General features: G+C 61.0%; 55 protein-coding genes and 1 pseudogene (1 of these 56 cut by a window edge). 26 read left to right on the top strand and 30 right to left on the bottom strand.

Annotated features, from left to right (window positions below):
- Window positions 1-399 (bottom strand): carbon starvation CstA family protein (locus SOP95_RS21985; RefSeq protein ID WP_323608305.1); only part of this gene is annotated, 399 nt, incomplete at its 3' end.
- Window positions 400-559: 160 nt separating this feature from the next.
- Between SOP95_RS21985 and SOP95_RS21990 the strand changes: the two genes are divergently transcribed.
- Window positions 560-928: a PilZ domain-containing protein gene (locus tag SOP95_RS21990; RefSeq protein ID WP_323608306.1), complete on the top strand. Its 369-nt coding sequence runs from the start codon at window positions 560-562 to the stop codon at window positions 926-928.
- A gap of 122 nt (window positions 929-1050) precedes the next feature.
- On the opposite strand, the gene radA is transcribed toward SOP95_RS21990, so the two are convergent.
- Entirely contained in the window at window positions 1051-2418 is a 1368-nt protein-coding gene (radA, locus tag SOP95_RS21995; RefSeq protein WP_274074518.1) for a DNA repair protein RadA, read from the bottom strand.
- Between the two features lie 618 nt (window positions 2419-3036).
- Between radA and mscL the strand changes: the two genes are divergently transcribed.
- Complete coding sequence (mscL, locus tag SOP95_RS22000) at window positions 3037-3450, top strand: large-conductance mechanosensitive channel protein MscL (protein WP_274074517.1); 414 nt, start codon at window positions 3037-3039, stop codon at window positions 3448-3450.
- Window positions 3451-3480: 30 nt separating this feature from the next.
- Here the strand turns inward: mscL and SOP95_RS22005 are convergent, their stop codons facing one another.
- Window positions 3481-4257, bottom strand: coding sequence for a ferredoxin--NADP reductase (locus SOP95_RS22005; RefSeq protein WP_274074516.1), 777 nt, complete (start codon window positions 4255-4257; stop codon window positions 3481-3483).
- A 326-nt stretch (window positions 4258-4583) separates the two neighbouring features.
- Between SOP95_RS22005 and SOP95_RS22010 the strand changes: the two are divergent.
- A pseudogene (locus tag SOP95_RS22010) lies at window positions 4584-5314 on the top strand (helix-turn-helix transcriptional regulator).
- A gap of 165 nt (window positions 5315-5479) precedes the next feature.
- On the top strand, window positions 5480-6604 hold the full coding sequence (locus SOP95_RS22015) for a methyltransferase (protein WP_323608307.1): 1125 nt from the start codon (window positions 5480-5482) through the stop codon (window positions 6602-6604).
- A gap of 49 nt (window positions 6605-6653) precedes the next feature.
- Here the strand turns inward: SOP95_RS22015 and SOP95_RS22020 are convergent, their stop codons facing one another.
- Genes SOP95_RS22020 through SOP95_RS22030 form a run of 3 tightly spaced genes read right to left on the bottom strand, consistent with a single transcriptional unit; the run spans window position 6654 to window position 9329 of the window.
- On the bottom strand, window positions 6654-6821 hold the full coding sequence (locus tag SOP95_RS22020; protein ID WP_323608308.1) for a DUF2474 domain-containing protein: 168 nt from the start codon (window positions 6819-6821) through the stop codon (window positions 6654-6656).
- 60 nt (window positions 6822-6881) lie between these two features.
- Window positions 6882-7889 (bottom strand): cytochrome d ubiquinol oxidase subunit II, encoded by a 1008-nt coding sequence (gene cydB, locus SOP95_RS22025; RefSeq protein WP_274074512.1) that lies wholly within the window; start codon window positions 7887-7889, stop codon window positions 6882-6884.
- Window positions 7890-7892: 3 nt separating this feature from the next.
- Complete coding sequence (locus tag SOP95_RS22030) at window positions 7893-9329, bottom strand: cytochrome ubiquinol oxidase subunit I (protein WP_274074511.1); 1437 nt, start codon at window positions 9327-9329, stop codon at window positions 7893-7895.
- A gap of 400 nt (window positions 9330-9729) precedes the next feature.
- On the opposite strand from SOP95_RS22030, the gene SOP95_RS22035 reads away from it, so the two are divergent.
- Together SOP95_RS22035 and SOP95_RS22040 are read left to right on the top strand one after the other, a co-directional pair.
- A complete protein-coding gene (locus SOP95_RS22035) occupies window positions 9730-10968 on the top strand; it encodes an MFS transporter (protein ID WP_323608309.1) in 1239 nt (412 codons plus the stop codon).
- Between the two features lie 97 nt (window positions 10969-11065).
- A complete protein-coding gene (locus SOP95_RS22040; RefSeq protein ID WP_323608310.1) occupies window positions 11066-11353 on the top strand; it encodes a HigA family addiction module antitoxin in 288 nt (95 codons plus the stop codon).
- Window positions 11354-11359: 6 nt separating this feature from the next.
- Here the strand turns inward: SOP95_RS22040 and SOP95_RS22045 are convergent, their stop codons facing one another.
- Both SOP95_RS22045 and SOP95_RS22050 read right to left on the bottom strand, forming a co-directional pair.
- Window positions 11360-11911 (bottom strand): DJ-1 family glyoxalase III, encoded by a 552-nt coding sequence (locus SOP95_RS22045; protein WP_323608311.1) that lies wholly within the window; start codon window positions 11909-11911, stop codon window positions 11360-11362.
- Between the two features lie 68 nt (window positions 11912-11979).
- Complete coding sequence (locus tag SOP95_RS22050; RefSeq protein WP_323608341.1) at window positions 11980-12429, bottom strand: DUF4879 domain-containing protein; 450 nt, start codon at window positions 12427-12429, stop codon at window positions 11980-11982.
- Between the two features lie 220 nt (window positions 12430-12649).
- Between SOP95_RS22050 and SOP95_RS22055 the strand changes: the two genes are divergently transcribed.
- Together SOP95_RS22055 and trmA are read left to right on the top strand one after the other, a co-directional pair.
- Window positions 12650-13945, top strand: coding sequence for an NCS2 family permease (locus tag SOP95_RS22055; RefSeq protein ID WP_274074507.1), 1296 nt, complete (start codon window positions 12650-12652; stop codon window positions 13943-13945).
- Window positions 13942-15021 carry a tRNA (uridine(54)-C5)-methyltransferase TrmA gene (gene trmA, locus SOP95_RS22060; RefSeq protein ID WP_274074506.1) on the top strand — a complete coding sequence of 360 codons (1080 nt, stop codon included), beginning with the start codon at window positions 13942-13944 and terminating at the stop codon, window positions 15019-15021. Before SOP95_RS22055 ends, trmA begins: the two co-directional genes overlap by 4 nt.
- Before the next feature lie 54 nt (window positions 15022-15075).
- Here the strand turns inward: trmA and SOP95_RS22065 are convergent, their stop codons facing one another.
- The gene (locus tag SOP95_RS22065; RefSeq protein ID WP_274074505.1) at window positions 15076-15522 is read right to left on the bottom strand and encodes a DUF2442 domain-containing protein; all 447 of its coding nucleotides are present in this window, start codon (window positions 15520-15522) and stop codon (window positions 15076-15078) included.
- Window positions 15519-15947 carry a DUF4160 domain-containing protein gene (locus SOP95_RS22070; RefSeq protein WP_323608312.1) on the bottom strand — a complete coding sequence of 143 codons (429 nt, stop codon included), beginning with the start codon at window positions 15945-15947 and terminating at the stop codon, window positions 15519-15521. Before SOP95_RS22070 ends, SOP95_RS22065 begins: the two co-directional genes overlap by 4 nt.
- A gap of 270 nt (window positions 15948-16217) precedes the next feature.
- Here SOP95_RS22070 and SOP95_RS22075 point away from each other — a divergent pair, with 270 nt between their 5' ends.
- The 3 genes from SOP95_RS22075 (at window position 16218) to SOP95_RS22085 (ending at window position 18567) form a co-directional block, all read left to right on the top strand.
- Window positions 16218-17129 carry a LysR family transcriptional regulator gene (locus SOP95_RS22075; RefSeq protein ID WP_274074504.1) on the top strand — a complete coding sequence of 304 codons (912 nt, stop codon included), beginning with the start codon at window positions 16218-16220 and terminating at the stop codon, window positions 17127-17129.
- A gap of 137 nt (window positions 17130-17266) precedes the next feature.
- Window positions 17267-17707 (top strand): type II 3-dehydroquinate dehydratase, encoded by a 441-nt coding sequence (gene aroQ / locus SOP95_RS22080; protein WP_274074503.1) that lies wholly within the window; start codon window positions 17267-17269, stop codon window positions 17705-17707.
- Between the two features lie 5 nt (window positions 17708-17712).
- Entirely contained in the window at window positions 17713-18567 is an 855-nt protein-coding gene (locus SOP95_RS22085; protein WP_274074502.1) for a shikimate dehydrogenase, read from the top strand.
- A 49-nt stretch (window positions 18568-18616) separates the two neighbouring features.
- Here the strand turns inward: SOP95_RS22085 and SOP95_RS22090 are convergent, their stop codons facing one another.
- Window positions 18617-19294: a TetR/AcrR family transcriptional regulator gene (locus SOP95_RS22090; RefSeq protein ID WP_274074501.1), complete on the bottom strand. Its 678-nt coding sequence runs from the start codon at window positions 19292-19294 to the stop codon at window positions 18617-18619.
- A 102-nt stretch (window positions 19295-19396) separates the two neighbouring features.
- A complete protein-coding gene (gene quiC, locus SOP95_RS22095) occupies window positions 19397-21298 on the bottom strand; it encodes a 3-dehydroshikimate dehydratase QuiC (RefSeq protein WP_323608313.1) in 1902 nt (633 codons plus the stop codon).
- A gap of 579 nt (window positions 21299-21877) precedes the next feature.
- Here quiC and SOP95_RS22100 point away from each other — a divergent pair.
- A complete protein-coding gene (locus SOP95_RS22100) occupies window positions 21878-23215 on the top strand; it encodes an MFS transporter (protein ID WP_406591190.1) in 1338 nt (445 codons plus the stop codon).
- A gap of 63 nt (window positions 23216-23278) precedes the next feature.
- On the opposite strand, the gene SOP95_RS22105 is transcribed toward SOP95_RS22100, so the two are convergent.
- The 4 genes from SOP95_RS22105 to SOP95_RS22120 form a co-directional block, all read right to left on the bottom strand.
- Window positions 23279-24157, bottom strand: a complete 879-nt coding sequence (locus SOP95_RS22105) for a DMT family transporter (protein WP_046815761.1) — start codon at window positions 24155-24157, stop codon at window positions 23279-23281.
- A gap of 36 nt (window positions 24158-24193) precedes the next feature.
- A complete protein-coding gene (locus SOP95_RS22110; RefSeq protein ID WP_274074499.1) occupies window positions 24194-25012 on the bottom strand; it encodes a sugar phosphate isomerase/epimerase family protein in 819 nt (272 codons plus the stop codon).
- A 2-nt stretch (window positions 25013-25014) separates the two neighbouring features.
- Window positions 25015-26070 carry a Gfo/Idh/MocA family protein gene (locus SOP95_RS22115; RefSeq protein WP_323608314.1) on the bottom strand — a complete coding sequence of 352 codons (1056 nt, stop codon included), beginning with the start codon at window positions 26068-26070 and terminating at the stop codon, window positions 25015-25017.
- A gap of 229 nt (window positions 26071-26299) precedes the next feature.
- Entirely contained in the window at window positions 26300-27076 is a 777-nt protein-coding gene (locus SOP95_RS22120) for an IclR family transcriptional regulator (RefSeq protein ID WP_323608315.1), read from the bottom strand.
- Between the two features lie 175 nt (window positions 27077-27251).
- Between SOP95_RS22120 and SOP95_RS22125 the strand changes: the two genes are divergently transcribed.
- The 5 genes from SOP95_RS22125 to SOP95_RS22145 all read left to right on the top strand — a co-directional run bounded on the left by SOP95_RS22125 (window position 27252) and on the right by SOP95_RS22145 (window position 32827).
- Complete coding sequence (locus tag SOP95_RS22125; protein ID WP_323608316.1) at window positions 27252-28994, top strand: FAD-dependent oxidoreductase; 1743 nt, start codon at window positions 27252-27254, stop codon at window positions 28992-28994.
- Entirely contained in the window at window positions 28978-29811 is an 834-nt protein-coding gene (locus SOP95_RS22130; RefSeq protein ID WP_323608317.1) for an aldo/keto reductase, read from the top strand. Before SOP95_RS22125 ends, SOP95_RS22130 begins: the two co-directional genes overlap by 17 nt.
- Before the next feature lie 148 nt (window positions 29812-29959).
- Window positions 29960-30829, top strand: a complete 870-nt coding sequence (gene ypfJ, locus SOP95_RS22135) for a KPN_02809 family neutral zinc metallopeptidase (RefSeq protein ID WP_323608318.1) — start codon at window positions 29960-29962, stop codon at window positions 30827-30829.
- Window positions 30830-30976: 147 nt separating this feature from the next.
- Window positions 30977-31870 (top strand): KPN_02809 family neutral zinc metallopeptidase, encoded by an 894-nt coding sequence (gene ypfJ / locus SOP95_RS22140; RefSeq protein WP_274074493.1) that lies wholly within the window; start codon window positions 30977-30979, stop codon window positions 31868-31870.
- Window positions 31871-32827, top strand: a complete 957-nt coding sequence (locus tag SOP95_RS22145) for an alpha/beta hydrolase (protein WP_323608319.1) — start codon at window positions 31871-31873, stop codon at window positions 32825-32827.
- 53 nt (window positions 32828-32880) lie between these two features.
- On the opposite strand, the gene SOP95_RS22150 is transcribed toward SOP95_RS22145, so the two are convergent.
- The 3 genes from SOP95_RS22150 to SOP95_RS22160 all read right to left on the bottom strand — a co-directional run bounded on the left by SOP95_RS22150 (window position 32881) and on the right by SOP95_RS22160 (window position 35017).
- The gene (locus SOP95_RS22150) at window positions 32881-33474 is read right to left on the bottom strand and encodes an HAD family hydrolase (RefSeq protein ID WP_274074491.1); all 594 of its coding nucleotides are present in this window, start codon (window positions 33472-33474) and stop codon (window positions 32881-32883) included.
- Window positions 33471-34340 carry an acyl-CoA thioesterase II gene (tesB, locus tag SOP95_RS22155; protein ID WP_323608320.1) on the bottom strand — a complete coding sequence of 290 codons (870 nt, stop codon included), beginning with the start codon at window positions 34338-34340 and terminating at the stop codon, window positions 33471-33473. Before tesB ends, SOP95_RS22150 begins: the two co-directional genes overlap by 4 nt.
- A gap of 107 nt (window positions 34341-34447) precedes the next feature.
- Window positions 34448-35017, bottom strand: a complete 570-nt coding sequence (locus tag SOP95_RS22160) for a GNAT family N-acetyltransferase (RefSeq protein ID WP_323608321.1) — start codon at window positions 35015-35017, stop codon at window positions 34448-34450.
- A gap of 77 nt (window positions 35018-35094) precedes the next feature.
- On the opposite strand from SOP95_RS22160, the gene SOP95_RS22165 reads away from it, so the two are divergent.
- Together SOP95_RS22165 and SOP95_RS22170 are read left to right on the top strand one after the other, a co-directional pair.
- Window positions 35095-36015 carry a histone deacetylase family protein gene (locus SOP95_RS22165; RefSeq protein WP_323608322.1) on the top strand — a complete coding sequence of 307 codons (921 nt, stop codon included), beginning with the start codon at window positions 35095-35097 and terminating at the stop codon, window positions 36013-36015.
- A gap of 291 nt (window positions 36016-36306) precedes the next feature.
- Entirely contained in the window at window positions 36307-37548 is a 1242-nt protein-coding gene (locus SOP95_RS22170) for a TIGR03862 family flavoprotein (RefSeq protein WP_323608323.1), read from the top strand.
- A 134-nt stretch (window positions 37549-37682) separates the two neighbouring features.
- Here SOP95_RS22170 and SOP95_RS22175 read toward each other — a convergent pair whose 3' ends face one another.
- Both SOP95_RS22175 and yedA read right to left on the bottom strand, forming a co-directional pair.
- Window positions 37683-39020 (bottom strand): DEAD/DEAH box helicase, encoded by a 1338-nt coding sequence (locus SOP95_RS22175; protein ID WP_274074486.1) that lies wholly within the window; start codon window positions 39018-39020, stop codon window positions 37683-37685.
- A 65-nt stretch (window positions 39021-39085) separates the two neighbouring features.
- Complete coding sequence (gene yedA, locus SOP95_RS22180) at window positions 39086-40015, bottom strand: drug/metabolite exporter YedA (RefSeq protein WP_323608324.1); 930 nt, start codon at window positions 40013-40015, stop codon at window positions 39086-39088.
- Between the two features lie 164 nt (window positions 40016-40179).
- Here yedA and SOP95_RS22185 point away from each other — a divergent pair, with 164 nt between their 5' ends.
- Complete coding sequence (locus tag SOP95_RS22185) at window positions 40180-40638, top strand: Lrp/AsnC family transcriptional regulator (RefSeq protein ID WP_323608325.1); 459 nt, start codon at window positions 40180-40182, stop codon at window positions 40636-40638.
- Between the two features lie 129 nt (window positions 40639-40767).
- Here the strand turns inward: SOP95_RS22185 and SOP95_RS22190 are convergent, their stop codons facing one another.
- From SOP95_RS22190 to SOP95_RS22200, 3 genes are all read right to left on the bottom strand, one after another.
- Window positions 40768-41373 carry a 3'-5' exonuclease gene (locus tag SOP95_RS22190; protein ID WP_323608326.1) on the bottom strand — a complete coding sequence of 202 codons (606 nt, stop codon included), beginning with the start codon at window positions 41371-41373 and terminating at the stop codon, window positions 40768-40770.
- Between the two features lie 22 nt (window positions 41374-41395).
- Entirely contained in the window at window positions 41396-41875 is a 480-nt protein-coding gene (locus tag SOP95_RS22195; RefSeq protein ID WP_007946629.1) for a LabA-like NYN domain-containing protein, read from the bottom strand.
- A gap of 128 nt (window positions 41876-42003) precedes the next feature.
- The gene (locus SOP95_RS22200) at window positions 42004-42774 is read right to left on the bottom strand and encodes a DUF2076 domain-containing protein (RefSeq protein WP_323608327.1); all 771 of its coding nucleotides are present in this window, start codon (window positions 42772-42774) and stop codon (window positions 42004-42006) included.
- Between the two features lie 178 nt (window positions 42775-42952).
- Here SOP95_RS22200 and SOP95_RS22205 point away from each other — a divergent pair, with 178 nt between their 5' ends.
- A complete protein-coding gene (locus SOP95_RS22205) occupies window positions 42953-43627 on the top strand; it encodes a YciC family protein (protein ID WP_274074481.1) in 675 nt (224 codons plus the stop codon).
- Window positions 43628-43693: 66 nt separating this feature from the next.
- On the top strand, window positions 43694-44782 hold the full coding sequence (locus SOP95_RS22210) for an endonuclease/exonuclease/phosphatase family protein (RefSeq protein WP_323608328.1): 1089 nt from the start codon (window positions 43694-43696) through the stop codon (window positions 44780-44782).
- 9 nt (window positions 44783-44791) lie between these two features.
- Here SOP95_RS22210 and hrpB read toward each other — a convergent pair whose 3' ends face one another.
- A complete protein-coding gene (gene hrpB, locus SOP95_RS22215) occupies window positions 44792-47311 on the bottom strand; it encodes an ATP-dependent helicase HrpB (RefSeq protein ID WP_323608329.1) in 2520 nt (839 codons plus the stop codon).
- Between the two features lie 109 nt (window positions 47312-47420).
- Between hrpB and SOP95_RS22220 the strand changes: the two genes are divergently transcribed.
- Window positions 47421-47840: a polyribonucleotide nucleotidyltransferase gene (locus SOP95_RS22220; RefSeq protein WP_274074478.1), complete on the top strand. Its 420-nt coding sequence runs from the start codon at window positions 47421-47423 to the stop codon at window positions 47838-47840.
- A gap of 29 nt (window positions 47841-47869) precedes the next feature.
- Window positions 47870-48775 (top strand): cation diffusion facilitator family transporter, encoded by a 906-nt coding sequence (locus SOP95_RS22225; protein ID WP_274074477.1) that lies wholly within the window; start codon window positions 47870-47872, stop codon window positions 48773-48775.
- Between the two features lie 66 nt (window positions 48776-48841).
- Here the strand turns inward: SOP95_RS22225 and SOP95_RS22230 are convergent, their stop codons facing one another.
- Window positions 48842-49777 (bottom strand): DUF6515 family protein, encoded by a 936-nt coding sequence (locus SOP95_RS22230; protein ID WP_323608330.1) that lies wholly within the window; start codon window positions 49775-49777, stop codon window positions 48842-48844.
- A gap of 435 nt (window positions 49778-50212) precedes the next feature.
- Between SOP95_RS22230 and SOP95_RS22235 the strand changes: the two genes are divergently transcribed.
- Window positions 50213-50692: an Lrp/AsnC family transcriptional regulator gene (locus SOP95_RS22235; RefSeq protein ID WP_007894448.1), complete on the top strand. Its 480-nt coding sequence runs from the start codon at window positions 50213-50215 to the stop codon at window positions 50690-50692.
- A gap of 197 nt (window positions 50693-50889) precedes the next feature.
- On the top strand, window positions 50890-51099 hold the full coding sequence (locus SOP95_RS22240; protein ID WP_046815823.1) for a DUF2788 domain-containing protein: 210 nt from the start codon (window positions 50890-50892) through the stop codon (window positions 51097-51099).
- On the opposite strand, the gene SOP95_RS22245 is transcribed toward SOP95_RS22240, so the two are convergent.
- The 4 genes from SOP95_RS22245 to SOP95_RS22260 form a co-directional block, all read right to left on the bottom strand.
- Window positions 51094-51729: a pseudouridine synthase gene (locus tag SOP95_RS22245; RefSeq protein WP_323608332.1), complete on the bottom strand. Its 636-nt coding sequence runs from the start codon at window positions 51727-51729 to the stop codon at window positions 51094-51096. The two genes, SOP95_RS22240 and SOP95_RS22245, sit on opposite strands and share 6 nt — an antisense overlap.
- A gap of 69 nt (window positions 51730-51798) precedes the next feature.
- Complete coding sequence (gene amn / locus SOP95_RS22250) at window positions 51799-53298, bottom strand: AMP nucleosidase (protein ID WP_274074474.1); 1500 nt, start codon at window positions 53296-53298, stop codon at window positions 51799-51801.
- Between the two features lie 149 nt (window positions 53299-53447).
- Window positions 53448-55097 (bottom strand): acyl-CoA dehydrogenase family protein, encoded by a 1650-nt coding sequence (locus tag SOP95_RS22255; protein WP_323608333.1) that lies wholly within the window; start codon window positions 55095-55097, stop codon window positions 53448-53450.
- Window positions 55098-55171: 74 nt separating this feature from the next.
- Window positions 55172-55648 carry the final stretch of a 7TM diverse intracellular signaling domain-containing protein gene (locus SOP95_RS22260; protein WP_323608334.1) on the bottom strand. Its footprint extends 1908 nt past the window's final position, so 477 of the gene's 2385 nt are visible here — the last part of the coding sequence; the start codon falls outside the window, past its right edge; the stop codon is at window positions 55172-55174.

Genomic DNA, 55648 nt, shown 5'->3' on the forward strand with positions numbered 1-55648 from the left:
CACGGCACCGGCCAGCACCACGCCGGCAATCAGCCACAAAGTACCGGGCAGATAGCCCATCTGCGCCGCCAGGACCGGACCGACCAGCGGCCCCGCGCCAGCGATGGCCGCGAAGTGGTGACCGAAGAGGATATGCTTGTTGGTCGGGACATAATCCAGACCGTCATTGTTGAGCACGGCGGGGGTAGCCCGTCGAGCATCGAGTTGCATGACATTATTAGCGATGAACAGACTGTAGTAACGATACGCAACGAGATAGATGGCCACGGCAGCGACCACGATCCACAAAGCGTTGATCGCTTCACCTCGGCGAAGTGCCACGACGCCCAGGGCGCACGCCCCAACGATTGCCAGCAGCAGCCAGGGTAAGTGGCGTAGCGGGCTATTATTATTTTTCATTTTATTATTCCAGCCAGAGTGGACAAGAAAGACAGCAACATCGAGTTTAGCTCGCCTGACAGCAAAGGCCATACCCCAACATTGGTCTAGACACCTGGCGGCGCTGGCAGCTTTTCGCGATGCCGGTCTATAGTCAGCGTACATTTCCGAGGATCGTGCCATGAGCGAGCTCCCTGCCGAACGTCGCCGTTTCAAACGTATTGCGTTCGATGCCAGAACCGAGCTGGGCCAGGGGCCGTTCATCTGGCTGGTGAAACTGATCGACCTGTCGCTCAAGGGCTTGCTGATCGAGCGGCCGGAACCCTGGCTGGGCGATCCGCAGCAAGATTTTTTTGTCGACATCCATCTGAGCGAAGACGTCGATATCGAGATGGATGTGCAGTTGACCCATCAAGACCACGGGCAGCTCGGCTTCGAGTGCAGGCATATCAGCCTGGAGTCCATTGAGCGCCTGCGGCGATTGATTGAATTCAATCTGGGGGATCCGCAGGAGCTTGAGCGGGAACTGGGTGCCCTCATCGAAATCTGAATCGCCCCCCCTGCAGGAGCGAGCTTGTTCGCGAAAAACGTCCGGATCACGCGCTCACTCAGACAGCGCGCGTCATCGTTAACGTCCATCGCGAGCAAGCTCGCTGCTACAGGGGATTGGTGTTATTCGAAGAGGGCGTCGAGCGCCTGCTCCAGTCGGGTGACCGCGATGATCTGTAACCCCGGCGGCGCTTCTTTCGGTGCATTGCCCTTGGGCACGATCGCCCGCTTGAAGCCGTGCTTGGCCGCTTCCTTCAGGCGTTCCTGACCGCTAGGCACCGGGCGAACTTCACCGGACAGGCCGACCTCACCGAACACCAGCAGGTCATGGGGCAGCGGCCGATTACGCAAACTGGACATGACGGCTGCCATCAAGGCCAGGTCAGATGCCGTTTCCAGTACTTTCACCCCACCAACCACGTTGAGAAACACATCCTGGTCGTGGGTGGGAATGCCGCCGTGCCGGTGCAAGACCGCCAACAACATCGCCAGGCGGTTCTGGTCCAGGCCCAGGGTCACCCGGCGCGGATTGGCCAGGTGACTGTCATCGACCAGCGCCTGGACTTCCACCAGCATCGGCCGTGTGCCTTCCCATGTCGCCATGACCACACTGCCTGGGACTTCTTCCTGGGCACGGGTCAGAAAAATAGCCGAAGGATTGGAGACTTCTTTCAGGCCTTTGTCGGTCATGCCGAACACGCCCAGTTCGTTGACCGCGCCGAAACGATTTTTTACCGCCCGCAACAGGCGCAGGCGCCCGTCGGATTCACCTTCAAAATACAGCACGGTGTCGACCATGTGTTCCAGCACCCGCGGCCCCGCCAGGGCGCCTTCCTTGGTCACGTGCCCCACAAGGAAAATCGCGGTGCCACTCTGCTTGGCATAGCGCACCAACAGCGCCGCGCTTTCGCGAACCTGGGACACGCCACCCGGCGCCGATTGCAGCTGTTCGGTGAAAATCGTCTGGATCGAGTCGATCACCATGACCCGGGGCTTTTCCAGCCGGGCGGTGGCAATGATGGTTTCAATGCAGGTTTCGGTCATGACCCGCAGCTGATCCTGAGGCAGCCCCAGGCGTCGGGCGCGCATGGCCACCTGCTGCTGCGACTCTTCGCCCGTGACATACAACGCCGGCATGCTCTTGGCCAGATTGCACAAGGTTTGCAGCAGAATGGTGGATTTGCCGATGCCGGGATCGCCGCCGATCAGCACTACCGAGCCGTCTACCAGGCCGCCACCGAGCACTCGGTCGAGCTCACCGGAAGCCGTGGAGAAACGCGGGACTTCCTCGACACTGACTTCAGCAAGGGTCTTGATTTGCGCCTGCTGGCCGGCCCAGCCGGTGCGACCGCTGGGCGCCGCTGCCCCGCCACTTTCCACCATGGTTTCGGTGAGCGTGTTCCAGGCGCCGCACTCGCCACATTGTCCGGCCCACTTGGGAAAGGTTGAGCCACACTCGGTGCAGCCGTACATGCGCTTGGCCTTGGCCATCGGAACTCCCGGCAAAAACCGCGATGATAACTCAGGTCAGCTGTCCTGGTACGTCGCGATTGATGCCAGACAACCTTAATTGAATACGGCTGGTGAATAGCAATCTTGTTCGAAAGACCTCAATTACAAATTCATAACATATAAGTTATTTACTTATACACAAATCCCCCAAACTACCTGGCCACCCTAACAGCAACAGAAAAAACCTGTACAAATATTAACTATCAACTCCCTGCACGTATAACACCCCTTAAATAGCCATACAAATATGGACGCCTGAATTTTACCTCCCACTAACTCCGATTGTAGATTGACACCCTGACCTAATAACTAGTGCAACCTGCTGGAAGACTTATCACCCATTCACCGGTGAGCGTCGGAACATTCAAATCATTCGTGCAATCCATAGCGATTTCTCTCAAGCCCCCATCATCGATTGCCCAGCGGCTGGAAGCAGATGCAAGGAGATCCCGGCGCATGGAGAAGCGCAATTGGTAAACTTTTTACCGCAGAATCAGTCGATTGCAGGCAGACCTCACACGCAGTCGTTTCGAGCAGGATGCGATCTGCTGATTTACACTGCGTTCACCAACCTCATCTGTAACAAGGAAATGTCCTATGGGCGTGATAAGCGAGTTCAAGGCCTTCGCCGTCAAAGGCAATGTGATCGACATGGCCGTCGGTATCATCATCGGCGCTGCTTTCGGCAAGATCGTGACGTCGTTTGTCGGCGATGTGATCATGCCCCCTATCGGTCTACTGATCGGCGGGGTGGACTTCAGTGACCTGGCCATTACGCTCAAGGCCGCCCAGGGCGATGCCCCGGCGGTGGTGCTGGCGTACGGTAAATTCATCCAGACCCTGATCGACTTCGTCATCGTCGCCTTCGCAATCTTCATGGGCGTCAAGGCCATCAACCGCCTCAAGCGTGAAGAAGCCGTCGCGCCCACCCTGCCGCCGGTTCCGACCAAGGAAGAAGAGTTGCTCGGTGAGATTCGCGACTTGCTCAAGGCCCAGAACAACCGACCTTGAAACAAACGGCGCCATCAAGGCGCCGTTTTTTTACCAGAAGTTCTCGACCGCCACCTGACCGGGTCGCCGGCTGAGGCTCAAGTGCATGTCGCGCTGCTTGAGCAATTTGCGCGTGTCATCGATCATCTGCGGGTTTCCGCACAACATCACTCGTGAATGCTCAGGCGTCAGCGCCACGCCAGCCGCCCGCTCCAGCTCGCCGTTTTCAATCAAGGTGGTGATCCGCCCGTTGAGGGCGCCGGGGTGCCGCTCGCGAGTCACGGTGTTGATGAGCTGCAACTTGTGGGCAAACTCCTGCAAATAGTCGCGCTGCGCCAAGCCGGCGATCAGCGCCTGATAAGCCAATTCCCTGGACTCCCGGACGCTATACACCAGGATGATGCGCTCGAATTTTTCCCAGACCTCGAAATCCTGCAGGATCGATAGAAACGGTGCCAGACCTGTACCGGTGGATAACAGCCACAAATCACGGCCGTCGACGAAGCGGTCGAGTGTCAGGTAACCATAGGACTGCCGATCGACCAGCAGCGTATCGCCCACGCCCAGCCGGCTGAGCTCGCTGGTGAATTCGCCGCCGGGTACGACGATGGAAAAGAACTCGAGAAACTCGTCGTAGGGTGAAGACACCATGGAATAGGCGCGCCATACCGTACTGCCGTCCGCCTTGACCACGCCCAGCCGGGCGAATTGCCCCGCGCGAAAGCGAAAACCTGCATCCCTCGTGGTGCGCAGGGTGAACAGGTTCGACGTCAACGGCTGGACATCGAGCAAGGTCTGGCGGGTAAATTTCTCTTCACTGGCGGTCATGGGGTGCTCCCTTCAACACATGACCGCAGTGTCTCGCATTGCGGGCCCCATAAACACCGGCGATTTGTAGTGTTTTTAGCGAAACATCTTCTGATGAGTGACTATTCCCAAACACATTTAACCACTTGGTTAAACAATAAGAAAACCTGCGCAATTACATTAACACTGACATCTTTCGAACTCGATAACATTAGAACCATAAACCTGATTTGAAAATTTAAACAAAACAAAAAATTCTCACCGCCCTGTATGAAACATCCTACAATCCGTGCGTACTGGACATTGGATCCATACACACCCGAGCCGAAAAAGACGGGAGCTCAAAGATGGAAAGGTGGAAGGAGTTACAACTCAGCCAGATAGCCGGCGCAAAGGAGATCGACACCGCCTACCAGGTAGCGCTGCGTTTCGCGAAAAATATCGGATATAAATTTTTTGAATTTTCAGTCACTTACAAAACCAGATCGGAGCAAATAAACACACTCAGACTCAACAATTATCCTGCAAGCTGGAACACCGAGTATGAACAGAAAAAACTTGGTAAAATTGACCCAGTAGTGGCTCATTGCAATCAAACCATGTTGCCCGTTCTATGGAGTGAAGAGCTCTTCTGCAAAGTCCCATCGATGTGGGAAGCGCTTGGAATTCAAGGATTCAACACGGCTGGTCGCAATCGTTGCATGACGACGAAAGCGGCCTGTTCAGCATCCTGAGCCTGGCCCGGAGCCATTGTCCCATCAGTGCGTTTGAGCTGTACGAGAATTTCGGCTTTTCCGTCTTCATAGGACAGCATCTGCATGCACTGGCCGCACAATCGCTTCCAAAGCATTCGGCAAAATCGGCTGCGACGAATTTGTCGCTTCGGGAAATCGACGTGCTGAAACTCGCAGCCGATGGCAAGACGGCCTACGAGAGTGCCAGGATTCTCAATCTCAGTGCACGCACCGTCAATTTCCATGTGCAGAGTGCGATTGAGAAACTGGGGGTCAATAACAAGATTTCGGCCGTCATTGCCGCAGTCAAGGCGGGCTATTTCGGCAGCGGCGCGCTGCGCTGATCACAAAACCTGCGGGTAATCCAAAAGAAAAAATCGTACCATTTGCATCCCTCTCGAGTGTTGACGTGTAAAAAAGCATGCCGCAGTTCACTCGGACGGTCCCGCCCGCAACAACGCCTCAGGGCCGCGGAACATCCTCGTTTATCTATCAGAGCCTCCTGCCCGATGCCCTTGCTCGAAACCCCGTTCGCCCAGCTCGACCTGATCCGCCAGCCCGAACAGCAGAACGAACCGCTGCAAGCCTTTGACGCCGCAGACGAGTACCTGCTCAATCACCTGGCCGAGCAGCAGCCCGCGGCGAATTCGCGGGTACTGGTGCTGAACGACAGTTTTGGCGCATTGGCCGTCAGCCTGGCAGGCAGGGTCAATGTGACCAGCAGCGGCGATTCGTTCCTGGCCTTGCAGGGGCTGGAAAAGAATCTGGTCCGTAACGGCCAGGCGTTTGACGCCGTGCCCCACGTACCGGCCAGTGAACCCTTTATGGGACCGTTCGACCGGGTGCTGATCCGGGTGCCGAAGACACTGGCATTACTGGAAGAACAACTGATCCGCCTGCAAGGCCAACTGTCGCCCGGCGCCCAGGTGATTGCCGGAGCAATGCTCAAGCATCTGCCGCGTGCGGCCGGCGATCTGCTGGAGCGCTATATTGGCCCGGTGCAGGCCTCGTTGGCGGTAAAAAAAGCCCGGCTGTTGATCGCCACGGCTCAAGCCAAAGCCGCCGTCGAGTCCCCTTACCCGAGCCGTTATCGACTGGATGATCCGGCGATCGAGTTGCTCAATCACGCCAACGTGTTCTGCCGTGAAGGCCTGGACATCGGCACGCGTGCCTTCTTGCCGTACCTGCCGAAGAACCTCGGCAGCGCAAGGGTCGCCGATCTCGGTTGCGGTAACGGCGTGCTGGCCATCGCCAGTGCCCTGCAAAACCCCGAAGCCCGCTACACGCTGGTCGATGAATCCTTCATGGCGGTGCAATCGGCCGCCGAAAACTGGCGCGCCACGCTGGGTGAGCGGGAGGTGATCGTGCGGGCGGGCGATGGCCTGGCCGGGCAGGAGCCCCAGTCGCTGGATGTGGTGCTGTGCAATCCACCGTTTCACCAACAACAGGTGGTGGGTGACTTCCTCGCCTGGCGGATGTTCCAGCAAGCCCGTGAGGCGCTGGTGGTGGGCGGAGCGCTGTACATCGTCGGCAACCGCCATCTGGGCTATCACAGCAAGTTGGCGCGCTTGTTCCGCGGGGTCGAGCAAGTGGCGGCCACCCCGAAATTCGTGATCCTCAAGGCGCGCAAGTAACACGCAGAAAAAACCCTCCAGCTGGAGGGTTTTTTACGCCATGGATCTGTCAGTGAGTCGTCAGGCCTGCGGCGTTCATGAACATGCGCATCAGGCTGGCGACAATGAACAGCGCGCCGACGCTGCCCGCCCAGATCAAGGCCAACCAGCCGAGCCGCTGCCACAGCGGTTTTTTTTCGGCTTGCTCGATGTCGTGCAGGGAATGTTTGCCGGGCATGGCACATTTCTCCAATAAAGGTCGGATGGCGCCTGTGCTGACGCCATCGCGAGCAGGGGCCTAGTGATAACCATCCTCGTGAGTGACCTTGCCGCGGAACACGTAGTAGCTCCAGAAGGTATACCCCAGGATGAACGGGATGATGAACAGCGTGCCCACCAGCATGAAGCCTTGGCTTTGCGGCGGTGCGGCGGCGTCCCAGATCGAGATCGACGGCGGCACGATGTTCGGCCACAGGCTGATTCCCAGCCCGCTATAACCGAGGAAGATCAATACCAGCGTCAACAGGAATGGCGTGTAGTGCGCATTGCGCGCCACCGCGCGGATCAATCCGTAGAGGGTCACTAGCACCAGGATCGGCACCGGCAGGAACCAGAACAGGTTCGGCAAGGTGAACCAGCGCGCTGCAATCTCGGCGTGGGCCAGAGGAGTCCAGATGCTGACGACACCTATCACCGCCAACAAGACGAACGCCAAGGGGCGCGCCAGATCGTGCATCTGTTCCTGCAACTTGCCTTCGGTCTTCATGATCAGCCAGGTGCAACCGAGTAAAGCATAGGCCACCACCAGCGCGGCGCCGCAGAACAGGGTGAAGGGGGTCAGCCAATCCAGCGAGCCGCCGGCAAACTGCCGATCGACCACCGGCAGGCCATCGATGAACGCCCCCAGCGCTACGCCCTGGAAGAACGTTGCGGCGATCGAACCGCCGATGAATGCCTTGTCCCACAAATGGCGCTTGTCGTCCTTGGCCTTGAAGCGGAATTCGAACGCCACGCCGCGGAAGATCAGCCCGATCAGCATGAAGATCAGCGGTAGATACAAGGCCGAGAGCACGACCGAATAGGCCAGCGGGAAAGCCCCGAACAACGCCGCACCGCCCAGCACCAGCCAGGTTTCGTTGCCGTCCCAGACCGGGGCGACGGTGTTCATCATCACATCGCGGTCGCTCTTGCCGGGAATGAACGGAAAGAGAATGCCGATACCGAGGTCGAAACCGTCCATGACCACGTACATCATGATGCCGAAGATGATGATCACGGCCCAGATCAGCGGAAGATCAATACCCATGATTCAAATCTCCTTGGTCACGGTGTGGTCGTGATCGGCGTGTTCATCGTCCGCTGCGGACAACGGACGCGCCGGCGTACGTTTCTGGCCGGGACCGCCTTCGTTGGTTTCCTTGCCTTCGTCGATCTTCGGCCCTTTGCGCACCAAGCGCATCATGTAGCCGAGACCTGCACCGAACAGCGCGAAATACACCACCACGAACAGGATCAAGGTGATGCTCATCTGCATGAAACTATGGTTGGAGGACGCATCCGCCGTGCGCATCAGGCCGTAGACCACCCACGGCTGGCGACCGATTTCAGTGGTGAACCACCCGGCGAGGATCGCAATCAACCCGGACGGCCCCATCCACAACGCCAGGTAGAGGAAAGGCCGCGAGGTGTACAGCTTGTCGCGCTTGCGCAGCCACAGGCTCCACAGACCGGTGAAGATCATCAGCAAGCCAAGGCCGACCATGATCCGGAACGACCAGAACACAATGGTCGAATTCGGCCGATCCTCGGGTGGAAATTCCTTGAGCGCCGGCACCTGTTTATCCAGCGAGTGGGTCAGGATCAGGCTGCCCAGGTACGGAATCTCGACGGCGAACTTGGTCTTTTCTTCCTTCATGTCCGGCCAGCCGAACAGGATCAACGGAGTCGCCTCGTCGCCCTTGTTTTCCCAGTGGCCCTCGATCGCGGCGATCTTGGCCGGTTGATGCTCCAGCGTATTGAGGCCATGGAAGTCGCCGATGACCGCCTGGATCGGTGCGACGATCAAGGCCATCCACATCGCCATCGACAACATGGTGCGGATCGCCGGGTTGTCCTTGCCGCGCAGCAGATGCCAGGCCGCAGAGGAGCCCACGAAGAACGCCGTGGCGACAAACGCCGCCGTCGCCATGTGCATCAAGCGGTACGGAAAGGACGGGTTGAAGATCACCGCCAGCCAGTCGGTGGGAATCACCTGGCCGTTGATGATTTCAAACCCCTGGGGCGTTTGCATCCAGCTGTTGGAGGCGAGAATCCAGAAGGTCGAGATCAGCGTGCCAATGGCGACCATGACCGTGGAGAAGAAGTGCAGGCCGCGTCCGACCTTGTTCCAGCCGAACAGCATGACGCCGAGGAAACCGGCTTCGAGGAAGAATGCCGTGAGCACTTCATAGGTCAGCAACGGACCGGTCACCGCGCCGGCGAAGTCCGAGAAGCGGCTCCAGTTGGTGCCGAACTGATAGGCCATGACCAGTCCGGAGACCACACCCATACCGAAATTGACGGCAAAGATCTTCGACCAGAAATGGTAGAGGTCCCGGTAGGTGTCGTTATTGGTTTTCAGCCACAAGCCTTCGAGCACCGCCAGGTAACTCGCCAGGCCGATGGTGATGGCTGGAAACAGGATGTGGAACGAGATAGTGAACGCGAACTGAATTCGGGCGAGATCAAGTGCCTCTAAACCGAACATAAGTCTTCCTCTGTCAGGTAGTACGGCTGCGGGCTCGAAGCCTGCACCCACGGCCCCCACGGATATGGAGTGTGGCGAATCTCTGTTTGTTCTTTTTTTGTACGCATCACAACGCAGGGAGTCTGGCCATTCGGCCACCGGATCAATTCCTTTTGTCGGTTTTGATCTGGATCAATCAACGATGAAAGAGTAGTCCCATTTACGGGGATGACCCGCGTGGTCTTTTGCCGCGTGACAAGTTGCCTCACGGCTTCAGTCACAGGTTGAAATGAATCAATGGAAGGCAGTGGACCAGAAGTCAGCGGAATCGATGCTTGGCTAACGAAATTTTCCCGCGCCGCAACTTCCTGTTACAGGTTGGTGATAATCTCGACCTTTCCCTCCCCAGACTTGCCTTCAAATGCCCAGCCAAGAGCCCTTGCTGTTACGTCACCATCGTCCTTTCATCGCCTTCTGGCTGGCCCGGGTTTTCACCGCCAGCGGTTTTCAGATGCTCACCGTGGCCATTGGCTGGAACCTCTACCAACTGACCGGCAACGTGCTCGACCTGGGCCTGGTCGGCCTCGTGGAGTTCGCGCCGCGCGTGCTGTTCATGCTGCACACCGGGCACGTTGCCGATCGCTACGACCGACGCAAGGTCGCGGCCATCTGCCAGTCGCTGCAAGCCCTGATCGCCCTGTCGCTGGCCATCGGCAGCGCGACCGACCATGTCACTCGGGAAATGATCTTCATCCTTGCATTCCTGCTCGGCGCCGCGCGCTCCTTCGAAATGCCGACCACCCAAGCCTTGCTGCCGAGCATCGTGCCCAGCGCACTGTTTCCCCGGGCCGTGGCCGCCGCGCAGTCGGCCCAGCAATCGGCGACCATCGTCGCCCCGGCACTCGGTGGCTTGCTCTACGCCTTCGGCAGCGTCTGGGTGTATGGCCCGACGGTGATCCTGTACATCATCGCCTGCGCACTGATGCTCAACCTGCCCGCCCGACAAACGCCTCTGAACAAGGGCAAGGCCACTCTGGATTCACTCCTGGCGGGCATCCGTTTCATCCGCAGTCGCCCGGACATTCTCGGGGCAATCTCCCTTGACCTGTTCGCTGTCCTGCTGGGGGGTGCGACGGCATTGCTGCCGGTGTTCGCCAAGGACATTCTGTTGACGGGCCCGTGGGGCCTGGGCCTGCTGCGTTCGGCACCGGCGGTGGGCGCGCTGCTGATGTCGCTGTTCCTGGCGCGGTTTGCCGTGGAACGCAATGTCGGACGGGTGATGTTCACCGCTGTGGGGGTGTTCGGCGTCGCGACGATCGCCTTTGGCTTGTCGACTTCGTTCTGGTTCTCGCTGGCCGTGCTGGTGGTCCTCGGCGCGGCCGACATGATCAGCATGGTGATCCGCGCCTCGTTCGTGCAACTGGAAACCCCGGACGAAATGCGCGGCCGGGTGAGCGCCGTGAACGGGCTGTTCATTGGCGCTTCGAACCAATTGGGCGAATTCGAATCCGGCCTGACCGCCCACTGGTTCGGCACCGTGCCAGCAGTCGTCATGGGCGGTATCGGCACGCTGGTGGTGACAGGGACCTGGATCAAGCTCTTCCCGACCCTGGCCAACCGCGACCGGATGCATGTGCCGGTGGAAGAGCTAAAGGCCTGAGGCTGTTGCCATCACAATTTTGCCGACCAGGTGCAATACGTAATTAACGCATAGAGTGTAAGGTATCGCCTTACACATTCCCCACGGGAGGCAGAACATGCCCACGCACAACCCGCCGCACCCTGGTGAAACACTATTGACGGATGTATTGCCCGAGTTGGGCATCAGCGTCGCGGAACTTGCCCGGCATCTTGGGTTTGCGCGTCCTCACCTGTCGCGGGTACTGCATGGACATGCACCAGTCAGTCCGGATCTGGCCGTACGCCTGGAGCGCGCTGGAATCGGCAAGGCTCGCATGTGGCTAGGGGTCCAGACCGACTATGACCTATGGCAAGCAGAGCAGCGTGAGCAACCGCCCATCAAACCCATCGCCGCTCACGCATGACGCCGTCTAAATCATCAACTCCCCCGCCACTGCCACCCGCGTGGCTTTGCCACACAACTGTTCCACCAGGGTCAGGGCAAATTCCAAAGCGCCACCCGACCCTTGGGCGGTGATGCAATTGCCGTCGACCACCACCGGTTGATCGACGAAGTTGCAGCCCGACAGTTGATGGCTGGCCGAGGGCAGGCACGTCATGCGCCGCTGGCGCAGCACGCCGAAGGTTTGCAGGGCCGTTGCGGGTGCTTCGGCAATGCCGGCGAACAGGCGCCCCGCCGCGGCCTGGTCCTTGATCAGTTGCTGCAGGGGCTGATGGGCGCTCAGATGTTGCGTCCCTGTGGCACCGCCAGGCAGGACGATCAGATCGAACGGCTGGGCCAGCAGATCCACCAGCATCGCATCGCAGGTCAAGCGCGTACCTCGGGCACAGGTGAGCATGCGCCGTCCCTCGATGCTGGCAACCACTACCTCGACTTTTGCGCGGCGCAATACATCGATCAAGGTCACGGTCTGCAGGTCATCGGCGCCCTCGGCGAGGGTAATCAAGGCTCGAAAGGTCATGGGAACAATCCACAGGAGAATTCTTAAAGCGTAGTCAGCTTTCCTGACGCCTGTTCGGGCCGCCGTCGTTACTTGATGTAAAGCTGGGTCGACAGCGTGTTGCCCGGCGCGTTGATCGAGGTATTGCTGAAGATGAACGTACCTTCCTGCTTACCTGCCAGATTGAAAATGTAAAGGTTGCCGACGATCCTGGTCCTTTGCGAGCAGTCGGTCAGGTTGCCGTTGTCATAAGCGCAAACCGGCGTGCGGGTGCCGTCCACTTCGAAGCCATCGAGCGCGGCATGGGGCTGGCTGCGACCGTAGCCCACTTCCAGCACATAGATCCTGATGTTGGGCCCCGCGTGGTTGCAGCGGGTCTGTGTCTGCCCTTCGTCAATCGTCTCGAAACCACAGCCCGGCGATTCGACCTTGAGCACCTTTACCTGGGTCAACGGCGGTGCCGATGCCGCCGAGGCGGATTGTGCCGCCAGCGCCAGCAGCATCAAGACAGCGGACATGATCGTCAGATGCTTTTTCATCCAATTGCCACCCAAAAAAACCAGCGCGCAGTATGGCGGGTTTGGACTGAACACAAAACATCGACGACGATCACCGCCATAAGCAGCCATAACCCCACGCTGCTGGTATGATGCGCGGCTTTTTCCGGCCCACAGTATTTTCCCAGGCGCGTTCAGCGGTCTGTGCTTTGCTGTTGAGGTCGATACATTCACGGCGCCGGGCGCGCCACGGGGAGCAGACATGCTGGAAAGGCTGTTTCAACTCAAGGCACACAACACCAACGTGCGGACCGAGATTCTGGCGGGCGTCACGACTTTCTTGGCCATGGCCTACATTCTGTTCGTCAACCCGAGCATCCTCGGCGAGACCGGCATGGACAAGGGTGCGGTGTTCGTCGCCACCTGTCTGGCAGCCGCCATCGGCTCCACAGTCATGGGCCTGATCGCCAACTACCCGATCGCGCTCGCGCCGGGCATGGGCCTGAACGCCTTCTTCACCTACACTGTGGTCCTGCACATGGGGCATACCTGGCAAGTGGCGCTGGGGGCGGTGTTCATCTCGGCGGTGTGCTTCTTCCTGTTGTCGATCTTCCGTATCCGGGAATGGATCATCAACAGTATTCCGCTGCCGCTGCGTTCGGCGATTGCGGCCGGTATCGGCCTGTTCCTGGCGCTGATCGCCCTGCACAACGCCGGTATCGTGGTGAGCAACCCGGCGACCATGGTCGGCCTCGGTGACCTCAAGCAACCGGCACCCATCCTCGCCACCCTGGGTTTTGCCCTGATCGTCGCCCTCGAAGCCCTCGCCGTGCGGGGTGCAGTGCTGATCGGTATCCTGGTGGTGACCATCGCTTCCATCGTCATGGGCTTCACCCCGTTCGGCGGCGTCATGTCGATGCCGCCGTCGCTGGCCCCGACCTTCCTGCAACTGGACATCAAGGGCGCACTGGACATCGGTCTGGTCAGCGTGATCTTCGCCTTCCTGTTCGTCGACCTGTTCGACAACTCCGGCACCCTGATCGGCGTCGCCAAGCGCGCCGGGCTGATGGGCAAGGACGGCCACATGCCGAAAATGGGCCGCGCACTGATCGCCGACAGTACCGCCGCAATGGCCGGTTCCCTGCTGGGCACCTCGACCACGACCAGCTACATCGAATCCGCTGCAGGCGTGAGTGCGGGCGGCCGCACCGGCCTGACCGCTGTCGTCGTGGCGATGCTGTTCCTGCTGGCGCTGTTCTTTTCGCCACTGGCCGCCAGCGTTCCCGCGTTCGCCACGGCCCCAGCGCTGCTGTTCGTCGCCGTGCTGATGACATCCGGCCTGGCCGAAATAGACTGGGACGACATCACCGTCGCCGCGCCGGTCGTCATTACCGCGCTGGCCATGCCATTCACTTATTCCATCGCCAATGGCATCGCCTTCGGTTTCATTGCCTGGACCGCCATCAAACTGATGTCCGGTCGTGGCCGTGAGCTGAACCCGGCGCTGGTGATCCTGTCGATTCTGTTCGTGATCAAGCTCGGTTGGTTCAACGCATGACTTTTGATTCCCAGGCCTACACCGTCCAGCTCGAAGAAAAGGTCACACGCCTGCGTGACCTGCTGGCCCCATTCGACGCGCCCGAGCCTGTGGTCTTCGACTCGCCGCTGCAGAACTTCCGCCTGCGTGCCGAATTCCGCCTGTGGCGCGAAGCCGGCGAGCGCCACTACGCAATGTTTTCCCAGGAAGACAAACGCACGCCGATCCTGATCGAAGAGTTCCCGATCGCCAGCCAGCGCATCAATCAATTGATGCCGCAGCTCAAGGCCGCCTGGCAAGCCAGTGCGCCTTTGAGTCACAAGCTGTTCCAGGTGGAGTTTCTGACGACCCTGGCCGGCGATGCGATGATCACCCTGTGTTATCACCGCCCGCTGGACGAGCATTGGCATGCAGCCGCGAGCAAACTGGCGGCGGACCTGAACGTCAGCATCATCGGCCGCTCCAAGGGCAAGCGCGAAGTCATCGGTCACGATTACGTGGTCGAGCAGCTGGAGGTCGGCGGCCGCACCTTCAGCTACCGCCAACCGGAAGGCGCGTTCACCCAGCCCAACGGCACCGTGAACCAGAAGATGCTCAACTGGGCGTACGACGCCCTCGGCGATCGCCCTGACGATTTGCTGGAGTTGTACTGCGGCAACGGCAACTTCACCCTGCCGCTCGCGACCCGAGTGCGCAAGGTGCTGGCCACCGAAATCAGCAAGACCTCGGTCAACGCGGCGTTGAGTAACCTCAGCGAAAACGCTGTGGATAACGTCACGCTGGTGCGTTTGTCCGCCGAAGAGCTGACCGAAGCCTTGAACGAAGTGCGCCCGTTCCGCCGCCTGCAGGGCATCGACCTGAAAAGCTACGAGTTCGGCAGCGTCTTCGTCGACCCGCCTCGCGCCGGCATGGATCCGGACACCTGCGAGTTGACCCGACGCTTCGACAACATCCTCTACATTTCCTGCAACCCGCAAACCCTGGCGGACAACATCGCCCAGTTGCACGACACCCACCGCATCACCCGATGCGCGATGTTCGACCAGTTCCCATGGACGCATCACATGGAATCCGGGGTGTTGTTGACCCGGCGGTGATTGCTGTGGCCACAAACAAATCAGCCGTCATCTCGACGGCTTTTTTGTGGGCGTTCAAACCACGACGTCGACTTTGCGTGGACGTCCACCTTTCCTGCCATTGGCCCTCGCCGCCTCGGCCTTGGCGGCGCTGCTCTGCCGACCGTTGCGCGAAGCAATCACCGAAGCCGCCATCGCCATCAATGGCTCGCTGGCCGAGATCATTCCGGCGATAGAGATCTGCAGGTCCTTGCCTTCGTGGCAGAGCGCGGTGCCGGTAAAACCCACCTCGAAACCAGCAAAATCCTCGATCTCGAATCCATCGAACTCAGGGTAGTTTCCAACTGGCAGCAACACCCCGCTGCCATCTTCGAAGCTGACCGCCAGACACGGAGCCTGAAAGGTGACCGACGTCGCCTGCAGCCCGCTGCTTTGGCGAGACTTGCCTCGTTCAATCGCTCGATCAAGGCGGGCCTCTGTCACCGGCCGATCTACCTGGACCTTGGCTTTTACCGTTTTCATAACTCGATCTCCACACATTCCTGTGCACCTATCAGGGATAACCGCGTCCTGTTCGTTTGCGGCTCATACAAAGCCGAACCAATCATGTTGGTGGTACTGACAATCCTCTTCACCACAACGACCTCTCCGGTTTGCCAATCCCACAATTGATTATCAAGGCAGGCCGTTTGCAGTTTTCGCCACCAGATGCGACGAGCACGCAGCAAATGGGCAGGCAGCTTGAGCGATTGGCGCAACCCCTCAAGTACCGCAATCGGTGGCCTGCGCGAGAGTGGAACCACATCCCAGAGTTCGACACCGTTGTGCCAAAAGCTGAATCTGAATCGCGCACTCCACGCGCCTGCCTCCACATGTGCGTGAGGAGGACAATGTTCATCACGCAACATGATCACCACCGAGAGCCCTTTGTAGCTGCATATCTTCATGCTAACCCATCCGTTAGGTTAATGAGTCGAAAGATTCGACATTCCTGGGGAAAACTGACGACCGGCGCCTCGAACACTCAATCGTCAATACGCCTCTGAGACTAGCGTTCAGCGGCGCCCTGGGCCGATGGAGGCCCCGGCAAAATCGTAAGCATTGCTTTCACGCACCCCACAAAAAAAGCCGTCGCTGGGACGGCTGTCTTTTGAAGGTCCTGCATCTCCCTGAAATACTGATTTAATGCGTTCATTTGATCCCCGGTGCAATCAATCATGCAGCGACAATTCGACGATCTTCAACTGGGCAGCATCGAGCTTTTTTGCCTGGCTGCCGAAGCAGGCAGCTTCACTGCCGCCGCACTGGTGGCGGGCGTCACACCGGCCGCGGTGAGCCGTTCGGTGTCGCGTATGGAAGAACGCCTTGGCGTGCGGTTGTTTGCACGCACCACCCGCAGCGTCAAGCTGACCGACAGCGGTCGGCGCTACTACGAAGAATGCCGCCAGGCATTGGCGCAACTGGTCGAAGCCCAGCGCGAGGTCATGGGCCAGCAACAGGTACCTTCAGGAACCTTGCGCATCAGCATCCCGACCACTTATGCCCACCACCGCATCCTGCCGTTGCTGCCGGCCTTTCGCGCGCGCTTTCCGGCGGTGAAGGTCGAGTCGCACATCAGTAATCGCAACATCGATTTCGTCGGCGAAGGTTATGACATGGCGATCCGTGTGCGCGCTATTCCGGACTCCGGCCTGATCGCCCGGCAGCTTGAAGATGCCGCGCTGGTGATGATTGCCAGCCCCGAATACCTCAAGCGGGCCGGCACGCCGCAAACCCTCGACGACCTGCAACAGCACGAGTGCATTCAATACGAACTGCCCAGCAGCGGCCGGCGCATTGCCTGGTTGTTCAATGACGGTGGCATACAGCGCGAAATTCTCGCCGAGGGCAACTTCAGTTGTTCCGACGATGTATTGGGTGGCGTGACCCTGGCGAAACATGGTGCGGGGTTGTTCCAGACCTATCGATTTATCGTCGAGAAGGAACTGGCCAATGGCTCGCTGGTAGAAGTGCTCAAACCTTATGGGGGGCGTTCGCGGCCGTTTACCCTGCTCTACCCGCAAAGTCGTCATATGCCCCTGCGGTTGCGCGCGTTCATCGACTTCCTGGTGGAGCAGTTGCCACGCTGAAACGAAACCGTCCGATCACCGCACACAAAAGGACCGTATGCGGGCGGTCCAATTGACCAAATTAACCATCTGGTACATTTTATCTCCACAGGCCGAGACCTTGGCCAACGCCAAAAATAATAAGTGGAGAAACCTTGATGTCCCCTATCATTCTGGTGCTCAACGGCCCGAATCTGAACCTGCTTGGTACCCGTGAACCGGCGACTTACGGCCACGAAACCCTGGCTGATATTTCCGCCATGTGTGGCCGAGCCGCCGAAGAGTTCGACCTGGCGGTGGAGTTTCGCCAGACCAACCACGAAGGCGAACTGCTCGACTGGATTCATGCCGCCCGCGGCCGTTGTGCCGGGATAGTGATCAACCCGGCCGCCTGGACGCACACTTCGGTGGCGATCCGCGATGCGCTGGTCGCCAGCGAACTGCCGGTGATCGAAGTGCACCTGTCCAACGTGCATGCTCGTGAGCAATTTCGGCACCACTCCTTCGTCTCGGGCATTGCTACGGCGGTAATGGCCGGTTTTGGCAGCCATGGCTATCGCCTGGCACTGGAGCATTTCAGCCAACGTCTGAAGGGGTGAGCGTGATGAGCAAGAATCAAACCGTACTGGCAGGCCTGATCGGCGCCGGCATCCAGGCTTCCCGCACCCCTGCCCTGCACGAGCATGAAGGCGATGCCCAGGATTTGCGTTATCTGTATCGCCTGATCGACCTCGATCAACTGCAACTCGACAGCAACGCCCTGCCCGAGCTGCTGCTGGCTGCCGAACGCATGAACTTCACCGGCCTGAACATCACCTTTCCGTGCAAGCAGGCGATCATCCCGCTGCTCGACGAACTGTCGCCAGAAGCCCGTGGCATTGGCGCGGTGAACACCGTGGTGTTGAAAGACGGCAAACGCATCGGCCATAACACCGATTGCCTGGGGTTTGCCGAAGGTTTTCGGCGTGGCTTGCAAGGCGTTGCCGTTGAGCGCGTCGTACAAATGGGCGCCGGCGGCGCTGGTGCGGCAGTGGCCCACGCGTTGTTGAGCGAAGGCGTACAACAACTGAGCATTTTCGATGTGGAAATCAGCCGCGCACAGAGCCTGGCGGACAACCTCAATCAGCATTTCGGCAGTAACCGCGCGGTGGCCGGTCATGACCTGGCATTGACCCTGGCCGAGGCTGATGGCCTGGTCAACACCACGCCCATGGGCATGAAAAAACTGCCAGGCATGCCGGTGCCGGTCGAGTTGCTTCGGGCTGAGTTGTGGGTGGCGGAGATTGTCTATTTCCCGCTGGAAACCGAACTGCTGCGTAATGCCCGCGCCCTGGGCTGCCGAACGCTGGATGGCGGCAACATGGCGGTGTTCCAGGCGGTAAAGGCATTCGAATTGTTCAGCGGCGTGGTGCCGGATGCGCAGCGGATGCTGGCGCATTTTCAGAGCATGAATGGTTAAAGATCAAAAGATCGCAGCCTTCGGCAGCTCCTACAAGGCTGCGATCTTTTCAGGCCTGCAGATATCGCAGGACCGACTCGCAAATCATCTCCCGATGACGCTGCTTGATGCTCTCGTCCGGCAAGTCGATCTGAAAGATCTCGCCGAAAGTGTGGCGGTTCGACACGCGATAGAAGCAGAACGAACTGATCAGCAAATGCACATCCAACGGATCAAGCCCTGTGCGGAACAGCCCTTGCTCGGCACCGCGACGCAGGATCTCGCCCAGTGAATCAAGGATGGTGTTATTCATGGCCTTGATTGCATCGGAGCGTTTCACGTATTCGGCGTTGTGAATGTTCTCGATGCTGACGATGCGCACGAAATCGACGTTGCGGTCATGGTGATCGAAGGTGAACTCCACCAGCCGCCGAATCGCCTCGACGGGCGGCAGTTCCGCCAGGTGCAGCCGGTTTTCGGTATTGCGGATATCGCCGTAGAGCTTCTCCAGCACCTCGACGTAGAGCTGTTCCTTACTGCCGAAGTAGTAATAGATCATGCGCTTGGACGTGTGGATGCGCTCGGCGATGGCATCGACTCGAGCCCCGGAAAGCCCTTGCTGAACGAACTCGACAATCGCCTCCTGCAGAATGTTCTCGCGGGTTTTTTCCGGATTGTTCTTGCGACTCTTGCGCGGTTCGGCAACCGGTTGATCGGGTGCTGCGGAGAGTTCTGAAGTCATTGTCATTGCGGGCTCACGGCCATCACTGCACAGGCTGGCGATTATGAGCCGCGCCGCACAGTGAAGGAAGCCGTGCGGCAGCGGTTTGTCGGTGTGGTTACGATTTTCCTACAACTTTGTCTGACGCACCGCACCGCTGCGGGATTTGGCCATGGCTGCCAGGCGCACCGCCACGTTGGCCGCGCCGTAACCGGCATAACCGTTCTTGCGCTGAATGATCTCGAAGAAGAACCGCCCTTCGAACGGTTCGGTGTACACGTGGAACAGCTCACCGCCCTGGGCATCACGGTCGTACAGCACGTTGTAATAGGCCAGTTCGCTGAGAAACTCGTCGTCAAAATCGAAGCGCGCCGCCAGGTCATCGTAGTAGTTGAGCGGAATATCCAGCAGCGGCACGCCCGCCGCCTTGGCGCGACTGACTTCGGCAAAGATGTCATCGCAATCAAACGCGATGTGGTGCACGCCGGAGCCGCGATAACTCGACAACGCGTGTGAGATGGCGGTGTTGCGGTTTTCGGAGATATTCAGTGGCAGGCGAATCGAACTGTCACGGCTGCGCAGCGCGCGGCTCTTCACCAGACCATAAGGATCTGGCAGCACCACTTCGTCATCGGCCTCGAAGTCCAGCAGGCTCTTGTAGAACAGCACCCAACTGTCGAGGCTGTCGGCGGGCAGCGCCATGGCCATGTGGTCGATGCGCTTGAGGCCACCGCCGGTCACTACGGCCGGTTGCAGGTTGAAGTCGGTACCATAGACATCGGCGTCTAGATCGACGAGGTAGATCAGGCTGCCATCCGGCGCGCGCACGGCGGCCAGTTCCAATTCATTGGGACCGACCAATCCGCGATACGGCTGGCCTTTGTAGGCCACGGCCCTGGCCAGCGCGCTGGCACTGTCCTTGACTCGCACGGCGGTGGCGCACAACGATGGACCATGGGCCTCGAAGAAACTGTGGGCGAACGAGTACGGTTCGGAGTTGAGGATCAGGTTGATATCGCCCTGGCGCAGCAGGCTGACGCTCTTGGAGCGATGCTCCCCGGCCTTGACGAAACCCAGCCGCTCCAGCCAATGGGAGAGCTTGGCGCCGAGGCTTTCGTCCACGGCGAACTCGAGAAACTCGATGCCGTTGTATTCGCTGGCCTTCGGCGTCTCGAACAGAATCTCGGGGTTGGCCGTTGGTTTGGCTTCCTGGGCCAGGCGCTCGCGGGTTTTCTCTTCCAGGTACAGCAACGAGCGCAAACCGTCGGCAGCGTTGGCTCGAGGCGGCGCGGCGCGGAAACCGTCGTTGAAGATCTCCAGCGACAGTGGCCCGGTATAGCCACTCTTGATGATCGGCGCGAGGAAACCCGGCAAATCGAATTCGCCCTGGCCCGGGAAGCAGCGGAAATGCCGGCTCCACTCCAGCACGTCCATGGCCAGGATCGGGGCATCGGCCATTTGCACGAAGAAAATCTTGTCACCGGGAATCTCGGCGATGGCGCTCGGGTCGCCCTTGAGCGACAGCGTATGGAAGCTGTCGAGCAATACGCCGAGGCTCGGATGATCGGCCTGACGGACGATGTTCCACACCTGTTGCCAGGTATTGACGTGGCGTCCCCAGGCCAGCGCTTCGTAACCGATACGCAGGCCTCGCGCGCCGGCGCGTTCGGCCAGCAGGCGCAAGTCGTCGACCAGGATCTGTTCATCACCGATGGAGTCGGCCGAGGCGTTGCTGCACACCAGCACCAGGTCGGTGCCCAACTCCTGCATCAGGTCGAACTTGCGCTCGGCCCGCTCAAGGTTGCGCGACAGACGGTCACGGCGGCAGCCTTCAAAATCCCGAAATGGTTGAAACAGCGTGATGGCGATCCCGAGATCGGCGCACATCTGTTTAATTTCTCGCGGGCTGCCGTCGTAGTAGAGAAGGTCATTCTCGAAGATCTCCACGCCGTCGAAACCGGCGGCGGCAATGGCTTCGAGTTTTTCCGGCAGGGTACCGCTCAAGGACACGGTGGCAATGGAACGCTGCATATTTCGACTCCCGGTGATGGAGGCAATCTTGTTAGGGGTATCGCACGCTTGTTGCAGCGGCCCCGCTGCCGGGAATGGCGGTCTCACGGACGCCATCGCCGGCAAGCCGGGCTCCTACAGGGATTGCGTTTAGCTTTGAATGAATTATTGGCCTGGCGATCCCCCACGGCAATTCAAAGTGTACTATCCAGTTAGTTTTTCGTGCGATTATCGAACAAAATGGCCGTTAGCGAATTGACGATTTTTCGTCCACTGCGCAACATCAACACCACATTGGGTCCGGTCATGAATCATCGGTTCCAGTTAACAAGACCCTGAACACCACATAAAAATTTCAAAAAACGGGTATACGCTCATGCGCTCATTAAACGCCTTGCTCGATTACACCACCGTCATTACGCCTTGCCTGGCGTCCATCCGAACCCCGCGCACCGCTGGCACCCACGTGCCGCTCGCTGAATAACTCGTCAGCCGACGAACACAGCCGATCAGTCCAACCGCGCCCGTCGCCCTCGATTGATCACGCGCCCTTGAAGTCCCGACGAGCTTCGCTTGTCAGTCATTGAACGGATGGCACAGATGAATCCTACACATAGCTCACGCATGGCTCCGGCCATGAGCGCTGCCACTGGCGGCATCGGCGACAAGATCCGCGGCGCCATGGCTGTCGGCAAAACCCGTTGGGGCATGCTGGCGCTGGTGTTTTTCGCCACCACCCTGAACTACATCGACCGCGCCGCCCTGGGCGTCATGCAGCCAATCCTGGCCAAGGAAATGAGCTGGACGGCGATGGACTACGCCAACATCAACTTCTGGTTCCAGGTCGGCTACGCCATCGGATTCGTGCTGCAAGGCCGCCTGATCGACCGGGTCGGCGTCAAGCGCGTGTTCTTCTGCGCCGTGCTGCTCTGGAGCCTGGCGACCGGCGCCCACGGCCTGGCCACTTCGGCGGTCGGCTTCATGGTCTGCCGCTTCATCCTCGGCCTGACCGAAGCCGCCAACTACCCGGCCTGCGTGAAGACTACGCGCCTGTGGTTCCCGGCCGGCGAGCGCGCGGTGGCCACCGGTATTTTCAACGCCGGGACCAACGTCGGCGCCATGTTCACACCGATGTTGCTGCCACTGATTCTCCACGTGTGGGGCTGGCAGGCGGCGTTCCTGTGCATGTCGGCACTGGGCGGGATCTGGCTGGTATTCTGGGGCCTGAAGTACTTCAACCCGGAAGATCACCCACGCGTCAAACAGTCGGAACTGGACTACATCCAGAACGAAGTGGAACCGGAACAAGTCCGCGTACCCTTCTCGAAAATCCTGCGCATGCGCGGCACCTGGGCCTTCGCCCTTGCCTACTCGATCACAGCGCCGGTGTTCTGGTTCTACCTGTACTGGCTGCCACCGTTCCTCAACCAGCAATACAACCTGGGCATCAACGTGACCCAGATGGGCATCCCGCTGATCATCATCTACCTCACCGCCGACTTCGGCAGTGTCGGTGGCGGGATCCTCTCCTCGTTCCTGATCGGCCGCGGCGTCAATCCGATCAAGGCGCGCCTGATGTCCATGTTCCTGTTCGCCTGCTGCATCATCGGCGTGATCATGGCGGCCGGCTCCAGCAACCTGTGGGTCGCAGTGGCCGCCATTTCCCTGGCCATCGGTGCGCACCAGGCCTGGACCGCGAACATCTGGAGCCTGGTGATGGACTACACGCCCAAGCACATGATGAGTACGGTGTTCGGTTTCGGCGGCATGTGTGCGGCGATTGGCGGGATGTTCATGACCCAGCTGGTCGGCCACATCCTGACTGTCACCAACAACAACTACACCGTGCTGTTCACCCTGATCCCGGCGATGTACTTCATCGCGCTGATCTGGATGTACTTCATGGCCCCGCGCAAGATTCCGAAAGTAGAAGGCTGATGTTCCCTCGGCGCAGGCCCGGTTTCGGGCCTGCGCTTTTTTTTGCCTGTTGTTCAGGAGCGATCAGCGACGGCTTTGCTGCCAGGCCGCCGCCAGGCCACTGCAGCAGATCACGGCGATCCCGACGACGGTGGTCAGGGTCGGCGTGTGGGAAAACAGCAGCCAGCCCAGCAGGCCGGCAAACACGATCTGACAATAGCTGAAAGGCGCCAGCAAGGCTGGCGCCGCATGCCGGAAGGCCTGGGTCAGGAACAGGTGCGCCGTCATCCCGCAGGCACCCAGCGCCAGCATCATCGCGCCGTGCAGCAAGGTCGGTACCTGCCAGAAGAACGGCACCAGCGCACTCATGACCAGGGTGTTGCACAGCCCGGCAAAGAAGTTGCTGGTGGTCGGGCTGTCGATCTCACTGAGCTTGCGGGTCAGCAATTGGTAGAAGCAGAAAAACAACGCCGAGCACAACGGCAACAACACCGCCGGGGTGAACAGATCACCACCGGGGTGCACGATGATCAGCACCCCTATAAACCCGCAGATCACCGCCAGCCATTGGCCACGGGTGACCTTCTCCCCCAGCAACGGCACCGACAGCGCGGTCACCAGCACCGGTGCCAGGAAGTTCACCGACGTTGCCTCGGCCAGCGGGATGTACATCAATCCCGTGGTGAAAAACAGGCTGGTGCCCAGCAGGCACAAGGCCCGAATCAGTTGCAGCAACGGCCGCTTGGTCCGCAGCACGCGCAGCCCGGATTGCGGCAGGAATATCCCGGCCATCAGCAAGGTGTGCACCACATAACGCGCCCAGACCACCATGACAATCGGATAGAACCCGGAAAGGTACTTCGACAGGGCGTCATGGCTGGAAAACAGGAAGGTTGCGACAACGATCAGCAGGATCCCTTTGAAGGGCTGATTGACGCCGGAAAGCGGGGTGCTGACGGTCATTGGGGTTCCTTGTTCAAATCAAAAGCGTCGCGGGACCTATGTCAGCCGCGCCAGCAATTCACGGGTTTTGCTCAATGCCATCTGCGCCCGATCCAGCCCGCTCACGCCCTGCTCCAGCAGTTGCACGGTGGGAATCTCCAGGCTCAATGGAATGTTAGCCGGCAAACACCGCAACAGCCCCGGCAAATCACAATCGCCATCGCCGGGAAAACGCCGTTCATTACGCGCCTGCCGCAAGATCTCTGCCATGTCGGCCGGCCTGGGCCCCGCCACGTCGCACAACTGCGCATACCGTAACCGCGAGGGGGCAACCCTGGCCAGATCTTCCAGCCGCGACCCGGAGCGATCGAAGTGAAAGGCGTCGACCAGCACCGCCGCATTTTCACGCCCCGCCCTTTCGACGATGCGCACGGCTTGCTGCAGATCTCGCGCGTCGGTCCAGGGCATGAACTCCAGGTGCGGGTGCAGCCCGTAAGGCGCCGCCAGATCACACAGCCTGGCGAAATTCTCGGTCATTCGCTGCTCGTCAGGATCGTTGCCGGCCACCAGCAATTCAGTGGCACCGAATTCGGCGCCCACCGCCAGCACTTGCTCGAAATCGGCCACCAGGGTGTCCGGTTTCAGCCGCAGGATTTCCACATCCAGGACACGAATGCCGGTGTCGCGCAGACGCGCCAGGGTCTGGCGCCGCAGATCGCCATCCGCCACCAGCGCGAAATGGTGTTCCTGCGGCGTCGCCGGCACCAGGCGCAAGCCAACATGGCTGTAACCGGCCCGCGCCGCGACCTCGACCATGTCCGGTGGTGACAACTCCAGCACGGTAAGACTGGCCAGGGAAAAGATTCGTTCACTCATGCTCAATCCTCGATCAGGGCCGGTGCGCAGGCGCGCCCGGTTTCAGCGGCCTGGCGAATCGCCTCGACCAGCGCCAGGGTGCGGGCTGCGTCAGCGGCGCTGACCAGCGGCTCGACCTGCCCACGCGCCACGCGCACGAAGTGCTGCAACTGCAAGCGCAGCGCGGGTTCAACACTGAAAGGCTCGTTCGTCGACGCCAGGGGTTGATGCCAGCCACCATCGGCTTGCGTGTAGTGCCAGTGCTTGAGCTGCGGGATACTGAGCGCCCCGGCGGTTCCCGCCAGCAAATAGCACGGCTGGTCGGCCTGGCGTGGATACACCGGGTTCTCTCCGGAGCCCAACTCCCAACTCCAGGGCGCTGCCACCGCATCGGACCCGGTCAGGCTGCCCAGCGCACCGTTGTCGAATTGCAGCAGCACGGCCGCGCAATCCTCGTTGGCAAACCCGCGCACGGCGTTGCTGGTGATGGCCTGCACCTGGCGCACTTCACCGCACAAATGCCGGAGTAGATCGAGGTCGTGGATCAGGTTGGTCAACAACATGCCCGCACCGGGCTCACGGCGCCAGGCCGTTTCGAAATAACTGTCGGGTTTGCGCAATTGCCAGAGTGCGGTGACGGTGCTCAACCGGCCCAACGCGCCGCTGTGGACAAGTTCATGGGCGCGGACGATCAACGGGTTGTGGCGTCGATGATGGCCGACCAGCACGGGAACGCCGCTCGACTTCGAGGCAGCCACCAACTCCCGGGCCTCATCCAGGTGCACACCCACCGGCTTTTCCAGCAACACTGGTACCCCGGCAGCCAGGCAATCGAGCGCGGTGCTGACGTGCAGCGTATTCGGGTTGGCGATAATGACCGCCTCCGGCTTTGCCTGCTCCAGCATCTGACGATGATCGGCGAAATACCCCACGCCCCATTCTCTCGCGAGGCCCGGCGCTTGCGGGCCGGGGTCGGCCACGGCGCACAAGGTCGCTTCAGTCAGGGTTTTCAACTGCTGGTAATGCTGCTGGCCCATGTTGCCAGTGCCGATCAAGGCTATACGCAGTGGTGAACTCAAGGTGCGGTCCTCTTGTGTTATTGTTGGAATCAACAATTTAGAACCTGGTTCCAGATTCTTACACAAGCGCGCATTGAAAGTGTTCGAACAGCGCACAGCTTTGGCAAGCTCAACGCCAGCCAAATGTGGGAGCGGGCTTGCTCGCGAAGAGGGTGTATCAATCAACATTTCCGTTGCATGACACACCGCATTCGCGAGCAAGCCCGCTCCCACAGGGATTGTACAGGCCTCAGGGAAATAGCTCTGACGCCAGACTCGCCGCCGACAACTCATCGGTAAACGCCAACAACAACGGCGCCAGTTCATGCAGCCGCGCCCCCGGCATTCGCGCACTCGGCCCGGCGATGCTGAGCACGCCGATCACCCGTCCATCACCGGGATGTCGCACCACCGCGGCAATCGCCGAGGTACCCACCGCCGAACTTTCCTCGACACAGGCATAGCCCTGCTCCCGTGCCAGGCGCAACCGTTCAAGCAATTCAATGTTGGACCTGGGGGCATTCGGGCCCAGCTCCAATGGCCGGTCCGCCGCCTGGCGCTCCACCAGCGACAAGGCTTCGGCATCGCTCATGCAAGCCAGCCAGGCATGACCGGAGGCGGTGTAGAACAGCGGCGCATCCCGCCCCATGTCCGGGTCGTAACGCAGACCGGAACGAGCCCCCTGCGACTTGGCGATCCAGGTCTGGCGCTCGCCTTCGATGACCCCCAGGCGCACCAGTTCGCCGGTTTCCTGAGCCAGCCGGTCGAGCACCGGTTGCACGATATCCGCACCGCTGCTCGACAGATAACGGAAACCCATCGCCACCAGCCGCGTCGACAGGTGATAACGCAAGTTCTCCGGATTCTGGCGCACATAGCCGAGCCGGATCAGCTCAGCCAGCAAGCGGTGGGTGGCACTCTTGGGGATGTCCAATTGCTCTGCCAGCACCTGCATCGGCAGGCCGCGAGGGTCGCTGGTGAGGCTTTCAAGCACACTGAAAACACGTTCGATCTGACTGCCGGCCATGGGGGTATCCACGCAAAATTTGCTCGATTCTAGAAGACAACCTGAGGAATGCGAAATCTGGAACTGACTGTCCGATAACCGCCCGCTTTACTCAGCATCGACTTGCCGGCTCTCTGCAGCCCTCATATATTTTCTGGAACCAGATTCCACAATAATAAACAGCGGAGTTCAATCAATGCCTGCCCAACCCCTTCCCGACATCGATTGCGATGTGCTGATCGTCGGCTCCGGTGCGGCCGGACTGGCAACGGCCGTGACGGCGGCATGGCATGGCCTGAAGGTGATAGTGGTGGAAAAAGACCCGGTATTGGGCGGTGCCACCGCCTGGTCCGGCGGCTGGGCCTGGGTACCGTGCAACCCCCTGGCCCGACGAGCCGGTATCGTCGAGGACGTTGAACTGCCACGCACTTACTTGAAACACGAACTGGGCGACCGGTATGACCCGGCAATGATCGATGCCTTCCTCGAGGCCGCTCCGCGCATGGTGGCGTTCTTCGAACAACACACCTCGCTGCAATTTGCCGACGGCAATGCGATCGCCGACATTCATGGCGACACGCCCGGCGCCGGCACCGGTGGGCGTTCGGTGATCGCCGCGCCCTACGACGCGCGCAACGTCGGCAAGCTGCTCAAGCGCCTGCGCAAAACCATGCGCGAAACAGCCTTCATGGGCATGCCGATCATGGCGGGGGCAGACCTCACCGCGTTTCTCAACCTGACCCGCTCGTTGTCGGCGGCCTGGCACGTTACCCGGCGTTTCACTCGCCATCTGTTCGACCTCGCCGTGCATGGCCGGGCGATGCAGCTGGTCAACGGCGTGGCGCTGGTGGCGCGCCTGGCGAAATCCGCTGATGATCTTAGCGTGTTGCTATGGGAGTCGGCACCGGTCACCGAGTTGCTGCACGAGAACAATCAGGTAAAGGGCGCGGTCGTTCGCACCGGCAAAGGTTCGATCCGCATCAAGGCACGCAGGGCGGTGGTGCTCGCGGCCGGCGGTTTCGCCAATGACATCGAACGGCGTAAGGCCTTGTTCCCCCGCACACCGACCGGACACGAACACCTGGCACTGCCGCCCCTCGGCGTGTCCGGCGATGGCCTGCGACTGGGCGAGAGCGTCGGCGCCCGGGTCGACACCAACCAGGCATCGCCTGTGGCCTGGGCACCGGTGTCACGCGTGCCCTATCGCGATGGCAGCAGCGGCCACTTTCCGCACATCATCGAACGCGGCAAGCCGGGGATCATCGGCGTGCTGAGCAATGGCCAGCGCTTCGTCAACGAAGCCAACGGCTACTACGACTATGTGACGGCCATGGTCGCCAGCGCCCCGCCCGGCGAAGAAGTGGCGTCCTGGCTGATCTGCAGCCATGGCTTCCAGCGACGTTATGGCCTGGGTATTTCCCGGCCGTTTCCGGTACCGCTATCGTCCTTTATCCGCAGCGGTTATCTGAAAACCGGCAACACCCTGGAAGAATTGGCCCAAGCCTGCGGCATCGACCCGATCGGCTTGTGCACCACCGTGTCGGACTACAACCGGCACGCCCAAAACGGCCAGGACCCACAGTTCGGCCGCGGATCAACGCCCTACAACCGCAAACAGGGGGATGCGCGCCAACAGCCCAACCCCTGCGTCGCACCCATCGAACAAGGTCCGTTCTATGCCGTGAAAGTCGAACCGGGCTGTTTCGGCACCTTTGCCGGACTCAAGGTCAATCAACACGCCCAGGTCCTCGACGACTCGGGGCAGGCCATCAGCGGCCTGTATGCGGCGGGAGCCGACATGGCCAGCATCATGGGCGGCCACTACCCTGCCGGCGGCATCAACCTGGGGCCGGCGCTGACATTCGGCTACATCGCCGCACGCCATATCGCCGGCATCAGCGCTTATGAAAAGGAGATCGACCATGCAACACATCGTTAACGCACAGGGCTTGAACATGCCCAAGCTCGGCCTCGGCACCTGGCCAATGCTCGGTGAAGAATGCACCCGGGCCGTGGAACAGGCCCTGGCACTGGGTTATCGCCACGTCGATACCGCTGCGGCCTACAACAATGAGGACGCTGTCGGTCAGGCACTGGTGAATAGCCCCACACCCCGTGAACAGATCCACGTCACCAGCAAAGTCTGGTGGGACCAGCTGCAACCCGATGCCATGCGCCATTCCATGGACCGCAGCCTCAAGGCTCTGCACAGCGATTACATTGACCTCTTCATGATCCACTGGCCCAGCACCGATTGGGACTTGCCGCGCACGATCGAAACCCTGGTGTCCTTCAAGGAACAGGGGTTGGCGCGCAACATCGGCGTGGCGAATTTCCCGCTGCCCCTGCTGCGCAAAGTGGTCGAGGAACTGGGCGCACCGCTGTCAGCCATTCAGGTGGAATACCACGTGCTGCTCGGACAAAACGCACTGCTGGACTACGCCCGTCAAAATGACCTGGCACTGACAGCTTATTCGCCGCTGGCACGCAACAAGGTCTCGGATGTTCCGGCTATCCAGCAAATTGCTGCCAGACACGGAGTACTGCCGACCCAGGTCGCACTCAAGTGGCTGCTGGATCAACCGAACGTGGCCGCCATCCCCAAGGCCAGCAGCAAGGCCAACCAAATAGCCAACCTGGAAGCGTTCGCAGTCAACCTGGATGATCAGGATCGTGCGCTGATTGCCGGCTTGTCCAAGCGTGAGAGGCAAGTCAGTCCGGACTTTGCGCCCGTGTGGGACGCGTTCGATCGATAACCGCGAAAAGGCCACTTTTGATGTGCGACACCCGTCGCAATGACTGTGGCTTACCAAACCTTACACATTTCACCCACACGCCTTGGCCAGTGCGGTTATTCATAGACCCGGCGCTACACGCCCCACCCATCTATGAGAGACCGCCAACATGCTATGGAACAAGGCAAGACGCAGCAAAAACGTGAACGACACTCGCCAGGGCAAGGATGCCCGCACACTTACAGGGACAACACTGGCTGCCGGACTGGCCGCCGTCGCCCTGGCCGGCGCAGGACTCTATTCGACACTGGACACGCCAGCGGACGTCATTGCGCCCGCGCCCTCGTACACCCTGAACCACCCCCTCCCTCAACCATCGGTCGAGCCTGAAGAAGATCTGCAGCTGATGTTTGTCCAGTCGGTGCTGGGCGATACCGAAGACACCTGGCAACAACTGTTTGCGCAAATGGGCCGAGACTACCCGCTACCCACCTTGACGCTGTTCGAAAACGGCGTGGTCTCCGGCTGTGGTTTCGCCAGCTCCAGCAGTGGCCCGTTCTATTGCCCGAGCAATCAACAGGTGTATCTCGACCTCGGCTTTTTCAACAAACTGGAGCAGCAGTTTGCAGTGGTCGGTGACTTCGCGCGGGCTTATATCATCGCGCACGAAATCGGGCATCACGTGCAGCTTGAACTGGGACTGTCCGAACCTTTCGAAAAAGCCTTGCTCGAACAACAACCGGTCAGCGGCGATGGCGGACTGGAGGTCCGTGCGGAGTTGCAGGCCGATTGCCTGGCCGGAGTCTGGGCGCACCATGCGCAACAGCGCCTGGACTGGATGGAGCCGGGTGATATCGAAGCCGCCCTGCATGCTGCGGCAGTGTTCGGTGACGACCAACTGCAAGCTTCGCGAAATGCCAAGGTTCGACCGGAGACATTCAGCCACGGTACTTCCCGCCAGCGCGTGAACTGGTTCAAGACAGGATTTGCCTCGGGCCTGCCAGAGACCTGTGACACCTTCACTGCCGATGTCCTGTGATACCCGCCCGTCAATGAAGCCCCTAATGTCGCCGCCTGATAGAACCGCTGCCGCTCCGGGCTGTCTGACGACCGGACTGGCGCCGCTCCTACTCTGCAGCAACACTCATCCCACGGTTCTTTACCCGCAACATCAGAGGATTCCCACATGCTATGGAAAAAAGGCCGACGCAGCGACAACGTGGTCGATGCCCGTGGCGATGATGTCGGCGGCGGTGGCGGCGGGATGCGTTTTGGTGGCGGCAAGGGCCTGAGCCTGACGGCGATCCTGCTGATCGTCGGCATCGGCTGGATCACCGGCCAGGACCCGCTGCAGATCCTCGGACAATTGACCGGGCAGATGAGTGAACAATCGGCGCCGACCACGTCACAGACGCGCAAGGCGCCACCGGCCAATGACGAAGGGGCCGAGTTCGTCCGCTCGATCCTCGGTGATACCGAGGACACCTGGCGGCAGATTTTCCAGCAGGCGGATCGGCAGTACAAGGACCCGACCCTGGTGCTGTTCAGCAACCGGGTCAATTCGGCCTGCGGGCTGGCAACCTCGGCGACCGGCCCCTTCTATTGCCCCGCAGACCAGAAGGTCTATCTGGACATGGGCTTCTTCCAGGAGATGTCCCAACGCTTTGCGGCCGCGGGCGATTTCGCCCAGGCCTACGTGATCGCTCACGAAGTCGGACACCATGTTCAAACCTTGCTCGGCGTTTCGGCGAAGATGCAGGTCGCCCGCCAGCAAGGCCGACAGATGGAAGGCGATGGCGGCTTGCTGGTGCGCCAGGAGCTGCAAGCGGACTGCCTGGCCGGGGTCTGGGCCAACAACGCGCAGAAGCGCCTGAACTGGCTGGAGCCGGGCGACATTGAAGAAGCATTGAACGCGGCGAACGCCATTGGCGACGATCGCTTGCAGCAACAGGGTCAGGGCCGCGTGGTGCCGGACTCGTTTACCCATGGTACGTCAGCGCAACGGGTGCGCTGGTTCAAAACCGGATTCGCCCAGGGCCAGGTTGGCCAGTGCGATACCTTTGCGGCGAAAAATCTGTAGATGAAGAAGTGGTGGTTAGTCGTACTGTTCACATGCGCAACGTCCCAGGCCGCCGAGCACGCGGTCAAGGAACTCAGCCCCGGGCGCCTGCTGTTGAAATCCGGTGAAATCGCGGTGGGCATCAGCCGTGCCCCGGCAAAAATCGAGCGGGTATTGATCATCGTCCATGGTCGCTTGCGCAATGCGCAAACCTATCTGCAGAGTGGTACGCGCGCGGCCGAACTGGCCGGGCAAAGCGCTACGACCCTGGTGATCGCCCCACAGTTTCTCAATGAAACCGACGTTGCGCAGCATCCAGTGGCGGACACCGTCCTGCGCTGGCAGGGCAATGAGTGGATGGCTGGCGGTGAATCCACCGCACCCTTTCGCCTGAGTTCCTACGACGCGCTGGACGAAATCATCGCTCGCCTGGGTGATCGTCAGCAGTTTCCGGATTTGAAGCACATCGTCATTGCCGGTCACTCGGGAGGCGCTCAGGTGGTTCAGCGCTACGCCCTGCTGGGTCACGACAAGTCGGCCCTGGAAGCCGCCGGTGTGCAGCTGCGCTATGTCGTCGCCAACCCCTCTTCCTACACCTATTTCGATGAGCGTCGGCCAGTGGCCTTCAATCATGCAGGCTGTCCGCAATTCAACCGCTGGAAGTACGGGCTGACGGATATACCTGCCTACGCAGAAGGACAAACTGCCGCCCTGCTGCAGGAAAAGTACCTCAAGCGCAACATCGTTTATCTGCTGGGGCAGCAGGACGTCGATCCCAATCATCCAGCCTTGGACAAAAGCTGTGAGGCAAAAGCCCAGGGTCCGAATCGATTGGCCCGCGGGCGCTACTACTTCAATTATCTGAAGCGCCTGCAACCCCAGGGGTTGCAACAGCAACTGATTGAAGTGCCCGGGGTCGGGCATAACGGGGACGGAATGTTTACATCACCGCAAGGACAACAGGCGTTGTTCCCGTAACCGAAAATCCCCTGTAGGGCTGCCGCAGGCTGCGATCTTTTGCTCTCAACAAATCAAGCCAAGAGCATCTGCCGCAAGGCGACACAATCCGCCGCATGCCAATCGGTCAGCTCAGGCCACGGATTATCCGGCAGGTTGACCAACACCGTCCGCGCTCCTGCCGCGCGACCGCAATCAAGGTCAAACCGGTAATCACCGACCATCACCATCTCGCTGGCCGACACCTTCCAGGCTTCGGCCAGCTTCAGCAATCCACCAGGATGGGGCTTGGGTGGCGCTTCATCGCGGCCCAGCACATCCTCCACGGCAAAGCAGTCAGCCAGGCCGATAGCCTCCAGCGTGACATGCGCGAGTTCGCGAGCATTGCGCGTGAGGATCCCCAGGCGATACCCGCGGCCAGCCAATTCACGCACCAGCTCCACCGCCCCCGGTGCCGGTTTCGAGCCCAGCGCCAGATCGCGTTCGTGCTCGAGCAGCCAGGCGTGTTTGGCGCTGGCTTCTTCGGCGGGCAGTGCCGCCAGATGCGTGAGGATGTCGTCTTCAGGCGGGATCGCCAACGCTACGCGAATCGCCGCGAAATCATGCACCGCCACCGTCAGGGTGCCGTCCATGTCGAACACCCAATGGCGCACCTCGGCCAGGCTCATGCCCAATCCTTGCGATGGCGAATCAGGCCTTCCTGAGTGACCGAAGCCACCAGTTGCCCGGCGCGGTTGAACACGCTGCCACGGGTGAAGCCGCGGGAATTGCCGGCCCACGGGCTGTCCATCGCATACAGCAACCAGTCATCGGCGCGCAGGTCGGCGTGGAACCACAGCGCGTGATCGAGGCTGGCAACCTGCATGTCCTTGTGCCAGACCGATTTGCCGTGGGGCAGCATCGAGGTGGTCAGCAGACCGAAGTCCGAAGCGTAGGCCAGCAGATACTTGTGCAAGGCCGGGGAGTCGGCCATGGCGCCGTCGGCGCGAAACCAGACGTATTTGACCGGATCGCTGGCTTTCGGGTTGTAGGGATCTTCCTCGGTGACGGGCCGGAATTCGATCGGTTTCGGGCACAGCAATTTTTCACGCATGTGCTCGGGAATCAGGTGAGCGCGCTGCTGGGTCAGTTCCAGTTCCGATGGCAGGTTTTCCGGCCCGACCACTTGCGGCATTTCGGTCTGGTGCTGGAACCCTTCTTCGTCGTACTGGAACGAGGCGCTGCAAGTGAAGATCGGCTGGCCCTTCTGGATCGCCGTCACCCGCCGCGTGCTGAAACTGCCACCGTCCCGCACCCGGTCAACGGAATACACCACCGGCAACTTGGCATCGCCCGGACGCAGGAAATAGCCATGCATCGAATGCACATGACGCGCCTCCTCAACGGTCTGACTGGCCGCCGACAGCGACTGGCCGAGCACCTGGCCGCCGAACAGCTGACGAAAGCCCAGGTCCTGGCTGCGGCCACGGAACAGGTTTTCTTCGATCGGTTCCAGGCTCAGCAGGTCGACCAGATCATCCAACACTTGGCTCATTCAGACTCTCCTCACACAACGCAAATGCCGCGCAGTCCTGGCTGCGTCGGTCGATTCAATTTCTGGCCGGTGCCAACATGGGGGCCATTGTAAACGTCCGTGGCAGGTTATCCATGCAAGGTTTGCAGCCATTGTTCACGGCTGATGCGGTACAGCACGTGGCGACGCAGGGGATGATCGAGGGCCAGCCTGGGATGATCGAAGTCATCGGCCGGATCGTGATGCATGCCGATCGCCTGCATGACTTTCTGCGACGGCAGGTTGCTGACCGCGGTAAAGGACACGACCTCGTTCAACACCAGGCGATCAAAGCCGCAGCGCAGAGCGGTCCATGCCGCTTCGCTGGCATACCCCAGGCCCCAGTGCTCGCGCGCCAGGCGCCAGCCGATTTCAATGGCGGGAGTGAAAGGCGCGTCGAAACCAACCACGCCCAGACCGGTAAAACCGATGAACTGTCCGGTGTCCTTGCGCTCCAGCGCCCAGAGGCCAAAGCCATGCTCGGCAAAATGCTCGCGAACCCTGTCAATCATCGATGCACTTTCAGATCGGCTCAAGGGCGCCGGAAAATAACGCATGACTTGTGGATCGGCGCACATCGCGGCAAATTCCGCCAAGTCGCCATCATGCCACTGCCGCAACAGCAATCGCGCGCTCGCCAGTTCCAGTATCGGCTCCATCGTCCCCCTCCCCCAATTCCATGCTGCCAGTCTACAACGCTGGTAGGATCCTTCACTCATTCCGAAACGAAATCATCATGCCGCTGCCGCTGATCTACCACGAAGACTACAGTCCCGAGTTCCCGGCGGATCACCGCTTCCCCATGGACAAGTTTCGCCTGCTGCGCGATCACCTGGTGGACAGCGGCCTGACTCGCGACGCCGACCTGCTGCGCCCACAGTTGTGCCCGCCGCAGATTCTCGCGCTCGCCCATGACCCTTCGTATATCGAGCGCTACATGAGCGGCGATTTGTCCCGCGAGGACCAGCGACGCCTCGGCCTGCCGTGGAGCGAAGCCCTGGCCCGGCGCACGGTGCGGGCGGTGGGCGGTTCGCTGCTGGCGGCGGAGCAGGCGCTGGAGCATGGCCTGGCCTGCCACCTGGCAGGCGGCACGCACCATGCGCATTACGATTTCCCCGCCGGTTTCTGCATCTTCAATGACCTGGCGGTGATCAGCCATTTCCTGCTGGAGAGTGGTCGGGTGAACAGGGTGCTGATCTTCGACTGCGATGTGCATCAGGGCGACGGGACTGCACGTATCCTGCACAACACGCCGGAAGCCGTGACCGTTTCCCTGCACTGCGAGAAGAACTTTCCTGCACGCAAAGCCGAAAGTGACTGGGACATCCCGCTCCCCAACGGCATGGGCGATGCCGATTACCTGAAGGTGGTGGACGATGCGCTCAACTACCTCTTGCCCCTCTATCAGCCGGACCTGGTGCTGTACGACGCGGGTGTCGATGTGCACAAGGACGACGCGCTCGGTTACCTGAAGCTGACAGACGAAGGCGTCGCCGCCCGCGATGAAGCCGTCATGCGCCATTGCCTGGGTCGGGACATTCCCGTTGTCGGCGTGATTGGCGGCGGCTACAGCAAGGACCGCCAGGCCCTCGCCCGCCGTCACGGCATCCTCCATCACAGCGCCCAACGGGTCTGGCAGTCATCAGGCTGTCACTGAGTTGTGGATGCTTTACCCACAATGCCTGTGGAACTGCCTGTGGATAACCTGAGTGAAAGGGACTGCAGCCCATGCCACCTGCAGGCTACAGAGAAGTGATTATTTTTTAACCAGCCACTGAATAGACCTCTGAACCCTGTAGGAGCGAGCTTGCTCGCGATGGACTCAAGGGCACCGCATAAATTCAGGATGAGCGCGTCATCGTTAACGTCCATCGCGAGCAAGCTCGCTCCTACAGGGGATGGGGCTGCTAGAATGCCCGCCCTCTTCCGCAGAACCGCAGCGCACGCCATGACCCAGCACTCCGCCTCCTCCCCTTCATCTGTCGCCATCATCGGCGGCGGCCCCGCCGGTCTGATGGCGGCTGAAGTCTTGAGCCAGGCCGGGATTAAAGTCGACCTGTACGACGGCATGCCTTCAGTGGGGCGAAAATTCCTCCTGGCCGGCGTTGGCGGCATGAACATCACCCACTCCGAGGCCTACCCGGCGTTCCTTTCGCGTTACGCCGAACGGGCACCGCAGATTGCTCCGCTGTTGCGCGCCTTCGGTGCCGATGCGTTATGCCAGTGGATACATGGCCTGGGCATCGACACCTTTGTCGGCAGTTCCGGGCGGGTCTTTCCCACCGACATGAAGGCCGCGCCCCTGCTGCGCGCCTGGCTCAAGCGCCTGCGCGACAGTGGCGTGGTTATCCACACCCGCCATCGATGGCTCGGCTGGAATGCCGATGGCAGCCTGAAAGTGTCGAGCCCCGAAGGTGAAAAAACCTTAACGCCTGATGCAACGTTGCTGGCCCTCGGCGGCGGCAGTTGGTCACGCCTGGGTTCGGACGGCGCATGGATGCTGCCACTGGAGCAACAGGGTGTAGGACTCGCCCCACTGCAACCGAGTAATTGCGGTTTCGAGGTGCAGGCCTGGAGCGATTTGATGATCAGCAAATTCGCCGGCGCACCGCTGAAAAACATTGCCATCGGCCTCAACGACGACGTGCCGAGGCTCGGTGAATGTGTGATTACCGCCATGGGGATTGAAGGCAGCTTGATCTACGCCTTGTCGGCACCGATCCGTGAAGCCATCAACCAGTACGGTTCGGCGACCGTTCATCTCGATCTTCTGCCCGGACGACCTGTGGATAAAGTCCAGGCTGCCTTGAGCAAGCCACGGGGATCACGCTCGATGGCCAAGCATCTGCATAGCCAGTTGGGTATCGATGGGGTGAAAGCGGCACTGTTGCGAGAGCTGACATCTGCCGACACCTTTACCGACATGGCATTGCTGGCCAAGGCGATCAAGGCGTTGCCGATGACACTGGTGAAAACCCGACCGCTGGATGAGGCCATCAGCAGTGCCGGCGGTGTGTTGTTCGAGGCGATGGATGAGCGGTTGATGCTCAAGCAAATGCCTGGGGTGTTTTGCGCCGGGGAAATGCTCGATTGGGAAGCGCCAACGGGTGGCTATCTGCTGACCGCGTGTTTCGCCAGTGGGCGTGCAGCGGGGTTGGGGATGGTGGAGTGGTTACAGCGCAAGGGCTGAAGACCGCGGCGCCGCCATCGCCAGCAGGCTAGCTCCCACATTGATCTTCTGTGAACACAATATTTGTGTACGACACAGGTCCACTGTGGGAGCCAGCCTGCTGGCGATGACGGCCTAACAGACGCCGCCGCTAATCAAGGTTTGCGCTTACGCGGCCCAGTGTTGAACACCGGCACTTTGCGCACAGGCTTTATCGAAGGCTCCGCCGGCGCAACCTCTCCGCTGTCCACCCACTTGCCCAGATTGCGCTTGCCGCCACCACCCGAAGCCTTGGGCTTCTTCGGTTTCTTCGGCTTCTTGACCACCTGGCCGCTGGCATCGGTGTCCGGCACGCGATGCTCAGGCTCGAAGTCCGGCTCGTTCTGACGCTTGAGCGTCTGGCGGGTCAACATCTCGATGGCCGACAGCAGATTCACTTCATCGGCGCACACCAGGGAAATCGCCTCGCCGGTCGCCCCCGCGCGCCCGGTACGACCGATGCGGTGGATGTAATCCTCGGCCACGATCGGCAAGTCGAAGTTGACCACCAGTGGCAAGTCTTCAATATCCAGGCCCCGGGCCGCGACGTCGGTGGCAACGAGGATCTGCACTTCGCTGAGCTTGAAGCGGTCCAGCGCGCGCTGACGGGTCGCCTGGGGCTTGTCACCGTGAATGCCGTCGGCGTTGATGCCCAGGCCCTGGAGTTTTTCCACCAGCGCGTCCACGCCGTTGCGGGTCTTGGCGAACACCAGCACCTGCTTCCACTTGCCCTTGCGCATCAGGTGCACGAACAGCTCCGGCTTGCGCTTCTTGTCCACCGTCACGATCCACTGCTTGACCGTATTGGCGGCGACGTTGCGCGGGCTGACTTCGATGCTCAGCGGATCATTGAGCATTTGCCCGGCCAGCAGGCGGATGTCGTCAGAGAAGGTGGCGGAGAACAGCAGGGTCTGGCGCTTCTTCGGCAACGCCTTGTAGATATTCGCCAGTTCCTCGGAGAAACCCAGGTCGAGCATGCGATCGGCTTCGTCCAGCACCAGGGTTTGCAGCTGATTGAACTTCAGTGCGTTCTGGCGGAACAGGTCGAGCAGACGGCCCGGGGTCGCCACCAGCAGGTCGACGCCGCTACGCAGCTTCATCATTTGCGGGTTGATACTGACGCCGCCATACACCGCGTAGGTGCGCAGCGGCAGGTTCTCGGCATATTGGCGCACCGCTTCGTGAACCTGCTCGGCCAGCTCCCGGGTCGGCACCAGAATCAGCGCACGCACCGAGTTGGCGGCGACTTTCGGCCCTTCCATCGCCAGCAACTGCAGAAGCGGCAAGGCGAAACCGGCGGTCTTGCCGGTGCCGGTCTGGGCGGCGGCCATCAGGTCGCGACCGGCCAGCACCGCCGGTATGGCTTGCGCCTGAACCGGCGTCGGAGTCTGGTAGCCGAGCGTCTCAAGGGAGCGCAGCAAGGGTTCGATCAGGCCAAGGGTGGCGAAAGTCATGGGAGTACCGTAGGAAAATTCAGCGCGATTGTGCAGAAGGAGTGTGCAATGCCGCGCAGTTTACCCTAATTCACACGGGATTCTGTCGGCACTGCCTTGACCACTGGCCGTTCCGGTGTGCGGCGCCATTGCGGCAGGCCAATCAGCACCACGGCACTGATGATCACCAACATGGCCAGCGCTTCCTCGATGCCGATGGTTTCGCCGACAAACACGATCCCCAGCAACACGGCCACCGCCGGGTTGACGTAGGCATAACTGGTGGCCGCCGCCGGACGCACATGCTTGAGCAAATACATGTAGGCATTGAAGGCAATGATCGAACCGAACACGGTCAGGTACGCCAGCGCCGCCCAGCCCTCGATGGGCGGCATCTGCTCCAGGTGTTCACCGCTCACGGCGCTACCGATCAGCAACACCACGCCGCCCACCAGCATTTCCACGGCGCTGGCCATGGCGCCTTGAGGCAACGGCAAGTGTTTGCTCCACACCGAGCCGAACGCCCAGGTGGCCGCGGCAAAGATCAGCAACGCCGCACCCAGCGGACTCGATTGCAGGTTGGAGCCCAGGTTGAGCATGGCAATGCCGATCATGCCGAGCGCAATCCCGGCCCATTCGAGACGGGTATTACGCGCGCCCCAGAAATATCCACAGAGCAAGGTGAACAGCGGCACCGTCGCCACGGCCAGCGCGGCGACACCGGACGCCACGCCCGTGTGTTCAGCCAGGCTAACCCCGCCGTTACCGCAAGCCAGCAGCAACACACCGATGATCCCGGCGGCTTTCCATTGCGCCCAGGTCGGGGCCGGCGCTCCGCGCCAGCGCAGGAAGGCATACATCAGCGTCCCGGCGATCACGAAGCGAATCCCCGCCAACAGCAACGGCGGCCAGTACTCCACTCCGATGCGGATCACCAGGTAGGTCGAGCCCCAAATCACGTACAACGCGAAAAAGGCAGCGATTAACGGCAAGGGAAAACGACGTAGACCAGGCATGGGGGGCAGCTCACAGGCAGGACAAGTGAACAGCTATTTTAGAAAGGCTGACACGGGAAAATAAGTTACAAAACCTGTTTAAAGCATCAGTACACTTTTCAAAACACGGAGTTCAGCGCTATAAACCGTGTTTTCGAAAGTCCGTTATTTTCAGGAGTTCGACCGTGGACAAATATGACCGCATGCTGCTCAGCGCCCTGCTGGAAAATGGTCGCGCGTCATATGCCGACCTGGCGCGCAAGGTCAACCTCTCCGCCCCGGCCGTGGCCGAACGCGTGGCCAAACTCGAATCCAGCGGCGTGATCACCGGTTACCAAGCCAAAGTCGACATGGCCAAGCTCGGGCTGCCGATCCAGTGCGTGATCGAATTGCGCCTGAACCAGCATGGCAATCAGAAGGCCTACGACGACCTGATCAAGATCCCGCAGCTGACTGAATGCCACCGGGTGACGGGAGATCCGTGCGTGATCATGCAGGCGGCGGTGGCTTCGATGCCGGAGCTGGAAGAGTTGATCAACCGGATTGCCACGTTTGGTTTCAGCAAGACGTCGATTGTGCTGTCGAGTGCCATCGAAAAGCGTGTGCCGTTGGGGCATATCGAGGGCAACGGTAAACAAGGCTGACATCAACCCATTTCAATGTGGGAGCCAGCCTGCTGGCGATTGCGGTGGATCAGCCAACCAAGAGGTTGAATGACACCCCGTAATCGCCAGCAGGCTGGCTCCCACAAGGGTTACTTGCAGGACTCGGGATCAGCGATAGCGCTTGAGATGCTCACCCACTTTCGCTGCCGGCACTTTCTGCAACTTGCATAGCAAGTCATGGGACAGCTCACTCAACCCGTGCTTTTGCCGCAACTCCCCGGCCAGGTGCGTCAGCAGGTTGGCCGCCATCTCGGCATCGGCCATGGCCCGGTGAGCCTTGCCGGTGTGGGGCAGGTTGGCGAAGGTGGTGAGGGTGCCGAGTTTGTGGTTCGGTGCCGCAGGCATCAGGCGACGCGCCAGCAGGAGCGAGCAGGCAAAGTTCTGCAAGCGCGTGCGTTTGATTCGCCCCAGCTCGAAGTCCCAGAACTTCTGGTCGAATGCCGCGTTGTGCGCCAGCAGTGGCGTGGTGCCGACAAACTCGTTGACCTCGTTCATCACCTGCTCCGCCGCAGGCGCAGTGCGCAACATGGCATTGCTGATACCGGTCAGTTGTTCGATGAAGCCCGGGACGCGGACGCCGGCGTTCATCAGGCTCTGGTAACGCTCGACGATGCGCCCTTGCTCGAGGATCACCACGGCAATTTCCGTGGCCCGGCAGCTGCTGCTCGGAGAGATCCCGGTGGTTTCAAAGTCGATGACTGCTATGCGTTCCAAACCTGTTTCAACTCCGTAAAAATCAATTCTTGAGCAGCAACGCGCCTTCGATCGGCACATAGCGGCTGGCGGCGCGGATCAGCGAGTTGGCCGTGAGGCCCGGCACCCCGTAGGCCACCGCTTGCACCCCGTGTTTGCTGATGATGCGCTCCAGCAGCATGTCGAAATCACCGTCGCCAGAGGCCAGCACCACTTCATCGACATGGTCGGCCGCGTCCATGATGTCGAGGGTGATGCCCACGTCCCAGTCGCCCTTGGCCGAGCCGTCGCTGCGCTGGATATAGGGCTTGAGCTTCACGGTGAAACCGAGGTTGCGCAGGATCTGCTGGAACTGCTGCTGCTTGCTGTCGCCACGATCGATCGCGTAGGCGTAGGCCTCGACGATCTCGCCCTGCTTGCTGATGTCAGCCCACAACGCGGCATAGTTGAAGTGGCAACCATAAGCCTGGCGCACGGTGTAGTAGAGGTTCTGGACATCGGCGAACACTGCGATTTTTTTCACCGGACACCTCATTAACGCGCAGGCAGGATCAGGCACCAGGCCCGAAAAGTCGCCCAGTATGCCAGCCAAGAGGTGAGTTTCGCGAATAATCGGCCCGGAGCGCCGCAGCGCCCCGGACGAATGGCGAATCAGACGAAGGAGTCGTCGTCACCGCCGAAGAACGATGAGCTGTCATCGCTGTAGTCGGCGTCGGCAAAACCGCCCTGGTCGTTGCCGTAGGTATCATTGCCGGCCATGCGCTGGTCATCGCCCCAGCCAGTGTTGCCCTGGTCGTTGACCTGGGCCGGTTCTTCCTTGATGACTTCGACGACTTCCTGCGCTGGCTGGTTGTGGTGGAACAGGCTGCTGATACCTTGTGCCAGCATCACGCCACCCGCCACACCAGCCGCTGTTTTCAGCGCACCGCCGAGAAAGCCGCTGCCCGCCGCTGCTGGGGCCTGTTGCTGGGGTGCATAGCCCTGCTGTGGAGAGGCACCGAAGTTCTGCTGCTGAGGCTGTGCGTTGAACGACGGCCGTGCCGGCTCACGCCAGCCGCCACCACTGGTTGCCGCCGGTTGCGCAGGCGCAGGCTGCGGATCACGGCTGCCGCCACCAAAGATGCTCGACAAAAAGCCACCGCTGCTCGGCGCCGGAGCGGATGTTTGCGCCTTGGCCTGTTGCAGTTCGGCCTGCAATTGCTGGATTTGCGCCGTCAGTTGTTTGTTCTGTCCGTCGAGGCTCTTGATCGCCGCCTCTTGCACCAGGATCGCCTGGGTCATGAAATAACCTGCCGCCGGTTGGCGCACCAGGTGTTCCTTGATCCGCGCCTCGGCCTGGGCGTCGCGCGGGGCTGAGTCCGTCTCGGCCTGTTGCAGCCGGGAAAACAGTCCATCGATCAGGGTTTGTTCTTCGCTGTTCATGGCGACCTCGTAGATTGCCGGGAAAATCGTTGCCTTCACCCACAAAGGATAAGGTGCCCGACCTTAATGGAGGCTGAAACAAGTTGTTTCAATGACCTTTACCGAACGTTTACGTTTGCGCCCTCCCGCGCTTCATCGGTTAAAGTGGGCCACTGCTTTCAACCAGCGATACCAACTGATGAATCCGTTCGATGTACTGCGTGACTCCTTGTATTTCTTCAAACGCAATCTGCGCCAGATCGTGCAGCTGTGCCTGCCGTTGGTGATCATCGAGGCCCTGTTGCAACAAGTGGTCGACCGCTCCACCGAGCCGGACAGTTTTCCGGGCATCAGTGTGATCGTCGGCTTGCTGGTCTATCCGCTGTACACCGCCGCCCTGATCCTGTTCCTCGACGCCCGCAGCCGTGGCGAATCGCCAAGCAATCGCGAGCTGCTGTCGAGGTCCGCTTATCTGTGGCCGCGTTTCGCCCTGCTGACCGCCCTGAACACCCTGCTGATCCTGCTCGGCCTGTCGCTGTACTTCCTGCCGGGCATCTGGCTGATGGTGACCCTGGCCTTCGGCGAGTACCTGCTGGTGCTGCGCGGCCTGGCGCCCTTGCAGGCCATGAAGGAAAGCCTGCGCCTGACCCGCGGCCATTTCATGCGCATCCTGGTGTGCATCCTGTGTGTGATGGGGCCCTTGTGGCTGCTCAAGGGCGCCACATTGGCAGCGTACCCCGAGCCGCAGAACCCGGTGATCTCGCTGCTGATCGACAGCGCCCACAGCTTCCTGCAGCTGTTCACCAGCGTGGTGCTGTTCCGCCTGTTCATGCTGATCAGCGAGGTGCCGGAAAAAATCGATGGGCCACGTTGACCGTGGGCGACCGCCCGTCAGTCGGGTATGCTCGGGGTCAACTTCCGTAACGCGATAAGCCGAGCCATGACCCGACTGCTGCGCTACACCTTGCTGGGATTGTTGATCGTCATCGGCTTGACCGGCGTGGCGGTCTACAGCCTGACCTGGCGCCCCGAGGCCAGGGAAACAGCGCCAGTCAGCTGCACCCAGGCGCCCACCCTCGCACCAACCCTGGCACCGGGCCAGGCACTGAAGGTCATGACCTGGAACGTCCAGTACCTGGCGGGCAAGCGTTACGTGTTCTGGAATGACCTGGCCGCCGGCACCGACGATTCCCCCACGCCGGAAGACATGGCCTTCAGCCTCGATGAAGTGGCGCGCGTGATTCGTGACGAGCAACCGGACGTCGTGCTGCTGCAGGAACTCGATGACGGCGCCAAGGCCAGCGACTACCAGAACCAGCTCAAACTGTTGCAGGAGCGGCTCGCCGACCTGTACCCCTGCAGTGCCCAGGCCTTCGACTGGAAGGCTGACTTCGTGCCCAACCCGCATATTTTCGGTAGCGTCGGCCGGCAGTTGGCGACCCTGAGCCGCTATCAGATCGAGCACGCCGAGCGCCTGCAATTGCCGATCACTTCGGCCAATCCGATCAGCCGCCAGTTCCAACCGAAAAACGCCTTGCTGGTGACGTACCTGCCCTTGAGCGACGGTGGCCAGCTCGCGGTCCTCAACACCCATCTGGACCGTGCGAGCCAACCTGACGAGACGCTGCAGGCACAGGTCGCGGCCGTGGCCAAGGTCCTCGACAAGTTCGAAAGCCGCGGCACGCCCTGGCTGATCGGTGGCGACTTCAACCTGCTGCCGCTGGGGCAATACCAGCGCCTGCCCGGCGAACAGCGCACCCCCTACTCCGCCGACAGCGCCCTGCATCTGTTGTGGGACAAGTACCCGATGATCCCCACCAACAACGAATCCGGCGGGATCGACCGCGCGCGCTGGCTGACCCATTACCCGAACGATGCCGGGTTGAACGGCCCGGACCGGACCGTCGACTATCTGTTCTACAGCCCGCGGATCAAACGGGTCGAGGCGATGGTCCGGCAGGACGACACCCTGCGCATCTCCGATCACCTGCCGGTGATTGCGCGGTTCCTGCTGCCCGCCGCGCCGTAGCTTGCCGCGTCATTGCTTGCGCGGCTTGATCCGTGCCGTGGCTTCGGCCACCAGCGGGTCGTCCGGCCAGTAATGTTTCGGGTAGCGTCCCTTCAAGTCTTTTTTCACCTCGGCGTAGGTGCTGCGCCAGAAGTTCGCGAGGTCCTGGGTCACCTGCACCGGCCGCCGCGCCGGGGACAGCAAATGCAGCTTGACCACTTGCCGGCCACCGGCGATGCGCGGGGTTTCGGCCAGGCCGAACAATTCCTGCAAGCGCACCGCCAGGATCGGCGTCTGCTCGCTGTAGTCCAGGCGAATCGATGACCCCGATGGCACACTCAAGTGGTGTGGCGCCAACTCGTCCAGCCGTTGAGGCAGTGGCCATGGCAACAGGTTGTGAACGATGCTCGAGAGGTCGAGATTGGCGAAATGACTGAGCCGCGAGACTTTGCCCAGATACGGCATCAACCAGTGCTCAAGGTTGTTCAGCAGCGCAGCGTCGCTGACATCCGGCCATTCGCTTTCACCCTTGCTGCCCAGGTCCAGCTGGCGCAACAACGCCACCCGTGCCTGCCACTGGCGCAACTCCGGGGTCCACGGCAACAGCTCCAGGCCTTTGCGCCGCACCAGATTCACCAATGCCTGGCTGCGGGCGCTTTCATCGAGGCCGGTGAGCGGTTCGCGGCTGAGAATGAGCTCACCGACCTTGCGTTGGCGCTCGGCCCGCAGCACGCCTTCGCGCTCATCCCAGTCCAGTTGATCGACGCAACGCACCTGTTCGGCCAGTACCGAGTCGAACAACGCCGGATCGAAATCCGCCGCCAGATAGATCCGCTCTTCACGCTGGCCCTGGCGGCTGCCGAGATCGGCGATCACCAGCCACGGCTGCTTCATCAGGCTGTCGGCTTCGGCAAACAGCGCCGCACGACCGTTGGCCAGGCGATACTCGGCACCGCCGGCACGGCGTTGCTGGGCGACGCGGTCGGGATAGGCCAAGGCCAGTAACGCCCCGAGCCAGCGCGGATGGTCGAGGTCGCTGACCGGCTCCGACGCCTTGCCGCGCAGATAACCGCGATACTGCCGCGCCAGTTGCCGGGCGCGTTGTACGCCACCCTGGGTACCCCGGGAGGCGCGCTGTTCGCCGGACAGCAAGGCCAAGCGGCTGTGCAAATCGGCGCCAGCGCCACGCAAGATATCGCGTTCGCCGAGCAATGCCGCGACATCGCACGCCATGTCGGCCAGGCCGAGCGCCTGTCCTCGCAACAACAAGTGCGCGATGCGCGGGTGCGCCGGCAGTTCGGCCATGGCCTGACCGTGACGGGTCAGCGCTTCGCCATCCAACGCGCCCAGACGAACCAGCAAGTCCTGAGCCTGTGCATAAGCGGCGGTCGGTGGCACATCAAGCCAAACCAGCTGCCCCGGCGTCACGCCCCAACGCGCCAGCTGCAGCGCCAGCCCGGCGAGATCCGCCGAGAGTATTTCCGCACTGCCATAAGCCGCCAATTGTTCGTGCTGATCCTGGGACCACAAGCGGTAGCACACCCCCGGTTCCAGTCGCCCTGCCCGGCCCGCACGCTGGGTCGCGCTGGCCTTGGAAATACGCTGGGTGTCGAGGCGGGTCATGCCGCTGCCGGGGTCGAAACGCGGGACCCGCGCCAACCCTGCATCGATCACTACGCGTACGCCGTCGATGGTCAGGCTGGTCTCGGCGATGTTGGTGGCCAGCACCACTTTGCGTTGGCCCGGCGGCGCCGGATCGATCGCCGCCCGTTGCGCGGCGAGGTCCAGTTCTCCATGCAACGGGCAGAGCAGGACCTGAGGGTTATCGCCCAGCGCATCGGCCAGTTGTTGATGCACGCGCCGGATCTCGGCCTGCCCCGGCAGGAACACCAGCACGCTGCCGCTTTCATCGTTCAAGGCTTCGAGGATGGTCTGCACCAGCCGTGGTTCGATGAATTCACCGGCCTGGAACGGCCGACCCCAGCGCATCGCCACCGGGTACATGCGGCCTTCGCTGCGCAGGATCGGCGCGTCGTCCAGCAACCCGGCCAGCCGCTCGCCTTCCAGGGTGGCCGACATCAAGAGGATTTTGAGCGGCTGATCGTCGCGGAACAGTTCGCGGCCATTGAGGCTCAGGGCCAGCGCCAGATCGGCGTCGAGGCTGCGCTCGTGGAACTCGTCGAAGATCAAAAGGCCCACGCCCTCCAGCGCCGGATCGTCCTGCAGACGCCGGGTGAGAATGCCTTCGGTGACCACTTCGATGCGGGTGTTGGGGCCGACCTTGCTGTCGAGCCGAATGCGATAACCCACGGTTTCGCCGACCTTCTCGCCCAGTTCACTGGCCAGGCGCTCCGCCGCTGCCCGCGCGGCCAGACGGCGCGGTTCGAGCATCAGGACGGTCTGCCCGGCCAGCCAAGGCTCGTTGAGCAAGGCCAGGGGCACACGGGTGGTCTTACCGGCGCCGGGCGGTGCTTCGAGCACGGCTTCGTGGCGTGTCGCCAGGGCTTCACGCAGGGCGGGTAAAACTTCATCAATCGGCAAAGAAATCATGCTGGCTCCCAAACAGAGGCGCGAGTATAACGGCGAACTGCCCAGTGTTCGTTGCGGTCCTAATTCATATCGACGACGCTTCGTTTTGAGATTACCCAGGAGATTTCATATGCGTGTTCCCTTTCGCCTGATCGGCGGCGTTCTGGTCGCGACCCTGCTGACCCAACTGACTGCCTGCGGTTCGATCTTCTATCCGGATCGTCGTGGCCAGATCGATGGCAAGATCGACCCGGCCATTGCCGTGCTCGATGCCGTGGGCCTGCTGTTCTACATCATCCCCGGCCTGATCGCGTTTGCCGTGGACTTCGCCACGGGTGCGATCTACTTCGAACCGGGCAAGACGGCCCAGGTCGATCCGGAAAAACTCAAGGACGCCATTGGCGCGGACGGCAAGGTCGATAACCTCAAGTTGCAGTCTATTCTGCAGCGTGAACTGGGCCGCAGCTTGCCGCTGGACGATCCACGCCTGATCCAGTCCAAGGGCAGCGCCCAGCAACTGGCCATGTTCGGCCTGCAACCCGCCGCGTAATCGGGGCACGACAAGGAACATCCGCACCCATGATCTCCAGCGACGAACATGCCCGCCTGCTGCGGCTGGCGACCCGCGCCTCGGTGGCGGTGGCCTGCACGCTGATCGTCGCCAAAGCCATCGCCTGGTGGCTGAGCGGGTCGGTGAGCATGCTCGCCGGGTTGACCGACTCGGCACTCGACGGCGTAACCTCGCTGCTCAACCTGCTGGCGGTGCACTACGCCTTGCGCCCGGCCGATGACGACCATCGTTACGGGCATGGCAAGGCCGAGTCGCTGGCAGGCATGGCCCAGGCGCTGTTCATTGGCGGCAGTGCGGTGTTGATTGCGCTACAGGCAGTGGACCGGCTCAAGCATCCGGAACCGGTGGGTGCACCGTGGATCAGCATCGGCGTGATCGTGTTTTCGCTGGGCCTGACCCTGGCGCTGCTGATGTTGCAGCATCGAGTAGTCAAGGCCACCGGTTCCAACGCCGTGCGCGCCGACTCCCTGCATTACCGTTCGGACATGCTGCTCAATGGCAGCATCCTGGTGGCGCTGGTGCTCGCCGGGTTTGGCTGGCATCGGGTCGACCCCTGGTTCGGCCTGGGGATTGCCGCGTACATCCTCTGGAGCGCGATCACGATTGCCAGGGAAAGTTTTGCCGTGTTGATGGACGAAGAGCTGCCGCCGGATGTCAGCCAGCACATGCTGGAACTGGCCTGCAGTGTGCCGGGGGTGCTAGGCGCCCATGACTTGCGTACGCGGATTTCCGGCAACCAGTGGTTTGTGCAGTTGCACCTGGAGTTGCCGGGGGAGCTGACCCTGTCAGTCGCCCACGGCATCAGCGATCAGGCCGCCGATGCAATTCATGCCGCCTACCCGCGGGCCGAAGTGCTGGTGCACGCGGATCCGATAAAGGCAGTTTCAAGCTCCAAGCTTGAAGCTACAAGATGAAGGCTTAGCGCTGACTTGTAGCTTGTTGCTTGAAGCTTGAAGCTTGTAGCTTGTAGCTTGTAGCTGCTACTGAACCCCATAACCGCGACTGCTCAGGCATCCGCCCTGGGCCTGGCGGTAGGTCTGCACCACCGTCGGGTCCGGTTGATAAGTATCGACCCGCGGGTCAAAACCACTCTGCTCGACCGCCCAGCGGTAGCAATCGTAGCCATCCTGGTTGACCTGCTCCGGTGACTGGCCGCTGGCCGGATAGGCCTCCACATCGTAGCCATTGCCACTCGCCAACGGTTGGCCGGGCGGCTCGACCACCACGTAATCCTGAGTGCTTTCCTGATAGGCGTAATAGGACCCCGCCGCCAGGAACAGCAACGATCCACCGATCCAGACTTCACGGGCGTAATCGGGCAGATACTGGATGCGAATCCCGCGCGGCGGCTGCACCACCACATAACGCGGACCTTGCGGGCGATACCAGTAGCCGCCGGAGTAGTAGTAATCCCGGCCCCCATAGGGCACTCGGTAGTCGCGGTCGGGGAAGCGGTCGATCACGTGCCCCGGACGATATTGCGGGCCGGGGCCCCATCCATTGCCGTGGCCACTGGGGCGACCCTGCCAATGGTTACTGTCATTGGACGGTGCGCCTATGTAGCCATTCCAGTGCTGGTTGGGATCGTTGCGCCGCGGCTCGTCCTGATAGTAACCACGCCGCGGCGGCTGAGTCTGTTGTACCGTGTCCGGTCGAGGCTGGATGGGCAGGTCATTGGCCGGCAGTTGCGGCGGTGGTGGCGGCGAGCGCACCCGGCTGTTGTAATCCGGCGCTGGACGGCTTTGCCCTTGGTTATTGTTGTGCGGATTCTGATTCTGGCCGTTGTCCTGATGCCCGCCGCCCCCGTGTTGTCCACCCTCGGGGCCGCGGTTCTGCGGCTGATCGGCCAACGATTGCGCGCTGACACTGACACATAACAAACCAACACCGGCCAAACGCCAGATGCGCGATCTCATGCTTTTCCTCAATGCGGGTCAGGGCCTGTACGTAAGACTGGAAATGCACAGGCCGGTTCTGCAACAGGTTATCAGTCGCGCAACTTATTTATTGAGGGCGGGCGGCAAATTGCGGCCAAGAAAAAGGGGAGACCCGTCGGCCTCCCCTTGAGAACTTCGTCCGTGCTCGACGCTTTTGACGTCGGCTCACCTCACGCCGTCTTCTGGACAGTGTGCAGCTCGGGGGCCAGCACATCCCCTGTGGGGGTGGCGACCGCGGCGGGCCTGATTCGGCGGGCCGCATTGGACTGTTTGTCCGAGCAGTGATTCTGGTGATAAGAATAGGCCTGGAGCACCGGCAGAGGATTGCGAAGATTGCTGAAATAAACATCACTTGCGCAATTTTTAACCCTGGATAGATAATCTGTCGCAATAGTTATGACAAGGGACCGTTTGATGAGCAAACTCGACCGATACGACCTGAGCATTCTGGCTGAATTGCAGCGTGACGCGCGCATTTCCAACCAGGAGCTGGCCGAACGCATCGGCCTGTCGCCTTCACCCTGCTCTCGGCGGGTCAAGCAACTGGAGGACGATGGCTACATTACCCGCCAGGTGGCCCTGCTCGACCGCAAAATGCTCGGCTTGAGCCTGACGGCGTACGTACTGATCGGCATGGACCGGCACACGCCGGAGCGCTTCGAAAACTTCGAAGCCGCCATCCGCACCTTGCCGCAGGTACTGGAATGCAGCCTGGTGACCGGGATGGATGCCGATTATCAACTCAAGGTGGTGGTGCCGGACATGGACCATTATCAGAAATTGCTGCTGGGGCACCTGACGCGGATTGAGGGGGTGACCAGTGTGCGTTCGAGTTTTGTGTTGAACCAGGTGTTGAATAGCACCGAATTGCCTTTGACTCATCTGCGCAGTTGAGGACGCCTTCGCTGGCAAGCCAGCTCCTACAGGGTTTCATTTGCGCTGGAGATTCATTGTAGGAACTGGCTTGCCAGCGAAGGGGCCAGCACAGGCGACGAATAGCTGCGACACACTGCCGCAGGTCAACTCCCAACCAATGTCCATTGGCGTATACTCCGCGCGCCCTTTCAGCCTCGCCCGCGCGGAGATGTTCAATGGATCCTGCAGTTTTTGAAGAGTGGATGATGACCGGCCTGGTCAGCATCCTGATCATTTTCATGGGTTTCATCGTCTGGGATCTGGCGAAGAAGTCCAAGGCCGGGCGGTTCGGCTCGTTCATCCTGTTTTTCGTGCTGGGGCTTGGCGTGGCGGCATTCGTCATCAAGAGCGTGGTGATCGGCCTGATCGAAACCGGCACTTTATAAGCGCGCCGGCACCTCTTTCCACTGGCCCTGATCGAGCCCCTCGATCGACCAGTCACCGATCCTGACCCGCACCAGCCGCAACGTCGGCAACCCGACCGCCGCGGTCATGCGGCGCACCTGCCGGTTGCGGCCTTCGCGAATCACCAGCTCCAGCCAATGGGTCGGCACGCTTTTACGAAAGCGTACCGGCGGGTTGCGCGGCCACAACTGCGGCTCATCCAGTTGCCGCGCCTCGGCAGGCAGGGTCATGCCATCGTTCAATTCGACACCGTCACGCAAGCGCTGCAACTGCTCGGCGCTCGGCTCGCCTTCGACCTGCACCCAGTAGGTCTTGGCCAGTTTGTGTTTCGGGTCGGCGATGCGCGCCTGCAATTGGCCGTCGTTGGTCAGCAGCAGCAGGCCTTCGCTGTCGCGGTCCAGCCGTCCGGCGGGGTAGATCCCCGGAATGTCGATGTAGTCCTTGAGGGTCGCGCGCCCTTCTGCATCGCTGAATTGCGTCAGCACATCGAATGGTTTGTTGAACAGGATCAACTTGGGCGCGGCCGGCGGCGCCTTGGCGACACGGCGCGGGGCTGTGGGGGATGGCTTTGCGCCAGGGCGGCGGGAAACAGGACGTGGCGGACGGGACATGGCGGACAAACATCTAACGGTCAGGGCTGCCAATGCTAGTAGCCCGACCGTTAAATGACCATCGCCAAATCAGCGGAATGGCGGCTCGTCGAAGCTGCGCAGCTTGCGCGAGTGCAACGAGTTGAGCTCGGTGCGCAGCAGATCCACGGCTTCGATGCCGATTTTCAAGTGCTGGCTGACCGCGCGTTCGTAGAAGGCGTTGGCCGAACCTGGCAACTTGATCTCGCTGTGCAGGGGTTTGTCCGACACGCACAGCAGCGTGCCGTAAGGCACCCGCAAGCGATAACCCTGGGCCGCGATCGTGCCGCTTTCCATGTCCACCGCCACCGCGCGGGACAGGTTGATAAGCGGCCGCTCCTGGGCCCAGCGCAGCTCCCAGTTACGATCGTCGTAAGTCAGTACGGTGCCGGTGCGCAGGCGCTTTTTCAGTTCGTCGCCCTTCTCGCCGGTGATGTTGGCCGCTGCCTGCTGAAGCGCAAGCTGCACTTCGGCCAAGGCCGGAATCGGAATGTTCGGCGGCACCACCCGGTCGAGAATGCCGTCACGGCGCATATAGGCGTGAGCCAGCACGTAGTCGCCAATGGTCTGCGACTGGCGCAGGCCACCACAGTGGCCGATCATCAGCCAGCAATGCGGACGCAGCACCGCCAGGTGGTCAGTGATGTTCTTGGCGTTGGACGGACCGACGCCGATATTGACCAGGGTCACGCCGTGACCGTCAGTGGCGATCAGGTGGTAGGCCGGCATCTGGTAGCGATGCCAGACCACGCCAGCGGCAATCGCCGAGGCTTCGCCGTGATCCATGCTCTTTTCGATGATCACGTTACCCGGCAGCACCATGCGCACGAAGCGCGGGTCGTTGCGCAATTGCTCCAGGCCATGGACGATGAACTGGTCGACGTAACGGTGATAGTTGGTCAGCAGGATCCACGGCTGTACATGCCGCCAGTCGCTGCCGGTGTAATGCACCAGGCGGCGCAGGGAAAAATCCACCCGGGCGGCATCGAACAGCGCCAATGGCAGCGGGTCGGTGTTTTCCCAATCGTACAAACCGTCGGCAATACCGTCGGTCGCCGCCGACAGGTCGGTACTCGGGAACACCCGCGCCAGCACGGCGGCGGTGACACCGGAACCGGCCAACTCATCGCCCTGCTCGACCACGTACGGATAAGGAATGTTCTGCTGGCTGACACCGACCTCTACGGTCACGGTGAAGTCGTGCATCAACGGCACGAGCTGCTCCAGCAGGTATTTACGGAACGCGGCGGGATGGGTGACGGTGACGCTGTAGGTGCCCGGCAACTGGACCTTGGCGTAGGCGCGCGTGGTCTGCGGGACTTCGCCCTGGCAGTGGTAGGTCAGACGCAGTTCGGGATAACGAAACATCGCCCGTTGTTCGGCGTCCGGCTCGACACGATCCTTGAGATAACGCTTGAGCGCCTGGTTCAGCGCGGTGGTTGCACGATTGTGCAAGAGCGCAAGCCGGTCTACAGCTTGCTCGGCGGTTTGAACGACAATAAAAGCTTCGGTCACGATCAGCATCCTGTGTTCTGACTTGCAGGCCTTCATCTTGCCTGTATCGTCGCTTCACGGGAACCCTGTGGGAGCGGGCTTGCTCGCGAAAGCGGTGTCCCTTTCAACATTGATGTTGACTGACAGTCCGCCTTCGCGAGCAAGCCCGCTCCCACAATGGTTTTGTAGTGTTCATGAACCTGAGTTCAGAATCCTTGCGGGGTGGACCGGGCGACTATCGCCTCCACATCCACTCCTCGCGGCAACCCACCGTAAACCCGGCCGCCACCCTTCAAACGACTGGCGATAAACCCGTCACTCACCGCCGCGTTCCCCGCCTCCAGCAACAGCTTGGCCTGTAACCCAAGCGCAATATCCTCGGTCAATTGCCGCGCACGGTACTGAATGTCGCTGGTGTCCTTGAAAGCGCTCTGCAGCTGGCTGATGTGCGCGGCCAGGCGTTTGTCGCCATGACCATCGCCCAACTCGCTGAACAGCGCATCGAGCACACCCGGCTCCTTGGACAGGGCGCGCAGCACATCGAGGCATTGCACGTTGCCGGAGCCTTCCCATGTCGAGTTCACCGGGGCCTCGCGGTAAAGGCGTGGCAGGATGCTGTCTTCGACGTATCCCGCGCCGCCCATGCACTCGGCGGCTTCGTTGATCATGGCCGGCGCGCGTTTGCAGATCCAGTACTTGCCCACCGCCGTCACCAGCCGGGCGAACTTCGCTTCCTGTGCGTTTTCCAGATGATCCAGCGCCTGGCCCATGCGCAGGCTCAAGGCCAGGGCGGCCTCGCTTTCCAGCGCCAGGTCGGCCAGCACGTTCTGCATCAAGGGCTGTTCGCTGAGCAACTTGCCGCCAACGCTGCGGTGGGCGCAATGATGGCTGGCCTGGGTCAGTGCCTGGCGCATCAACGAACTTGAGCCGACCATGCAATCGAAACGGGTCATGGCGACCATCTCGATGATCGTCGGCACGCCGCGCCCCTCTTCACCGACCATCCACGCCAGGGCACCGCGAAACTCCACTTCGCTGGAAGCGTTGGAGCAGTTGCCGAGTTTGTTTTTCAGGCGCTGGATGTAGAACTGATTGCGCGTATCGTCCGGACGATGTCGCGGCAGCAGGAAACAGGTCAGCCCCTTGTCCGTCTGCGCCAGCGTCAGGAAGGCATCGCACATGGGCGCCGAACAGAACCACTTGTGCCCCACCAGTTCGTACGGCTGGCCAGGGCCGCCGGTACCCACCGGATAAGCCTTGGTGGTGTTGGCGCGGACATCGGTGCCGCCTTGCTTCTCGGTCATCGCCATGCCGATGGTGACGCCGGCCTTGTGGGCCATGCCGACATTGCGCGGGTCATACTCGGTGGACAGAATCTTTGGCAGCCATTGATCTGCCAGGTCCGGTTGCAGGCGCATCGCCGGAACACTGGCAAACGTCATGGTCAGCGGGCAGCCACTGCCGGCTTCGGCCTGACTGTGCAAGTACGTCATGGAGGCGCGGGCGACATGGGCACCGTCCTGCGGATGAGCCCAGGGCAACGAAGTCAGGCCATGGCCGACCGCCGTGCGCATCAACTCGTGATAGGCCGGATGAAACTCCACCAGGTCAATTCGATGCCCGTAGCGGTCATGGCTGCTGAACACCGGTTTGTTCTGGTTGGCCAGAAAGCCAGCTTCCATCAATGGTCCGCCGGCCAGCGCTCCGTATGCGTCAATCCGCGATTCGGCCCAACCGGCCCCAAAGCGCCGCGACCATTCCTGAAGAGGCAAGTCGATGCGGTACAGGTTGGCGCCGTCCAGCGTGGGCGGCTGGTTGGTGACTTCGTGGGTTTCGGCGAACTGATGCAGGTTCATGACGGGGCTCCTTTGGTCAGCCAAGGGACTTCAGTTAAGCACCGCCCCTTGGCCGAACAAAGTGTCATATCTGCCTAACTGTCGGCACTTTCGCCCTGCTCAGTACAGAGCACTCGACGATAAAGCGCGGCTTGCAAGTCCTCGAACTTCACCGGTTTGCTCAAATGGTCGATCTGCGCGCCGCTCGGGCAGCGCTCCCGGTCGGTACCCAGGGCGATCATGAACACCGGCAGTTGCGCGCAACCGGGCATTGCCCGGATCTCGCAGCACACGGAAACGCCGTCCAAAGACTGCAACTGACAATCGACCAGCACCGCATCGAACGTTTCACGCTGCAGCAAATCGAGCGCGGCGTGACCGCTGTCAGCCGTGCGCACACGGAATCCGAGCTTGAGCAACATACCGCGCATCACCAAGTGATTGACGTTGCTGTCATCCACCAGCAATACGCTGCAATCCTGGGGCAGGCGCATTTGTGCCAACTGCCGCATCGCGAGTGGCGTGGCAGACCGCTCCGGTGCCGGCAGGTCAAATTCGACGTCAAGCTGAAA

Source organism: Pseudomonas sp. YuFO8, from assembly GCF_035065025.1.
Lineage (GTDB): Bacteria > Pseudomonadota > Gammaproteobacteria > Pseudomonadales > Pseudomonadaceae > Aquipseudomonas > Aquipseudomonas putida_AE.

Excerpts from the sequence above, each read along its gene's own strand:
- SOP95_RS22055 (WP_274074507.1), top strand. The coding sequence starts at position 12,650 with ATGCTGGAAAGGCTGTTTCAACTCAAGGCACACAACACCAACGTGCGG.
- SOP95_RS22105 (WP_046815761.1), bottom strand. The coding sequence starts at position 24,157 with ATGACCGTCAGCACCCCGCTTTCCGGCGTCAATCAGCCCTTCAAAGGG.
- SOP95_RS22200 (WP_323608327.1), bottom strand. The coding sequence starts at position 42,774 with ATGAACAGCGAAGAACAAACCCTGATCGATGGACTGTTTTCCCGGCTG.
- SOP95_RS22070 (WP_323608312.1), bottom strand. The coding sequence starts at position 15,947 with ATGAAGATATGCAGCTACAAAGGGCTCTCGGTGGTGATCATGTTGCGT.
- SOP95_RS22110 (WP_274074499.1), bottom strand. The coding sequence starts at position 25,012 with ATGAGTGAACGAATCTTTTCCCTGGCCAGTCTTACCGTGCTGGAGTTG.
- ypfJ (WP_323608318.1), top strand. The coding sequence starts at position 29,960 with ATGCTATGGAACAAGGCAAGACGCAGCAAAAACGTGAACGACACTCGC.
- amn (WP_274074474.1), bottom strand. The coding sequence starts at position 53,298 with ATGAAGGCCTGCAAGTCAGAACACAGGATGCTGATCGTGACCGAAGCT.
- SOP95_RS22175 (WP_274074486.1), bottom strand. The coding sequence starts at position 39,020 with ATGACTTTCGCCACCCTTGGCCTGATCGAACCCTTGCTGCGCTCCCTT.
- SOP95_RS22125 (WP_323608316.1), top strand. The coding sequence starts at position 27,252 with ATGCCTGCCCAACCCCTTCCCGACATCGATTGCGATGTGCTGATCGTC.
- aroQ (WP_274074503.1), top strand. The coding sequence starts at position 17,267 with ATGTCCCCTATCATTCTGGTGCTCAACGGCCCGAATCTGAACCTGCTT.
- SOP95_RS22225 (WP_274074477.1), top strand. The coding sequence starts at position 47,870 with ATGATCTCCAGCGACGAACATGCCCGCCTGCTGCGGCTGGCGACCCGC.
- trmA (WP_274074506.1), top strand. The coding sequence starts at position 13,942 with ATGACTTTTGATTCCCAGGCCTACACCGTCCAGCTCGAAGAAAAGGTC.
- SOP95_RS22205 (WP_274074481.1), top strand. The coding sequence starts at position 42,953 with ATGAATCCGTTCGATGTACTGCGTGACTCCTTGTATTTCTTCAAACGC.
- SOP95_RS22245 (WP_323608332.1), bottom strand. The coding sequence starts at position 51,729 with ATGTCCCGTCCGCCACGTCCTGTTTCCCGCCGCCCTGGCGCAAAGCCA.
- SOP95_RS22230 (WP_323608330.1), bottom strand. The coding sequence starts at position 49,777 with ATGAGATCGCGCATCTGGCGTTTGGCCGGTGTTGGTTTGTTATGTGTC.
- SOP95_RS22065 (WP_274074505.1), bottom strand. The coding sequence starts at position 15,522 with ATGAAAACGGTAAAAGCCAAGGTCCAGGTAGATCGGCCGGTGACAGAG.
- SOP95_RS22240 (WP_046815823.1), top strand. The coding sequence starts at position 50,890 with ATGGATCCTGCAGTTTTTGAAGAGTGGATGATGACCGGCCTGGTCAGC.
- SOP95_RS22045 (WP_323608311.1), bottom strand. The coding sequence starts at position 11,911 with ATGACCTTTCGAGCCTTGATTACCCTCGCCGAGGGCGCCGATGACCTG.
- SOP95_RS22090 (WP_274074501.1), bottom strand. The coding sequence starts at position 19,294 with ATGACAATGACTTCAGAACTCTCCGCAGCACCCGATCAACCGGTTGCC.
- SOP95_RS21990 (WP_323608306.1), top strand. The coding sequence starts at position 560 with ATGAGCGAGCTCCCTGCCGAACGTCGCCGTTTCAAACGTATTGCGTTC.
- SOP95_RS22150 (WP_274074491.1), bottom strand. The coding sequence starts at position 33,474 with ATGAGCCTGGCCGAGGTGCGCCATTGGGTGTTCGACATGGACGGCACC.
- quiC (WP_323608313.1), bottom strand. The coding sequence starts at position 21,298 with ATGCAGCGTTCCATTGCCACCGTGTCCTTGAGCGGTACCCTGCCGGAA.
- SOP95_RS22165 (WP_323608322.1), top strand. The coding sequence starts at position 35,095 with ATGCCGCTGCCGCTGATCTACCACGAAGACTACAGTCCCGAGTTCCCG.
- SOP95_RS22220 (WP_274074478.1), top strand. The coding sequence starts at position 47,421 with ATGCGTGTTCCCTTTCGCCTGATCGGCGGCGTTCTGGTCGCGACCCTG.
- SOP95_RS22030 (WP_274074511.1), bottom strand. The coding sequence starts at position 9,329 with ATGTTCGGTTTAGAGGCACTTGATCTCGCCCGAATTCAGTTCGCGTTC.
- SOP95_RS22210 (WP_323608328.1), top strand. The coding sequence starts at position 43,694 with ATGACCCGACTGCTGCGCTACACCTTGCTGGGATTGTTGATCGTCATC.
- cydB (WP_274074512.1), bottom strand. The coding sequence starts at position 7,889 with ATGGGTATTGATCTTCCGCTGATCTGGGCCGTGATCATCATCTTCGGC.
- SOP95_RS22075 (WP_274074504.1), top strand. The coding sequence starts at position 16,218 with ATGCAGCGACAATTCGACGATCTTCAACTGGGCAGCATCGAGCTTTTT.
- SOP95_RS22035 (WP_323608309.1), top strand. The coding sequence starts at position 9,730 with ATGCCCAGCCAAGAGCCCTTGCTGTTACGTCACCATCGTCCTTTCATC.
- SOP95_RS22050 (WP_323608341.1), bottom strand. The coding sequence starts at position 12,429 with ATGAAAAAGCATCTGACGATCATGTCCGCTGTCTTGATGCTGCTGGCG.
- SOP95_RS22160 (WP_323608321.1), bottom strand. The coding sequence starts at position 35,017 with ATGGAGCCGATACTGGAACTGGCGAGCGCGCGATTGCTGTTGCGGCAG.
- SOP95_RS22020 (WP_323608308.1), bottom strand. The coding sequence starts at position 6,821 with ATGCCCGGCAAACATTCCCTGCACGACATCGAGCAAGCCGAAAAAAAA.
- SOP95_RS22170 (WP_323608323.1), top strand. The coding sequence starts at position 36,307 with ATGACCCAGCACTCCGCCTCCTCCCCTTCATCTGTCGCCATCATCGGC.
- yedA (WP_323608324.1), bottom strand. The coding sequence starts at position 40,015 with ATGCCTGGTCTACGTCGTTTTCCCTTGCCGTTAATCGCTGCCTTTTTC.
- hrpB (WP_323608329.1), bottom strand. The coding sequence starts at position 47,311 with ATGATTTCTTTGCCGATTGATGAAGTTTTACCCGCCCTGCGTGAAGCC.
- SOP95_RS22015 (WP_323608307.1), top strand. The coding sequence starts at position 5,480 with ATGCCCTTGCTCGAAACCCCGTTCGCCCAGCTCGACCTGATCCGCCAG.
- radA (WP_274074518.1), bottom strand. The coding sequence starts at position 2,418 with ATGGCCAAGGCCAAGCGCATGTACGGCTGCACCGAGTGTGGCTCAACC.
- mscL (WP_274074517.1), top strand. The coding sequence starts at position 3,037 with ATGGGCGTGATAAGCGAGTTCAAGGCCTTCGCCGTCAAAGGCAATGTG.
- SOP95_RS22130 (WP_323608317.1), top strand. The coding sequence starts at position 28,978 with ATGCAACACATCGTTAACGCACAGGGCTTGAACATGCCCAAGCTCGGC.
- SOP95_RS22085 (WP_274074502.1), top strand. The coding sequence starts at position 17,713 with ATGAGCAAGAATCAAACCGTACTGGCAGGCCTGATCGGCGCCGGCATC.
- tesB (WP_323608320.1), bottom strand. The coding sequence starts at position 34,340 with ATGAGCCAAGTGTTGGATGATCTGGTCGACCTGCTGAGCCTGGAACCG.
- SOP95_RS22235 (WP_007894448.1), top strand. The coding sequence starts at position 50,213 with ATGAGCAAACTCGACCGATACGACCTGAGCATTCTGGCTGAATTGCAG.
- SOP95_RS22145 (WP_323608319.1), top strand. The coding sequence starts at position 31,871 with ATGAAGAAGTGGTGGTTAGTCGTACTGTTCACATGCGCAACGTCCCAG.
- SOP95_RS22120 (WP_323608315.1), bottom strand. The coding sequence starts at position 27,076 with ATGGCCGGCAGTCAGATCGAACGTGTTTTCAGTGTGCTTGAAAGCCTC.
- SOP95_RS22255 (WP_323608333.1), bottom strand. The coding sequence starts at position 55,097 with ATGAACCTGCATCAGTTCGCCGAAACCCACGAAGTCACCAACCAGCCG.
- SOP95_RS22005 (WP_274074516.1), bottom strand. The coding sequence starts at position 4,257 with ATGACCGCCAGTGAAGAGAAATTTACCCGCCAGACCTTGCTCGATGTC.
- SOP95_RS22040 (WP_323608310.1), top strand. The coding sequence starts at position 11,066 with ATGCCCACGCACAACCCGCCGCACCCTGGTGAAACACTATTGACGGAT.
- SOP95_RS22100 (WP_406591190.1), top strand. The coding sequence starts at position 21,878 with ATGAATCCTACACATAGCTCACGCATGGCTCCGGCCATGAGCGCTGCC.
- ypfJ (WP_274074493.1), top strand. The coding sequence starts at position 30,977 with ATGCTATGGAAAAAAGGCCGACGCAGCGACAACGTGGTCGATGCCCGT.